This window comes from Pseudomonas sp. SJZ078 (genome assembly GCF_007828255.1).
In the GTDB taxonomy this organism is placed as follows: domain Bacteria; phylum Pseudomonadota; class Gammaproteobacteria; order Pseudomonadales; family Pseudomonadaceae; genus Aquipseudomonas.
Window position 1 is genome coordinate 1 of the sequence record NZ_VIUG01000005.1, and the last position, 57671, is coordinate 57671.

51 protein-coding genes (1 of these 51 running past the window's edge) are annotated in these 57671 nt (G+C 62.2%); 30 read left to right on the plus strand and 21 right to left on the minus strand.

The annotated features are described in order from the left end of the window. Nucleotides 1-107 precede the first annotated feature (107 nt). The 7 genes from FBY02_RS06655 to FBY02_RS06680 all read right to left on the minus strand — a co-directional run bounded on the left by FBY02_RS06655 (nucleotide 108) and on the right by FBY02_RS06680 (nucleotide 6367). On the minus strand, nucleotides 108-1391 hold the full coding sequence (locus FBY02_RS06655; protein ID WP_144924977.1) for an arsenic transporter: 1284 nt from the start codon (nucleotides 1389-1391) through the stop codon (nucleotides 108-110). Then, complete coding sequence (locus FBY02_RS28660) at nucleotides 1373-1525, minus strand: ArsR family transcriptional regulator (RefSeq protein ID WP_371921396.1); 153 nt, start codon at nucleotides 1523-1525, stop codon at nucleotides 1373-1375. The genes FBY02_RS06655 and FBY02_RS28660 overlap by 19 nt, the downstream gene beginning before the upstream one ends. After that, the gene (locus FBY02_RS06660) at nucleotides 1489-1629 is read right to left on the minus strand and encodes a hypothetical protein (RefSeq protein WP_371921397.1); all 141 of its coding nucleotides are present in this window, start codon (nucleotides 1627-1629) and stop codon (nucleotides 1489-1491) included. Before FBY02_RS06660 ends, FBY02_RS28660 begins: the two co-directional genes overlap by 37 nt. 172 nt (nucleotides 1630-1801) lie before the next feature. After that, nucleotides 1802-2131 (minus strand): DUF6124 family protein, encoded by a 330-nt coding sequence (locus tag FBY02_RS06665; protein ID WP_144924980.1) that lies wholly within the window; start codon nucleotides 2129-2131, stop codon nucleotides 1802-1804. Between the two features lie 566 nt (nucleotides 2132-2697). Continuing rightward, the gene (locus FBY02_RS06670; RefSeq protein ID WP_144924983.1) at nucleotides 2698-3975 is read right to left on the minus strand and encodes a hypothetical protein; all 1278 of its coding nucleotides are present in this window, start codon (nucleotides 3973-3975) and stop codon (nucleotides 2698-2700) included. Further along, nucleotides 3972-5609, minus strand: coding sequence for a hypothetical protein (locus FBY02_RS06675; RefSeq protein WP_144924986.1), 1638 nt, complete (start codon nucleotides 5607-5609; stop codon nucleotides 3972-3974). Before FBY02_RS06675 ends, FBY02_RS06670 begins: the two co-directional genes overlap by 4 nt. Before the next feature lie 200 nt (nucleotides 5610-5809). Continuing rightward, nucleotides 5810-6367, minus strand: a complete 558-nt coding sequence (locus tag FBY02_RS06680; protein WP_144924989.1) for an NADPH-dependent FMN reductase — start codon at nucleotides 6365-6367, stop codon at nucleotides 5810-5812. Between the two features lie 183 nt (nucleotides 6368-6550). On the opposite strand from FBY02_RS06680, the gene FBY02_RS06685 reads away from it, so the two are divergent. Continuing rightward, complete coding sequence (locus tag FBY02_RS06685) at nucleotides 6551-6784, plus strand: hypothetical protein (RefSeq protein ID WP_024776992.1); 234 nt, start codon at nucleotides 6551-6553, stop codon at nucleotides 6782-6784. A 78-nt stretch (nucleotides 6785-6862) separates the two neighbouring features. After that, entirely contained in the window at nucleotides 6863-7756 is an 894-nt protein-coding gene (locus tag FBY02_RS06690) for a LysR family transcriptional regulator (protein ID WP_144924992.1), read from the plus strand. Here FBY02_RS06690 and FBY02_RS06695 read toward each other — a convergent pair. The 4 genes from FBY02_RS06695 to FBY02_RS06710 form a co-directional block, all read right to left on the minus strand. Beyond that, the gene (locus FBY02_RS06695; RefSeq protein ID WP_144924995.1) at nucleotides 7722-8336 is read right to left on the minus strand and encodes a GNAT family N-acetyltransferase; all 615 of its coding nucleotides are present in this window, start codon (nucleotides 8334-8336) and stop codon (nucleotides 7722-7724) included. The genes FBY02_RS06690 and FBY02_RS06695 overlap by 35 nt on opposite strands. A gap of 282 nt (nucleotides 8337-8618) precedes the next feature. Then, a complete protein-coding gene (gene dnaQ / locus FBY02_RS06700) occupies nucleotides 8619-9371 on the minus strand; it encodes a DNA polymerase III subunit epsilon (RefSeq protein WP_144924998.1) in 753 nt (250 codons plus the stop codon). A gap of 90 nt (nucleotides 9372-9461) precedes the next feature. Beyond that, nucleotides 9462-9914, minus strand: coding sequence for a ribonuclease HI (gene rnhA, locus FBY02_RS06705; protein ID WP_030142629.1), 453 nt, complete (start codon nucleotides 9912-9914; stop codon nucleotides 9462-9464). A gap of 90 nt (nucleotides 9915-10004) precedes the next feature. Next, nucleotides 10005-10763: a class I SAM-dependent methyltransferase gene (locus FBY02_RS06710; protein WP_047700957.1), complete on the minus strand. Its 759-nt coding sequence runs from the start codon at nucleotides 10761-10763 to the stop codon at nucleotides 10005-10007. 65 nt (nucleotides 10764-10828) lie between these two features. Here FBY02_RS06710 and gloB point away from each other — a divergent pair, with 65 nt between their 5' ends. The 9 genes from gloB to FBY02_RS06755 all read left to right on the plus strand — a co-directional run bounded on the left by gloB (nucleotide 10829) and on the right by FBY02_RS06755 (nucleotide 22536). Continuing rightward, the gene (gene gloB, locus FBY02_RS06715) at nucleotides 10829-11596 is read left to right on the plus strand and encodes a hydroxyacylglutathione hydrolase (RefSeq protein WP_144925002.1); all 768 of its coding nucleotides are present in this window, start codon (nucleotides 10829-10831) and stop codon (nucleotides 11594-11596) included. A 99-nt stretch (nucleotides 11597-11695) separates the two neighbouring features. Beyond that, nucleotides 11696-13156 carry a transglycosylase SLT domain-containing protein gene (locus tag FBY02_RS06720; RefSeq protein ID WP_144925005.1) on the plus strand — a complete coding sequence of 487 codons (1461 nt, stop codon included), beginning with the start codon at nucleotides 11696-11698 and terminating at the stop codon, nucleotides 13154-13156. Nucleotides 13157-13334: 178 nt separating this feature from the next. Continuing rightward, nucleotides 13335-15167 carry an extracellular solute-binding protein gene (locus FBY02_RS06725; RefSeq protein WP_144925009.1) on the plus strand — a complete coding sequence of 611 codons (1833 nt, stop codon included), beginning with the start codon at nucleotides 13335-13337 and terminating at the stop codon, nucleotides 15165-15167. Next, complete coding sequence (locus FBY02_RS06730) at nucleotides 15164-17017, plus strand: extracellular solute-binding protein (RefSeq protein ID WP_144925012.1); 1854 nt, start codon at nucleotides 15164-15166, stop codon at nucleotides 17015-17017. The genes FBY02_RS06725 and FBY02_RS06730 overlap by 4 nt, the downstream gene beginning before the upstream one ends. A 4-nt stretch (nucleotides 17018-17021) precedes the next feature. Beyond that, nucleotides 17022-18095, plus strand: a complete 1074-nt coding sequence (locus tag FBY02_RS06735; protein WP_144925015.1) for a microcin C ABC transporter permease YejB — start codon at nucleotides 17022-17024, stop codon at nucleotides 18093-18095. 1 nt (nucleotide 18096) lies between these two features. Beyond that, nucleotides 18097-19116 carry an ABC transporter permease gene (locus FBY02_RS06740; RefSeq protein ID WP_144925018.1) on the plus strand — a complete coding sequence of 340 codons (1020 nt, stop codon included), beginning with the start codon at nucleotides 18097-18099 and terminating at the stop codon, nucleotides 19114-19116. A 1-nt stretch (nucleotide 19117) separates the two neighbouring features. Continuing rightward, entirely contained in the window at nucleotides 19118-20728 is a 1611-nt protein-coding gene (locus tag FBY02_RS06745) for an ABC transporter ATP-binding protein (protein ID WP_144925021.1), read from the plus strand. Nucleotides 20729-20747: 19 nt separating this feature from the next. Continuing rightward, a complete protein-coding gene (gene fabI / locus FBY02_RS06750) occupies nucleotides 20748-21542 on the plus strand; it encodes an enoyl-ACP reductase FabI (RefSeq protein ID WP_003202751.1) in 795 nt (264 codons plus the stop codon). Nucleotides 21543-21711: 169 nt separating this feature from the next. Then, a complete protein-coding gene (locus FBY02_RS06755) occupies nucleotides 21712-22536 on the plus strand; it encodes an AraC family transcriptional regulator (RefSeq protein ID WP_144925024.1) in 825 nt (274 codons plus the stop codon). Nucleotides 22537-22627: 91 nt separating this feature from the next. On the opposite strand, the gene FBY02_RS06760 is transcribed toward FBY02_RS06755, so the two are convergent. Then, nucleotides 22628-23215, minus strand: coding sequence for a LysE family translocator (locus FBY02_RS06760; RefSeq protein WP_144925027.1), 588 nt, complete (start codon nucleotides 23213-23215; stop codon nucleotides 22628-22630). A gap of 178 nt (nucleotides 23216-23393) precedes the next feature. Here FBY02_RS06760 and FBY02_RS06765 point away from each other — a divergent pair, with 178 nt between their 5' ends. From FBY02_RS06765 to FBY02_RS06780, 4 genes are all read left to right on the plus strand, one after another. Further along, on the plus strand, nucleotides 23394-24848 hold the full coding sequence (locus FBY02_RS06765; RefSeq protein ID WP_144925030.1) for a TrkH family potassium uptake protein: 1455 nt from the start codon (nucleotides 23394-23396) through the stop codon (nucleotides 24846-24848). Between the two features lie 76 nt (nucleotides 24849-24924). Continuing rightward, the gene (locus tag FBY02_RS06770) at nucleotides 24925-26007 is read left to right on the plus strand and encodes a bifunctional transcriptional activator/DNA repair enzyme AdaA (RefSeq protein ID WP_144925033.1); all 1083 of its coding nucleotides are present in this window, start codon (nucleotides 24925-24927) and stop codon (nucleotides 26005-26007) included. Nucleotides 26008-26030: 23 nt separating this feature from the next. After that, nucleotides 26031-26645 (plus strand): DNA-3-methyladenine glycosylase, encoded by a 615-nt coding sequence (locus FBY02_RS06775; RefSeq protein ID WP_144925036.1) that lies wholly within the window; start codon nucleotides 26031-26033, stop codon nucleotides 26643-26645. Nucleotides 26646-26846: 201 nt separating this feature from the next. After that, complete coding sequence (locus tag FBY02_RS06780; RefSeq protein ID WP_144925039.1) at nucleotides 26847-27335, plus strand: GFA family protein; 489 nt, start codon at nucleotides 26847-26849, stop codon at nucleotides 27333-27335. Nucleotides 27336-27431: 96 nt separating this feature from the next. Here the strand turns inward: FBY02_RS06780 and FBY02_RS06785 are convergent, their stop codons facing one another. Beyond that, entirely contained in the window at nucleotides 27432-28037 is a 606-nt protein-coding gene (locus FBY02_RS06785; protein WP_144925042.1) for a tRNA-(ms[2]io[6]A)-hydroxylase, read from the minus strand. Nucleotides 28038-28195: 158 nt separating this feature from the next. On the opposite strand from FBY02_RS06785, the gene FBY02_RS06790 reads away from it, so the two are divergent. Beyond that, nucleotides 28196-29059 carry a universal stress protein gene (locus FBY02_RS06790; protein WP_144925045.1) on the plus strand — a complete coding sequence of 288 codons (864 nt, stop codon included), beginning with the start codon at nucleotides 28196-28198 and terminating at the stop codon, nucleotides 29057-29059. Nucleotides 29060-29121: 62 nt separating this feature from the next. Here FBY02_RS06790 and FBY02_RS06795 read toward each other — a convergent pair whose 3' ends face one another. Continuing rightward, nucleotides 29122-29592 (minus strand): DUF1289 domain-containing protein, encoded by a 471-nt coding sequence (locus FBY02_RS06795; protein ID WP_055128585.1) that lies wholly within the window; start codon nucleotides 29590-29592, stop codon nucleotides 29122-29124. Nucleotides 29593-29997: 405 nt separating this feature from the next. Between FBY02_RS06795 and acnB the strand changes: the two genes are divergently transcribed. After that, complete coding sequence (acnB, locus tag FBY02_RS06800; RefSeq protein ID WP_144925048.1) at nucleotides 29998-32598, plus strand: bifunctional aconitate hydratase 2/2-methylisocitrate dehydratase; 2601 nt, start codon at nucleotides 29998-30000, stop codon at nucleotides 32596-32598. Nucleotides 32599-32857: 259 nt separating this feature from the next. On the opposite strand, the gene FBY02_RS06810 is transcribed toward acnB, so the two are convergent. After that, nucleotides 32858-34138, minus strand: a complete 1281-nt coding sequence (locus FBY02_RS06810; RefSeq protein ID WP_144925051.1) for a serine/threonine transporter — start codon at nucleotides 34136-34138, stop codon at nucleotides 32858-32860. Nucleotides 34139-34367: 229 nt separating this feature from the next. Between FBY02_RS06810 and FBY02_RS06815 the strand changes: the two genes are divergently transcribed. Next, nucleotides 34368-35318, plus strand: a complete 951-nt coding sequence (locus FBY02_RS06815) for a 2-hydroxyacid dehydrogenase (RefSeq protein ID WP_144925055.1) — start codon at nucleotides 34368-34370, stop codon at nucleotides 35316-35318. Nucleotides 35319-35420: 102 nt separating this feature from the next. Here FBY02_RS06815 and tssA read toward each other — a convergent pair whose 3' ends face one another. The 5 genes from tssA to FBY02_RS06840 are packed head-to-tail and all read right to left on the minus strand — an operon-like array spanning nucleotide 35421 to nucleotide 42996. Beyond that, nucleotides 35421-36509, minus strand: a complete 1089-nt coding sequence (gene tssA, locus FBY02_RS06820; protein WP_144925058.1) for a type VI secretion system protein TssA — start codon at nucleotides 36507-36509, stop codon at nucleotides 35421-35423. Continuing rightward, nucleotides 36506-40372, minus strand: a complete 3867-nt coding sequence (locus FBY02_RS06825; RefSeq protein ID WP_144925062.1) for a type VI secretion protein IcmF/TssM N-terminal domain-containing protein — start codon at nucleotides 40370-40372, stop codon at nucleotides 36506-36508. Before FBY02_RS06825 ends, tssA begins: the two co-directional genes overlap by 4 nt. Continuing rightward, nucleotides 40369-41130 (minus strand): DotU family type IV/VI secretion system protein, encoded by a 762-nt coding sequence (locus tag FBY02_RS06830; protein WP_144925067.1) that lies wholly within the window; start codon nucleotides 41128-41130, stop codon nucleotides 40369-40371. Before FBY02_RS06830 ends, FBY02_RS06825 begins: the two co-directional genes overlap by 4 nt. A gap of 18 nt (nucleotides 41131-41148) precedes the next feature. Beyond that, the gene (gene tssK, locus FBY02_RS06835; protein ID WP_144925070.1) at nucleotides 41149-42480 is read right to left on the minus strand and encodes a type VI secretion system baseplate subunit TssK; all 1332 of its coding nucleotides are present in this window, start codon (nucleotides 42478-42480) and stop codon (nucleotides 41149-41151) included. A 51-nt stretch (nucleotides 42481-42531) separates the two neighbouring features. Then, nucleotides 42532-42996 carry a type VI secretion protein gene (locus FBY02_RS06840; RefSeq protein ID WP_144925075.1) on the minus strand — a complete coding sequence of 155 codons (465 nt, stop codon included), beginning with the start codon at nucleotides 42994-42996 and terminating at the stop codon, nucleotides 42532-42534. Nucleotides 42997-43220: 224 nt separating this feature from the next. On the opposite strand from FBY02_RS06840, the gene tssB reads away from it, so the two are divergent. The 10 genes from tssB to FBY02_RS06895 all read left to right on the plus strand — a co-directional run bounded on the left by tssB (nucleotide 43221) and on the right by FBY02_RS06895 (nucleotide 54901). Continuing rightward, nucleotides 43221-43781: a type VI secretion system contractile sheath small subunit gene (gene tssB / locus FBY02_RS06850; protein WP_144925081.1), complete on the plus strand. Its 561-nt coding sequence runs from the start codon at nucleotides 43221-43223 to the stop codon at nucleotides 43779-43781. Between the two features lie 30 nt (nucleotides 43782-43811). Beyond that, entirely contained in the window at nucleotides 43812-45293 is a 1482-nt protein-coding gene (tssC, locus tag FBY02_RS06855; protein ID WP_047700928.1) for a type VI secretion system contractile sheath large subunit, read from the plus strand. A 216-nt stretch (nucleotides 45294-45509) separates the two neighbouring features. Further along, entirely contained in the window at nucleotides 45510-46007 is a 498-nt protein-coding gene (locus FBY02_RS06860; protein ID WP_014337905.1) for an Hcp family type VI secretion system effector, read from the plus strand. A 10-nt stretch (nucleotides 46008-46017) separates the two neighbouring features. After that, nucleotides 46018-46461 (plus strand): type VI secretion system baseplate subunit TssE, encoded by a 444-nt coding sequence (gene tssE / locus FBY02_RS06865; protein WP_144925085.1) that lies wholly within the window; start codon nucleotides 46018-46020, stop codon nucleotides 46459-46461. Next, nucleotides 46445-48235 carry a type VI secretion system baseplate subunit TssF gene (gene tssF / locus FBY02_RS06870; protein WP_144925088.1) on the plus strand — a complete coding sequence of 597 codons (1791 nt, stop codon included), beginning with the start codon at nucleotides 46445-46447 and terminating at the stop codon, nucleotides 48233-48235. The genes tssE and tssF overlap by 17 nt, the downstream gene beginning before the upstream one ends. Further along, nucleotides 48199-49224, plus strand: a complete 1026-nt coding sequence (gene tssG, locus FBY02_RS06875) for a type VI secretion system baseplate subunit TssG (protein WP_144925091.1) — start codon at nucleotides 48199-48201, stop codon at nucleotides 49222-49224. The genes tssF and tssG overlap by 37 nt, the downstream gene beginning before the upstream one ends. Nucleotide 49225: 1 nt before the next feature. After that, nucleotides 49226-51769, plus strand: a complete 2544-nt coding sequence (gene tssH, locus FBY02_RS06880) for a type VI secretion system ATPase TssH (RefSeq protein ID WP_144925094.1) — start codon at nucleotides 49226-49228, stop codon at nucleotides 51767-51769. A 55-nt stretch (nucleotides 51770-51824) separates the two neighbouring features. Continuing rightward, a complete protein-coding gene (locus tag FBY02_RS06885; RefSeq protein ID WP_144925098.1) occupies nucleotides 51825-52310 on the plus strand; it encodes a hypothetical protein in 486 nt (161 codons plus the stop codon). Nucleotides 52311-52335: 25 nt separating this feature from the next. Continuing rightward, a complete protein-coding gene (tssI, locus tag FBY02_RS06890; protein WP_144925102.1) occupies nucleotides 52336-54345 on the plus strand; it encodes a type VI secretion system tip protein VgrG in 2010 nt (669 codons plus the stop codon). Nucleotides 54346-54358: 13 nt separating this feature from the next. Then, complete coding sequence (locus FBY02_RS06895) at nucleotides 54359-54901, plus strand: toxin-antitoxin system YwqK family antitoxin (protein WP_144925105.1); 543 nt, start codon at nucleotides 54359-54361, stop codon at nucleotides 54899-54901. Nucleotides 54902-55230: 329 nt separating this feature from the next. Here FBY02_RS06895 and FBY02_RS06910 read toward each other — a convergent pair whose 3' ends face one another. Beyond that, nucleotides 55231-55626, minus strand: a complete 396-nt coding sequence (locus tag FBY02_RS06910) for a DUF4280 domain-containing protein (RefSeq protein WP_144925108.1) — start codon at nucleotides 55624-55626, stop codon at nucleotides 55231-55233. Nucleotides 55627-55823: 197 nt separating this feature from the next. On the opposite strand from FBY02_RS06910, the gene FBY02_RS06915 reads away from it, so the two are divergent. Both FBY02_RS06915 and FBY02_RS06920 read left to right on the plus strand, forming a co-directional pair. Next, nucleotides 55824-56891, plus strand: a complete 1068-nt coding sequence (locus FBY02_RS06915) for a phosphotransferase family protein (protein WP_144925110.1) — start codon at nucleotides 55824-55826, stop codon at nucleotides 56889-56891. 25 nt (nucleotides 56892-56916) lie between these two features. Continuing rightward, nucleotides 56917-57671, plus strand: partial view of an SDR family oxidoreductase gene (locus FBY02_RS06920; RefSeq protein WP_041022123.1) — the 5' portion only. The gene runs 13 nt beyond the window's last position; the window shows 755 of its 768 coding nt (coding positions 1-755); its start codon is at nucleotides 56917-56919; its stop codon lies beyond the right edge, outside the window.

Here is a 57671-nt window from a genome sequence, read left to right on the forward strand (position 1 = left end):
GTGCTTTAAGCACTCCGGGCATTCAGCTTGCCACTCACCGCTCTCACCATCAGTTTAATCGCAGAGCAAGACACAAGCGGGCTTGCTCGCGAAGGGGTCACCACAGTTTAAAAGGACAAGCGCAACGCCAGCGCCGCCAACGTCACCAGCAACACCGGCACCGTCAACACAATCCCAACCTTGAAGTAATACCCCCAGCCGATCTGAATATTCTTGCGCTCCAATACATGCAACCAAAGCAAGGTCGCCAGGCTGCCGATGGGTGTAATTTTCGGCCCCAGGTCGCTGCCGATGACATTGGCGTAGACCATCGCTTCCTTCACGGCACCAGTGGCATGGCTGGCATCGATGGACAACGCACCGACCAGCACCGTCGGCAGGTTGTTCATGACCGACGAGAGCAACGCCGTCAACACCCCAGTGCCCATGGCCGCGCCCCACACGCCATAACCGGCGAAAGCGTCGAGCCACCCGGCCAAGTAGTCAGTCAGCCCCGCGTTGCGCAGGCCATAGACCACCAGGTACATGCCCAGGGAAAAAATCACGATCTGCCACGGCGCTTCCTTCATGGCCTTGCGGGTGGAGATCTTGTGACCGCGCGCGGCGACGGCCAGCAGCAACGCGGCGCAAACGGCCGAAATGGCGCTGATGGGAATGCCCAGGGGCTCCAGGGCAAAGCACCCCAACAACAGAATCACCAGCACGGCCCAACCGGCATAGAACGTGGCGCTGTCGTGGATGGCACTGGCCGGATCGTCCAGTTGATGCGGGTCGTAGTCACGGGGGATATCGTGGCGGAAAAACCACATCAGGATCGCCAGACTGGCCGCCACCGCCACCAGGTTCACCGGCACCATCACCGCCGCGTAGCGGTTGAAACCGATGCCGAAGAAGTCCGCCGAGACGATATTCACCAGGTTCGACACCACCAGCGGCAGGCTCGCGGTGTCGGCAATGAAACCGGCCCCCATCACGAACGCCAGGGTCGCCGCCGGGGAAAAACGCAGGGCCAGCAGCATGGAAATCACGATAGGCGTGAGGATCAGCGCCGCGCCGTCATTGGCGAACAACGCCGACACCAGGGCACCGAGCAGCACCATGTAGGCAAACAGCTTGCGCCCGCTGCCCCGCCCCCAGCGAGCCACATGCAGGGCCGCCCAGGCGAAGAACCCCGCTTCATCCAGCAACAGGCTGATGATGATCAGCGCGACGAAGGTACCGGTGGCATTCCAGATGATCTGCCACACCAACGGGATGTCGGAGATCTGCACCACCCCGCTCAACAACGCCAGCAGCGCGCCGAACGTCGCGCTCCAGCCGACGCCGAGCCCTTTGGGTTGCCAGATCACCAGGGTTATGGTCAGCAGGAAAATCAATGACGCGACAAGCATGCGCTACAGCCTTGGAAAGAGGGATTGATAAAAAGCGTCGGCCACCGATCCAGTTGGCGTGACGCAACTGCCAGGTGCCTGGAGATGTTCGGCTGGCTCAGGTCCAGCGCCGCAGTGAGTGCATAGACGCACATTCTTCCTCGCGGGCCACCAACAGCGCAATGCGGGTGCGGGTGCGGGTGCGGCTGTCGTCGGCCAGAGCCTTGAAGACATCGACGGAATTGTGGGGACTGGACATGACGGCAAAAAGTCTGGGCAAGCGAAGGGCGAATATAGGGAAACCCGAATATCCAGTAAAGTAATGGATTGGCATTGCACGCCCCCCGTGGTGAGGGGATTACTTGACCAGTTCAAAGCGCCCCCTGTGGCGAGGGGATTTATCCCCTCGCCACAGGTTGATGCCTGGCAAGTTAGCGCGGATCGCCGTTATCCAGCGCCCGGTTGGCCAGCAATCCGCCCAACTCGATCAACTGCTGAATGCCCAATGCTACATGTCGTCGCGAACCATCCAGCTCGAAGGCCAGGTCGCTGATCATCGCGTCGGCAGAGGCCAGGGTTTCACTAAGGTTGGCGAGCAGGCACTCGGTGTCGACGCCATTCACAACGGTGAAGAGCTGGCCTGGCGGTGGATTCGGGTCGGATTCAGGTTTTAGGTAGAAGTCGAGGGCTCGTTTGGCGGCTTTGTCGAAGTCGGCGGGGTTTGGATCGGTGTCTGGTGGATTGGGTGTTGGTTTGAACATGATGAAACTCCGATGCATTCTGAAAAGGAGCCATCACCCTCTCGCTACCAAACGAATTGGGCGGTGGCCATACGAAGGTTGGTAGACCGGGCATCGGAGCCGGCGCCTCCGAAAAGGCCCTGCGCATGGCCACCAAAAGGCGAAGCGCATGGCTGCGCTTGCAGAAGATGACGCTATGCACCCAAAGCCCGGGCTACCAAACCCGATCACTGATCAATCAGCGACCCGCAAACGATAGAACCCGCCCCCCAGGCGCACAAGCCGGCGGATTCTGGCGCAGTTGTAGGCAATGGCGCAAGGCGGTGTAGCCTGGGAGCGGCTACGTCCTACGCAGGAACTTTCATTCTCGAAATAAATGCGTCCCCTTTCCTCCTACTGTCAGAGCTGACAGTAGAGCGGGGATTTGAAGCGATATATAAAGCCCGTGGCGAGGGAGCTTGCTCCCGCTCGGTTGCGCAGCGACCGCCAAAGGGGCCTGCTGCGCAGTCCAACGGGAGCAAGCCCCCTCGCCACGGAGAGGTGGAAGGTGCCATCTGGCGTGGATCAATTACTTGTCTGATCCGCTGTCAAAGCGAACGAATGCGGATGTCGTCGACTTCAGTCACTTGGTTTTCCGCTTGCTGTTTTCCATTAAAAATTTCTATCTGCACCGTTTCGTGGGTCGGTTCAAAAGTAATTGAGAACGGTCTCCAAATAGAAGTGAGCCCGCTGGGCTCATGTAAATGCCCGGCCACCCTAAATTTTAACAGCCCCTCATGCCCAGCCCCCCTACGAGCGAGCAGACTGAACTCATACCTGGCTCCGGGACGCAACCCTTCTATGTTCCTTTGTATAGTTGACAGCTGTGTAGCTGCAGATCCAAGCCGGCAGTAGTAATTACCGGCCTCCTGTCTGATCGCAACGATTCCGCCAGATAGCCAGCCATTCATGTCCCCATTCGTAAAGGGAGTGTAGTGTTCGAAAGGAGCTTGATTGGCCAAGGCATAGATACGCAACGGGAAGACCACCGCCTCGCTCTCGCTGGTACTGCGGTTGAAGGTAACCTCCAGCACAACCTTCAGCTCGGAGCCATCAAGCAATTTTTCAAGTTCAGCGCGCGGGATGGACCTCGACAGCCCCGCAGTCACTTCGCTCGAATCAACCTCAGTGCCGGTGGCAAGCGTAATCGTCTGGTCCGAGCCATCACTGGCAGTGCCCTCACAACGCAGCCAGACCCGCTGGCCAGCGGCAATCAGCGGCCAGGGTGCCGCCGTGACTCGGGCATCCCCCGTGAAGCTACCCAGGTCCAACTCATTACCGATCCCCCCCTGGGCCGCCTCCAGAATCAGCGGCATCGCCAGGCTGGCCACGGGCATCGCTTGCACATTCAATGTAAACGTATCCGAGGGAGGCGACTCCACGCCAGCCTGGATCACCGTATAGGTGACGGTCACCGCCTTGCCCAAGCTAAACGCCACTACGCGGTTGTCGATCGGCACTTCCCAACCGTCCCTGACCGGCCATTCGTCCGAGGTGTAGGAACCTTCGGCGGGCGTGCCCGGAGCACCGGTCCAGGTGACTTTCAGTTTGTCGTCAGGCAGCAGCGCGGCATTGGTCGGCACCACGACCGTCAGCGTGTCCCTGGCATTGACCGGGTTCAGGGTGGCACCGTTGGCTTCTTTCACCGAGGGGGCCGTCAGTTCCAGGGCCGAACCGACCGTCAGGTGTCGGACGATGGAATTACCCAGCAAGGTAGTGCCCCGGGTGACGGAGTAGCTGACATCCACGGTGCCGTTGAGGTTTTCAGTGACGTACCTGAACGGCACGGTAAAGGGCACCACCTTGCCCGCCGTGTTGCCCGTCAAGGTTCTCGACTGGCCCGGGCATTGCTCGACGAGCCGCGCCAGCGCAGCACGACGACATCCTCGGGCAGGGTCGCGGTGTAGGTGGCGATGACGTTGGCGCCGATGGCGGGGTTGACGTCGTCCGGGTTCAGCACGTCATTGGGCGCTTCCACCACCGTAGGGATCGGCAGCGACGGCGCGGCCGCACCCACCGTCAAGATCAAGGACTCTGACTCGGGCTGACCGTTCACGCTGTAGTACACCGTGAGCGAGCCGCCATCCAGACGTTTGACCTGTTCTTTTTCCAGGTTCGCCAATACCGGCGCACCAACCGCTTCATCGCCCACGATCGCTATCACTTCATGGTAAGTCGGAAGCGTGGTGGAGGTACGGCCGTCGCAAATGATGATGATCTCATCGCCAGCGACACGTCCCGGATAATAGGGAACGGAAAGCGTGTAGAAATTCAAGTCCGGGTCCAGCGTACCGCCCACGGCCTCGACAATTTCAGGCGCCAGGTATTGGCGGGCATCACCGACCACGGTCACGGACTTGCTTTTCGACGGCTGATCCTCCTCACCACTGCGCACCCGCACGTAACGCACCGAGGCACGGCCCATGGCGATGGCCGCGACATCGGCATATGGGATGGTGAAGTCGTAGAAGTAAGGAATGGTGGTCACCGTCTGTTCCAGCGGGCCGACGATCACCGGAGAACTGTCCGCGGCCGTGCCGCGCCAGGTCAGGCGCAACAGATCATCCACGGCATGTTCATAGCGGTTGGCGGCAACACGCACGATGACAGGGTCCCCGGCCAGCTCGGCGAGATCAATTTCGTCGACGGGAGAACCGTTGACCAGCACCAACGGCGGATCGAGCCCGTCGTTGTTGAGGTCGACGAGAATCTGGGTCACTGCTGACCAGCGCCAGTATCCGCCTGGATAATTACCGCACTCATCCACCACCTGATAAGCGATGGCAAGGCCATCGCTGTCACCGGCTCGTTCGATGGTTTCAAGGGGAATAGTGACGATAATGTCCTGGCCCTCCTCGCCATCGAGCACCTTGCGATAGACATTCTCAGAACCCCAGGCCACATTGATCCTGTCGTTGCGACGCATATGATCGTAAGCCTTGATGGTAATCTCCACGCCGGCCGCGGCCTCTTCCGGTCCAACACCGTTGTCAAGGATGTCCTGAGGTATGGAATAGCGTAAACCCGAGTGGCCCGGCGTGCCTTGGTCCTCATCGAAACCGCCGGGCGGGTCGAGTTTGACCAACAGTTTCCACTGCGGCTGCGACTCTATGGGAATGCTCCCACCGACGCGCAGCACACTGTAGAACACCGGAAAAGCATCGCCCCTGACGATGTGCCCCTCATCGATACGGAAAGTCAGTTGCTGGTCCTTTTGCGCCAGATCGATCGTGGTACTCCAGACGGGGGTGGCCGTGTCATTCCAGTAGAACTTGAAGGTGTCGCCCACTTCCATCGATGTCCAGGGATCGACGACGCAGAGCAAACCGCCTTCCGCCAGCCGAGCCGGGATACCGGCATCATAGTTCTCGACGGGAATCGTCCAGCCGGGGAGCCAAGGGGGATCAAGGCTCAGAGGGTTGTTGTCGGGCACATAACGCGGAGGAAATCGCTTTTTCATGGGAAAACACCTCGACGCTTGAAGGGCTGCCAATAAAACAGTAGAGGCGCAGTGAACGTGAGGTCATTAGGACGCGTTGGGATAAGAGCGTCTACTGTCAGAGCTGACAGTAGAGTGGGGATCTAAATCGATATATAAAAAACCCGTAACGAGGAAACAAGCGCCCCTCGCCACGGGCATCCCTCATGGGTGGGGACGGATCAGACCTTTTTGTACTGCTCGACCCACTGGCCATAGGCATTGATGAATGTCTGCAGGAACGGCTTCACCGACTCCGACACATGACCCGCTTCATCGAACGCCGTGCCCGCATTGCTCAGGTAGCCTTCCGGTTGCTGCATGCACGGCACATTAAGGAACACTAGAGACTGGCGCAGATGGTGATTGGCGCCAAAACCGCCGATGGCACCCGGCGATGCGCTGATCACCGCACCGGGTTTGCCACTCAGGCAGCTCTGGCCGTAGGGGCGCGAACCGACGTCGATGGCGTTCTTCAACGGTGCTGGCACGGAACGGTTGTACTCCGGCGTGACGAACAGCAAGGCATCGGCTGCGCCCACCTGCTGGCGGAAGGTGCTATAGGCAGCGGGGGGCGAGACGTCGATGTCTTCATTGTAGAGCGGCAGGTCGCCTATCTCGACGATCTCCAGCTTCAGGTTGGCAGGCGCCAGATCCGCCAGCGCCAGTGCCAACTTGCGATTGATCGAGGCCTTGCGCAGGCTTCCCACTAAAACGGCCACTGTATAGACATTACTCATTGGATGTTCTCGGCTAGGGATCAAAGGGGACTCTATTTATAGATGATCGGGCGGATTATTGGACCAGCGGAAAACCGAAAACCTGCCGTCTGGACTATTTTTTTCTTGTAGGAAAACTTACCGCGCATGACCTGGGTCTACAGAACCGTAAATCGAGTGATCTATTTCCAGAGGTTCTAAGCAATGGCAGCAGTACTTGTCGGACAATTCCATGCGCGGGACGCCGAAGGTCGCGTCTATTCGGTGCATGAATTCCAGGAATCGACCCCGTCGCCGGACGGAAACGGCAAGGAGCCTGTCACCACTTACAAGCTGGCCATCGGTGATCGTGTCAGCAAGCTCGATGAAGACAGGTTCCTGCTGGTGCAGTCCGGCATTGAATTGGTGCGTGAACCCGAAACGCAAATAGCTTTATGACATAAGCAGAAGTCATGCCCGGACTTGGGTTAGGATTCAGCCATTGAATGGCTCCCCCGCCGCACTTGGACTTCTTGCATGCGACTACGCCACATCGAAGTGATCCAGGCGCTGCTGCAGACTGGCCACCTAGGCACCGCGGCCGAATGGCTGCAATTGCCGGTGGCTGAAGTCGAGTCGACCCTGCGCGATGCCGAAGCTCAGTTGGGCTTCATGTTGTTCGCCAGCGTTCGCGGACGCTTGCAGGCTACTCGAGAAGCCCTTGAACTGCGCGACGGCATCACTGGCGTGTACGACGCCCTCGAGCCGGTGCAGCGCTTGGCCAGCAGTTTGAAACACTATCAGGCGCCGCCCCTGCGGATCATCTGCACCCCGCCACTGGCCCAGCAATTGTTGCCCCGCAGCATGGCCGCCCTACGCCGCCGCTACCCGGATGCGCCGTGTACGCTGCTGAGCCAGCCGACCCGTGAGATCGTCCGCAGCCTGCTGCTGCGCGACAGCGACCTGGGCCTGAGCCTGCATGACCCCGAGCACCCCGACATCCATTGCCAGATGATTGCCCAGGGCAAACTGCAATTGCTGGCCCCCCACGGCTGGCTGCAGCCACGGCAAAAGTACATTTCGCTTCAGGATCTGGCGGGCCAGTCGCTGGTGGGGCTCGATGGCCAGGACCCACTGAGCCCTGCGTTCGACAATAAACTCGGAGCGCTGCGCCCGGCGCCGGTGATCCAGATTCGCGTCCAGACCCACCAGATGATGCGCGCCATGGTCGAGGCCGGCGAAGGCCTGGCCGTCGTCGATCCCTTTACCGCCTCGGGCGCCAAGGATGGCGGGCTGGACGTATGCCCGGTATCGCCCGCCATTCCCATTTGCCTCTACGCCCTGCGCCTGACCGGCACGGCCCCGCCACCCACGCTTCAAGCGCTGCTGGAGCTGGTTACGGAACAAGCCGAGGCGTTGCTGAGCCACTGACCGACATGCCCAGCGGATCATCGAACAACCGGTACCAGAACAACGCCACTTCGGCGGTATGCCGGTCGATACCGCGGTAGCGCAGGTGGTCGATACCGCCGAGCACATAGCCACAGCGTTCGTAGAGCCGGCAGGCCCCCAGGTTGTTGTTCTGGGTTTCCAGCATGATCCCCGGCAATTTTTTCTTGCGGCTCCAGAACTGCGCCACGTCGAGCAAGGCCTTGGCCACCCCATGACGACGGGCCGGGGCATGCACCGCCAGTTCGTCGATGTGGGCAAAACCGTTCCAGTTGGTGCTGACCACCAGATGCCCCACCGGATGGTCGTCCAGATAGGCCATGAAGATTTCGCTGTCCGGCGCGTCGTGGAAGCTGCTGAACTCTTCCGGGTCGATGCCATAGCATTTTTGATAGGGGACAATGGGCGTAACCGGCCATTGACTCACGGGACGGCCGATCTGCGCGGTGCCGTAAGCGCTGACTTCGAAACTGAAATCACTGCCCCAGATGTACGCAGCGAAGCCGTCATCGACGACCCGCACCGACAAGCCGGGGTGTTTGGGATTCATGACCGACTGCATACTGGTAAAGGTCCTCATTCCTTGAGCCAACCAACGGCACGCTGCAATCCATTGCCCACGCCTCTCGAAACTGTGTACATCAAGCGGCTACCCATGGACTGCCGTTTACCTCAGGTTAGAAGGTACTGACGATTGTGGCGAGCGATGAACAATAAACAATGACACTACTGCCCCTGTAGGAGCGGGCTTGCTCGCGAAAGCGGTGGGTCAGACAACAATTGGTCGCCCGATACACCGCATTCGCGAGCAAGCCCGCTCCCACAGGGGGCACTGGTCAATTCCTCACTGGCTGGCCTCAGCCAACTGCGTCCACAGTGCCGGGGCACCGGCGGACTTGGCGATGGCTTCCAGACGTGCGGCATGTTCGGCCAGGTCGTTTTCACTGGCACGGATGATCCGGGCGGGCCGACGGTCGGCGGGCAAACGCCGGATTTCGCTGGCCTGTGCACCCGAGCCCTCGCCGGTCCCATTACCGTCCGACGCGTTGCCGGCCAGGGACAGGCTGGTCTGGCCGCCGGTCATGGTCAGGTAGACGTCGGCAAGGATCTCGGAGTCGAGCAAGGCGCCGTGCAGTTCACGGCCGGAGTTGTCGACCCCATAGCGCTTACACAAGGCGTCGAGGCTGTTGCGCTGCCCCGGGTGCCGCTCGCGAGCCATCACCAGGGTGTCGAGGATGGTGCAATGCCGGGTGATGTCGGCCCGGTCGTGCTGGCCCATCAAGGCGAATTCATTGTTGATGAAGCCAACGTCGAACGCCGCGTTATGAATGATCAGCTGCGCGCCCTGGATGAACTCGAAGAATTCATCGGCCACTTCGGCGAAACGCGGCTTGCCCACCAGGAATTCGTTGGTGATGCCGTGGACGGCGATGGCGCCCTCGTCACTTTCGCGGTCCGGTTGCAGGTAGACATGGAAATGGCGACCGGTCAGCCGCCGCCCGATCAGCTCGACACAGCCGATCTCGATAATCCGGTGACCATCGGTCACCGGCATGCCGGTGGTTTCGGTATCCAGTACAACAGATCTGTTGGCCATCAGTGTTCAGTTCTCAACGGGCTGTCTTGCAAAAGCGGGGATGTTAACACGCTGCGGCGGAGTAACTGACCGCAGCTTTTACTGGCTGCATCAGGCCTGTTTGTATCCCCGCACCTCATCCACCCCACGATTGGCCAACTGGTCGGCCCGTTCGTTGCCGTGGTGGCCGATGTGCCCGCGTACCCACTTCCAGGTCACGTTATGGCGGTTGACCTGTTCGTCCAGCAACTTCCAGAGGTCGGCATTCTTGACCGGTTCCTTCGCGGCCGTCTTCCAGCCGCGCTTCTTCCAGTTGGCCATCCACTCGTTGATGCCCTTCATCACGTACTGCGAGTCGGTCACCAGCAGCACGTCGCAGGGGCGCTTGAGTTCTTCCAGGCCGCGGATGGCGCCCATCAGCTCCATGCGATTGTTGGTGGTATTGGCTTCGCCGCCCCAGAGTTCTTTCTCCACGCCCTTGCACACCAGCAACGCACCCCAGCCGCCCGGGCCGGGGTTGCCCTTGCAGGCGCCATCAGTGAAGAGTTCTACGCTATCGCTCATGCCAATCTATCCAGGAAAAATGCAAAGGCCTGCCGGCCAGGCCCGAAAACGCCTGCAACCGAAATGCCGGCCAGACCATCAGAAAAAGGGTTATGGCTCGATATGGCGACGATTGACCTTGGCCATCGGCAAGGGAATCAGCTTGCCCATCGGCTCGCGTCGCACCTGGCGCACAGGGCGCAGCCCGACTGCAATCTTGCGCGCCACCAGCAGATAGAAACCGCCACCGGACAGTTGCCAGTCGCCCGCCCTGCGCTCCCACCCCGCCAGGCGGGCTTGCCACTTGGGCGACGCAAGCGGCGGACGATAGCACCCGAAGCGGCGTTTCTCCAGCGCGAAGCCCAGCAGGTTGAGCCAGTCGCCCACCCTCGATGCCGAGATGCAGCGAGCCTGGCGCAAGCCATCATGGGCGAAGACATGGCGTAGTCCCCAACTGCTCCAGGGGTTGAGCCCGATGATCAACAGATGCCCACCCGGACGCACGCTGCTGGCGGCTTCACGCAGCAGGCCGTGGGGCGACAGGCAGAAATCCAGGCCGTGCTGCATCACCACCACATCGGCGGCGTGCTCGCTCAACGGCCAGGCCTGTTCCTCGCAGACGATCTCCACCCCGGGCAGCGGTGCGCCCAGGCGCACGTTGCGCTGGACCTGCGGTGCCGACGGCGGTGTCTGCGCCGACGGACCGTAGTGCACCAGGTAACCGCCGAAGAAGCGACCCAGCTCATCTTCGAGCATGCGCCGTTCCTCTTCCAGCAAAAATTGCCCGACGGGGCCGGACAGCCATTCACGGGCTGCGCTGATCAACGCCAGCCAGTCGGGGTCAGCCTGAGCGAACGCTTCGTCAGTCATTGCATTCTCCAACGCGTCAGGAAGTTCTAAGATGCGCCTTTGTTTTCCGCTTGGCGAATTCCACGATGATACAGATCAGTGCCCTGCCCGCCTTCACCGATAACTACATCTGGTTGTTACAGGACCACTCCAGCCGCCGCTGCGCCGTGGTCGACCCGGGTGACGCCGCACCGGTCCAGGCCTGGCTCGAGGCCCACCCGGGCTGGGTCTTGAGCGACATCCTGATTACCCACCATCACCATGATCATGTCGGCGGCGTCCAGGCGCTGAAAAATGCGACGAACGCCACCGTGCACGGCCCTGCCAGCGAGAACATTCCGGCGCGGGACGTCGCGCTCAAGGACAACGACCAGGTCAAGGTGCTCGGCCTGGACTTCGATGTCTACGCCGTGCCCGGCCATACATTGGGGCATATCGCCTATTACCACCATGGCCTGCTGTTCTGCGGCGACACCCTGTTCGCCGCCGGTTGCGGACGGCTCTTCGAAGGCACGCCGGAACAGATGCACCATTCCCTCGGCCGCCTCGCCGCCCTGCCGGACGATACGCTGGTCTACTGCACCCACGAATACACCCTCGGCAACCTGAAGTTCGCCGCCGCGGTGGAGCCCGGCAACCCGGACATCGCCGCCCGCCTTGAAAAAGTCGGCCGGCAACGCAGCGAGGGCGTCATGACGCTGCCGTCGACCCTGGCCCTGGAAAAACTCACCAATCCATTCCTGCGCACCGCTGAAACATCCGTTAAACAAAAAGCAGACGAACGGAACGGCCAGCGAAACGGGACGCCGAGCGAGGTTTTTGCGGCCTTGAGGGCCTGGAAAGATAAGTTCTAAGGCAGCCATCGGCTGATACAAAAATTCTGAATGGTTGACCTGTTGGGGTGCGCTTTCTAGAATCGGCCGACATTTTTGCCCGGAACTTACTTCCAGCCAATGTCGTCATCCATACGCAGGTCCGTCCCGTCAGCTACTTTGACCCGCCTGGCTCAAGCCATCGCGGTGGCTGTGTCCGCCATCCTGGCGGGCTGCCAGAGCTCGGGCCAGATGCCCCAGACCGACACGGCCGCGCCAAAGAACATGGCGGCCCGCGCCAAGCAGAAGCCGGTCTGGCTCAGCGAGAAGCCCAGCCCCCAGGTTCCCCAGGACATCTGGGAACGCATGCGCCAGGGCTTCCAGTTGCAGGAGACCGCAGGCGTCAACCCGCGTATCGAGCAACAGCGCCTGTGGTTCGCCAGCAACCCGTCGTTCCTCGAGGGGGCCGGTGAACGCGGCAGCCTGTACATGCACTACATCGTCGAACGCCTCGAAGAGCGCAACATGCCGCTGGAGCTGGCGCTGCTGCCGGTGATCGAAAGCGCCTACAACCCCATGGCCTACTCCCGGGCCAACGCCGTCGGGCTGTGGCAGTTCATTCCGTCCACCGGGCGTTACTTCAACCTGCGCCAGACCCGCTTCTACGACGGGCGTCGCGACATCACCGCCTCCACCACGGCGGCCATGGATTACCTGACGCGCCTGCACGACATGTTCAACGGTGACTGGCTGTTGGCGCTGGCCGCCTACAACGCCGGCGAAGGCACGGTCAGCCGCGCCATCGAGCGCAACGAAAAACTCGGCCTGCCCACCGACTACTGGAACCTGCCGCTGCCTGCCGAGACCCAGGCCTATGTGCCCAAGCTGCTGGCATTGTCCCAGGTAGTGCTCGCCCCCGATGCCTATGGCGTGAACCTCAACCCGATCGCCAACGAACCCTATTTCCAGGTCGTCGAGATCAACCAGCGCATGGACCTGTCCAAGGTCGCGGCGGTGGCGAACATCGACGAAGACGAGCTGTTCCAGCTCAATCCGGCCTTCAAGCAGCGCACCACCATCGATGGCCCTCAGCACCTGCTGGTGCCCACCTCCAAAGCCCAGTTGCTGACCGCCAGTCTGTCGACCATGCGTCCGGAAGAACTGATCAGCCAGCGCTCGCTCAAACCGGTCTTCGAAAGTGCCGATGACAGCGAAGTCGAAGGTGCCCGGCGCAGCTACCGGGTCAAACGCGGTGACAACCTGGCCCAGATCGCCAAGGCCAACAACGTCCAGACCAAGGACTTGCAACGCTGGAACAAGCTCAGCGGCAACAAGCTCAAGGTCGGCCAGACCCTGGTCATGCAGGACGCCAAGGCGACCAAGGCAACCAAGGCCAGCGGCAAGCGCATCAACACCGTGGTGGCCGCCAACAGCAAGGACCCGAAGAAGCAGCAGACCCAGTACAAGGTCCAGCAGGGTGACTCGCTGTACGTGGTGGCCAAGCGCTTCAATGTCGAGATGCAACACCTCAAACGCTGGAACCCGCGCATGGGCAAGGCCCTCAAGCCTGGGCAGATGTTGACGGTCTACTCCCCACATTGACAGGCTCGAGGGATTCTTGTGGCGGTGCGACGTTTCGATAAATCCCCTCGCCACAGGCTCAGCGCCTGGCTGATGCCCTTCAACTGACTGACTCCCTGTTACCTGCCTTTTTCCTGTCGATACAAGCTGTTACTGTACAGGCCATAAAAGCCCAAGCCGCCTGGATCGGATACCAGACTTGATACGTCCCCTCCTCCTGTTCCTGATCAGCCTGGCCCTGAGCTTCCCCGCCAGCGCAACCATCAGCGAAAGCCATGGCTACGCACAATTCGGCACGCTCAAGTACCCGGCCAGATTCACCCACTTCGACTGGGTCAACCCGCAAGCGCCCAAGGGCGGTACCTTGCGGGTCATGGCATTCGGCACCTTCGATACGCTCAACCCGTACACCTTCAAGGGCAGCAGCCCGGTCTCCACGGCGAATTTTCTGCAGTACGGCATCAACGAACTGAACGAGCCACTGATGGTCGGCACCGGCCAGTACGCGCCTTCCGGCGATGAGCCTACGTCGAGCTATGGCCTGATCGCCCAGAGTGTGGAATACAACGAAAACCGCAGCTGGGTGGTCTTCAACCTGCGGCCCGAGGCGCGGTTTCATGATGGCGTGCCGATCACCGCCTATGATGTGGCGTTCTCCTACCGGACGCTGCTCAAGGAGGGCCACCCGCAATACCGCACCAGCCTGCAGGAAGTGCTGCGGGTCGACATCCTCAATCCGCTGAAAATCCGTTTTGTCTTCAAGCGCGCGGGCAATCCCTTGTTGATCCTGCGCCTGGGCGAGCTACCGGTGCTGCCCCAGCATTATTGGGAGCACCGCGACTTCAAGGCCACCACGTTCGAGCCGCCCCTGGGCAGCGGCCCGTACCGTATAACCCAAGTGCAGCCGGGTCGCCAGCTGGTGTTCGAGCGGGTCAAGGATTACTGGGGCAAGGACCTGCCGGTCAATCGCGGCAAGTACAACTTCGACCGGATGGAAGTGGAGTTCTACCGCGACAGCGACGTGGCCTTCGAAGCCTTCAAGGCGGGCGAGTTCGACATCTACATCGAGCACCAGGCCAAGAACTGGGCCAACGGCTACGACTTTCCGGCGGTCAACCGCGGCGAGGTGATCAAGGCGCAGATTCCCCACCAGATCCCGACCCAGACCCAGGGTCTGTTCATGAATACCCGGCGCAGCACATTTGCCGAGGTCAAGGTACGCGAGGCGCTGGGGTTGATGTTCGACTTCGAGTGGACCAACCGCACGCTGTTCAGCAGCGCCTACAAGCGCACCCTCAGTTATTACCCCAACAGCGAGTTCTCCGCCAATGGCCTGCCGGTGGGGCACGAATGGCTGTTGCTCAAACCGTACCGCGAACAATTGCCGCCCCGGCTGTTCACCGAGCCCTTCAGTCTGCCCCATACCGACGGTCGCGGCATCCCCCGGGAAACCCTGCGCAGGGCCCTCGGGCTGCTGAAAGAAGCCGGATGGACTCTCAACGGCCAGCGCCTGTTGAACGCCGACGGCCAGCCCCTGAGTTTCGAGATCCTGCTGGTGAACCCGAACCTGGAGCGCATTCTGCAGCCCTACATCGAGAACCTCACCAGCATTGGCATCCAGGCCCGTCTGCGCACGGTGGACCGCGCCCAGTACAAACAGCGCCTGGACCAGTTCGACTTCGACATGGTCCTGCTGACCCTGAACCAGACGCTCAGCCCGGGCCTGGAGCAATGGCAGTATTTCCACTCCAGCCAGGTCGGGGTCAAGGGCAGCAAGAACTACGCCGGGATCGCCAACCCCGTGGTCGACCATCTGCTGGAAAAGCTGCTCGCCGCGCAGACCCGCGACGAACAGGTCGCCGCCGGCAAAGCCCTCGACCGTGTGCTGTTGTGGCAACACTACTGCATTCCCAACTGGTATCTGAATTATCATCGCCTGGCCTACCGTAACCGGTTCGCCTTTGTCACCACGCCGCCCTACACTTTGGGCCTGAGCGCGTGGTGGCTGAAATCTTCGGAGAAAGATCAATGAAGCCTTTACGCGCCCTGCTCCTGCAGGCTGGCGGCCTGCTTTTCGCCGGGCTGGCCTGTGCCGCGCCGCAGCACGCCGTGACCTTGTACAACGAGCCGCCGAAATACCCGGCCGATTTCAAGCATTTCGACTATGTGAACCCGGACGCGCCCAAAGGCGGGATTTTCCGCCAGGGGGGCTTTGGTGGTTTCGACAGCCTCAACCCATTCATCAGCAAAGGCGTGCCGGCCGATGACATCGGTCTGATCTACGACACCCTGGCCAAGCAAGGCCTCGACGAACCGTTCACCGAATACGGCCTGATTGCCGAAAAAATCGAGAAAGCCCCGGACAATGCCTGGGTGCGCTTCTACCTGCGCCCCGAAGCCCGTTTCAACGACGGCCATCCGGTACGCGCCGAAGACGTGGTCTTCAGCTTCCAGACCTTGACCAAGGACGGCGCGCCGATGTTCCGCGGCTATTACAACGACGTCGCTGAGGTCATCGCCGAAGACCCGCTCAAGGTGCTGTTCAAGTTCAAGCACACGAATAACCGTGAACTGCCGCTCATCCTCGGCCAACTGCCGGTCTTGCCCAAGCATTGGTGGGCCGATCGCGATTTCAACAAGGGCAACCTGGAAATCCCACTGGGCAGCGGCCCCTACAGGGTCACCGAGGTGAAAGCCGGGCGCTCGGTCCGCTATGAAAGGGTCAAGGACTATTGGGGCAAGGACCTGCCGGTCAATCGCGGCTTCTACAATTTCGACGTCCTGACCACCGACTACTACCGCGACAACACCGTCGCGGTCGAGGCGCTGAAAGCCGGGCAGTTCGATTTCTGGCTGGAAATGACCGCCAAGAACTGGGCCAACGCCTACAACATCCCGGCCGTCACCGAAGGCCGGTTGATCAAGGAGCAGATTCCCAACGGCAACCCCACCGGCATGCAGGGCTTCGTCTACAACCTGCGTCGCCCGGTGTTCCAAGACGTGCGGGTGCGCAAGGCCCTGAGCCTGCTGCTGGACTTCGAATGGACCAATAAACAACTGTTCAACGGTGCCTATGCCCGCACCCGCAGTTATTTCGAGAATTCGGAAATGGCCGCCACCGGCCTGCCCGGCGAGGACGAACTGAAGATCCTCGAGCCCCTGCGCGGCAAGATTCCCGAGCAAGTCTTCACCGAAGCGTTCCAACCTTCGATGTGCGATGGTAGCGGCATGATCCGCGACCAGCAGCGCAAGGCCTATCAATTGCTGCAGGAAGCCGGCTGGCGCATCGTCGACGACAAGATGGTCGATGCCCAGGGCAAACCGGTGGTGCTGGAGTTCCTGCTGGCCCAGACCGAGTTCGAACGGGTACTGCTACCGTTCAAGCGCAACCTGAGCGACCTGGGCATCGAGCTGGTGATCCGCCGGGTCGACGTGTCCCAGTACATCAATCGCGTGCGCTCCCGGGATTTCGACCTGATGGTGGGCAGCTTCCCGCAGTCCAGCTCGCCGGGGAACGAACAGCGCGAGTTCTGGATGTCAGCCGCGGCCGACAAGCCCGGCAGCCGCAATACCATGGGCTTGAAGGATCCGGCCGTCGACCAGTTGGTGGAACAACTGATCAACGCCGATTCGCGCAAGAGCCTGGTCGCCCACGCCCGCGCCCTGGATCGCGTGCTGCAATGGGGCTACTACGTGATCCCCAACTGGCACATCAAGACCTGGCGCGTGGCCTACTGGAACCACATCGGCCATCCGAAAGTCACGCCGACCTATGACATCGGCACGACCACCTGGTGGGTCAAGCCGGACACCAAACCTGCCGATGAAGTTAAGCAAGTAATCGAACAACAGAACAACGCTGCCCCGGCGAGCGTGGAGTAACCCGATGCTGGCTTATATTTTCCGGCGGCTGCTGCTGATCATCCCGACTCTGTTCGGCATTCTGCTGATCAACTTCGTCATCATCCAGGCCGCGCCCGGCGGGCCGGTGGAGCAGATGATCGCCAAGCTCGAAGGCTTCGAAGGCGCTACCAGCCGCATCGCCGGCGGCGGTGCCGAAGTCTCGGTGGCCGGTTCGTCGTATCGCGGCGCCCAGGGCCTGGACCCGGCGCTGGTCAAGGAAATCGAACGGATGTACGGCTTCGACAAGCCGGCCCCCGAACGCCTGTGGATCATGATCAAGAACTATGCCCACCTGGATTTCGGCGACAGTTTCTTCCGCGACGCCAAGGTCATCGACCTGATCAAGGAAAAGATGCCGGTGTCCATTTCCCTCGGGCTGTGGAGCACGCTGATCATGTACCTGGTGTCGATCCCGCTGGGGATCGCCAAGGCGACGCGACATGGCAGCCATTTTGATGTGTGGACCAGTTCGGCGATCATCATCGGCTATGCGATTCCGTCATTTCTGTTTGCCATTCTGCTGATCGTGGTGTTCGCCGGCGGCAGCTATTTCGACTGGTTCCCGTTGCGCGGCCTGACCTCGAATAATTTCGATCAATTGAGCTGGGGCGGCAAGATCCTCGATTATTTCTGGCACCTGGCCCTGCCGGTGACTGCCCTGGTGATCGGCAACTTCGCCACCATGACACTGCTGACCAAGAACAGCTTCCTCGATGAGATCAACAAGCAATACGTGGTCACCGCCAAGGCCAAGGGCCTGACGCGCAACCGGGTGCTCTACGGCCATGTGTTTCGCAACGCGATGTTGCTGGTCATCGCCGGTTTCCCTTCGGCGTTCATCGGCATCTTCTTCACCGGCTCCTTGCTGGTGGAGGTGATCTTCTCCCTCGACGGCCTCGGGCTGATGAGTTTCGAGGCGGCGATCAACCGCGACTACCCGGTGGTCTTCGGTACCTTGTTCATCTTCACCCTGCTGGGGCTGGTGGTGAAACTGATCGGTGACCTGACCTATACCTTCGTCGACCCACGCATCGACTTCGAAAGCCGGGAGCATTGAGATGAACCTGTCCCCCCTCAATCGCCGCCGGTTCGAACTGCTCAAGGCGAACAAGCGTGGCTGGTGGTCGCTGTGGCTGTTCATGATCCTGTTTGTCCTCAGCCTGGGCGCCGAACTGATCGCCAACGACAAGCCACTGGTGGTGCATTACGACGGCGGCTGGTACTTCCCGGCCCTCAAGCGCTACCCGGAAACCACCTTCGGCGGCGAATTCCCGCTGGAGGCCAACTACAAGAGCCCCTACATCCGCGAACTGCTGGCGGCCAAGGATGCCTGGGTGCTGTGGGCACCGATTCCGTTCAGCTACCAGAGCATCAATTACGACCTGAGGGTCCCCGCCCCCGCACCACCTTCTGCGGTGAACTGGCTGGGCACCGACGACCAGGGCCGGGATGTACTGGCCCGGGTCATCTATGGTTTCCGCATTTCGGTGCTGTTCGCCCTGACCCTGACACTGCTCAGCTCGATCGTCGGCGTCATTGCCGGGGCCTTGCAGGGCTTCTATGGCGGTTGGGTCGACCTGGCCGGCCAGCGCTTCCTGGAGATCTGGTCTGGCCTGCCGGTGCTTTACCTGCTGATCATCCTGGCCAGTTTCGTCCAGCCCAACTTCTGGTGGCTGCTGGGGATCATGTTGCTGTTCTCCTGGATGAGCCTGGTGGACGTGGTGCGCGCCGAGTTCCTGCGCGGGCGCAATCTCGAATACGTGCGTGCCGCCCGAGCCCTGGGCATGCAGAACGGCGCGATCATGTTCCGGCATATCCTGCCCAATGCCATGGTCTCGACCATGACCTTCATGCCCTTCATCCTCACCGGCGCCATCGGCACCCTCACCGCCCTGGACTTCCTCGGTTTCGGCCTGCCGGCCGGCGCGCCGTCCCTGGGCGAGCTGGTGGCCCAGGGCAAATCCAACCTCCAGGCGCCCTGGTTGGGCATGAGCGCGTTCGCCGTACTCGCGATCATGCTGAGCCTGCTGGTATTCATCGGCGAGTCCGCTCGCGATGCCTTCGATCCGAGGAAGTGACATGAACCAGGACAATCTGATCGAAGTCCGCGACCTGGCGGTAGAATTCGTGGTCGGGCAACATCGCCAGCGCGTGGTCGAGGGCGTCAGTTTCGACATCAAGCGCGGCGAAACCCTAGCCCTGGTGGGAGAAAGCGGCTCGGGCAAGTCGGTAACGGCCCACTCGATCCTGCGGTTGCTGCCGTATCCGCTGGCCCACCACCCCACCGGCGCCATCCAGTACGCCGGGCAGAACATGCTGGGGTTGAAGGAAAAAACCATCCGTCACATCCGCGGCAACCGGATCGCGATGATCTTCCAGGAGCCGATGACCTCCCTCAATCCGCTGCACTCCATCGGCAAACAGATCAATGAAGTGCTCGGCATCCATAAGGGCCTGACCGGCAAGGTCGCGACCCGACGGACCTTGGAGTTGCTGGAACTGGTGGGCATCCCCGAGCCGCACAAGCGTCTCAAGGCCCTGCCCCACGAACTGTCCGGCGGCCAGCGCCAGCGGGTCATGATCGCCATGGCCCTGGCCAACGAGCCGGAACTGCTGATCGCCGACGAACCGACCACCGCCCTGGACGTCACCGTCCAGCTGAAAATCCTCGATCTGCTCAAGGATCTGCAGGCACGATTGGGCATGTCGCTGCTGCTGATCAGCCACGATTTGAACCTGGTCAGAAGAATTGCGCACCGTGTATGTGTCATGCAGCGCGGTTGCATCGTCGAACAGGCATCGTGCGCAGAATTGTTCCGCGCGCCGCAGCATCCGTACACTCGGGAACTGCTGGCCGCCGAGCCCAGCGGCAACCCGACGAGCAACGTGGTCGGCCCGCCGCTGTTGCAGGTCGAGGACCTGAAAGTCTGGTTCCCGATCAAAAAAGGCCTGTTCAAGCGCACGGTGGACTACATCAAGGCCGTGGATGGCATTCGCTTCAGCCTGCCCCAGGGCCAGACCCTGGGGATCGTTGGCGAAAGCGGTTCCGGCAAGTCCACCCTGGGGCTGGCGATCCTGAGATTGATCGGCAGCCAGGGCGGGATCCGCTTCGAAGGCAAGCAGCTGGATAACCTGACACAGCAGCAGGTGCGACCGCTGCGCCGGGAGATGCAAGTGGTGTTTCAGGACCCGTTTGGTAGCCTGAGCCCGCGGATGTGTGTGGGCCAGATCGTCGGTGAAGGCCTGCGGATCCACAAGATCGGCACCGAAGCCGAACAGGAACAAGCGATAATCGCGGCATTGAAGGAGGTAGGCCTGGACCCGGAAACCCGGAACCGCTACCCCCATGAATTTTCCGGAGGGCAACGGCAGCGTATCGCCATTGCCCGGGCCCTGGTGCTCAAGCCGGCGTTGATTCTGCTGGATGAACCGACGTCGGCCCTGGACCGTACCGTGCAACGCCAGGTGGTGGAGCTGTTGCGGTCGCTGCAAACCAAGTACAACCTGACGTACCTGTTTATCAGCCATGACCTGGCTGTCGTCAAAGCGCTGAGCCACCAATTGATGGTGGTCAAGCATGGCCAAGTGGTCGAACAAGGTGATGCCCGCAGCATATTCGCCGCGCCGCAACACCCCTATACACAGCAGTTGCTGGAGGCCGCCTTCCTGGCCCCAACAACTGCCGAATAACCTGAAAGAGGAGCAACACATGGGTTTTCTCGCCGGTAAGCGCGTACTGATCGTCGGTGTCGCCAGCAAGCTGTCCATCGCATCCGGCATCGCCGCCGCCATGCATCGCGAGGGCGCTGAACTTGCCTTCACTTATCAGAACGACAAACTCAAGGGTCGTGTCGAAGAGTTCGCCCAAGGCTGGGGTTCGAGCCCTGAGCTGTGCTTCCCGTGCGACGTGGCCAGCGATGAAGAAATCGCCAAGGTCTTCGAAGAACTGAGCAAGAAGTGGGACGGCCTGGACTGCATCGTGCACTCCGTGGGCTTCGCCCCAGGCGACCAGCTGGACGGCGACTTCACCGAAGCCACCACCCGTGAAGGCTTCCGCATCGCCCACGACATCAGCGCCTACAGCTTCGTGGCCCTGGCCAAGGCCGGCCGCGAGATGATGAAGGGCCGCAACGGCAGCCTGCTGACCCTGTCGTACCTGGGCGCCGAGCGCACCATGCCGAACTACAACGTCATGGGCATGGCCAAGGCTTCCCTGGAAGCCGGCGTGCGCTACCTGGCCGGCTCCCTGGGCCCGGACGGCACTCGCGTAAACTGTGTCTCGGCAGGTCCGATCCGCACCCTCGCCGCTTCCGGCATCAAGAACTTCCGCAAGATGCTGGCCGCCAACGAAGCGCAAACCCCGCTGCGTCGCAACGTCACCATCGAAGAAGTCGGCAACGCCGGCGCCTTCCTGTGCTCCGACCTGGCATCGGGCATCAGCGGTGAGATCATGTACGTGGACGGCGGCTTCAATACCACCGCCATGGGCAACATCGAAGAGTAATCTGCGCCGCGCATGAAAAACGCCGCTCGTCCTGGAAGGGACGAGCGGCGTTTTTCATTCCCGGTGCCCTGCCCCCCATTCCGCTCGCGATAGCATGACTGAATCGGACGGGCATTTGCCGACAAGGGCTTATACACTGAGGCACAGGTTCAATAAGAGGCGCTGACCAATGAAGCCCATTTCCCTGGATTCCGCCCCTCGTTTCTGGCGCGACGCGGCCTTGCCCTTCATCGAAGCCAGGGCCATCGCGGATGGGCGCAAGGTCTGTTATTCGCGGCATTCCCATGATCATTTCTCCATCGGGGCAATCACCGCCGGATGCAGCACCTACATGCATGGGCAGTCGAACTTCAAGATCGAAAGCGGCACCGTGGTGCTGATGAACCCTGGTGATGTCCACGCCTGCAACCCGATTGACAACCAGCCATGGTCATACGTGATGCTCTACGTCGACACCCTATGGCTCAGGGACCTGCAGCGACGGATCGGCTTTGACGAGCAGTTGGATTTCCAGGGCTTTGCCACCACCCACAGTCGCGATGCCGAGCTGTTTGCCGCATTGCAAGGGTTGTACGGGCAATTGGTGGATGAACGGCTCGCCCCCTCGTCCAAACAGGCCGCCACCGAGGCGTTCTTCATCGATCTGCAGCAACGTCTCAACCCCGCGGGGCGTCCGGACCGGGGCAGCCATCCGGGGTTGATGCGGGCGGCACAGTTCATCCATGACCATTGCACCGAGGCCTTGACGCTCGAAGACATCTGCGCCGCCGCAGAGCTGTCGCCGTCGTACCTGAGCCGGGCTTTCAAGCGCCACTACGGGATGACGCCCCATGCCTTCCTGGTCAATCGCCGGATCCAGTACGCTCGCCGGCAATTGCGCGAAGGCAAGCTGATCGCCGATGTCGCTCTGGACAGCGGTTTTGCCGACCAGGCGCACTTCCAGCGAGCCTTCAAGCAGCATCTGGCGGCTACGCCGGGGCAGTATCGCGGCTGATATCGTCTTCGCGAGCAAGCCCGCTCCCACAAAGCTCACGCGAACTCCTGTGGGAGCAACTGTCTTGGATGATTTATTTAGCCATTCTTTTTCAAGGCACCAACAGATACACCGCACTCGCCACCAGCAACACCGCCATCGCCCGATTGAACAGCCGCATGGTTGCCGGATTACCCAGCCAGTTGCGCAGAAAACTGCCGGCATACGCCCAACAGCCCACCGAGACGTAGCAAATCACCAGGTAGATGGCCGCGAACTGCCAGACCAGCCTTGCCTCGCCATCAGCCACGAAGGCGCCCATTCCCGCGACACAGGCCAACCAGGCCTTGGGGTTGAGCCATTGCATCAGTGCACCGTAGAACATCGAGGGTGCCCGCCCCTCGTCATTGGCGCCCAGGTGACCATTATCCATTACCAACTTCCAGGCCATGAACAACAGGAACGCCACGCCGCCCCATTGCACCACCCGCGTAAGAGCGGGCCAGCGCTGTAGCACTTCATGCAACCCCAGCCCCATCAGCACCAGCAACAGGACGAACCCCAGGGTGGCGCCGGCCACATGGCGCAACGTCGCACGAAAGCCGTACCGAGCCCCGGAACTGAGGGCCACGATATTCACAGGGCCCGGCGTGATGGAGGCGACCAGGGCAAATGCCGCCATGGAGAAAAACAGAGTCATCGCATACCTTCTTCATGTTGGTGAGGTAGCGCACACAGTAAATCTGCGAAAGCCGCGGGTATTGAATAAAACTGCCCCATCGCAACCACGCTGTACCGTGGTGATTTTTACGTAAACTTTATGCAGTATCCGGCCAGCGGAGCCGATACTGTGCGGCTTACTCAATCAGGCGTGCCCTATGTCCTTTGCGGTAGTGCGATTCATCGGCTTCATTCTCGGTATTTTCCTGATCACGCTGGCCGCAAGCATGGTTATTCCACTCATCACCCTGATGATCTATGGGCGAAACGATGACCTCTCGGCGTTTTTATGGTCGAGCCTGATCACCTTCACCTGTGGCATCGCGCTGGTGGCCCGCGGACGGCCCGCGCACACGCAGATGCGCCCTCGGGACATGTACCTGTTGACGACCGCCAGTTGGATTGTTGTCTGCGGGTTCTCCGCGCTGCCGCTGGTGCTCATCCAGCACATCAGCTACACCGACGCCTTTTTCGAGACGATGTCAGGCATCACCACCACCGGCTCGACCGTCCTGACCGGGCTGGACAACGCATCCCCCGGCCTGCTGATCTGGCGCTCGATGCTGCACTGGCTTGGCGGGATAGGCTTTATCGGTATGGCGGTGGCGGTCCTGCCGCTGCTGCGGGTCGGCGGGATGCGACTGTTCCAGACCGAGTCATCGGACTGGTCGGAAAAAGTCACTCCACGCTCCCATGTCGCGGCGAACTACATTCTGTGGATCTATATAGGATTGACCGCTCTGGCAGCCCTGGCCTTGTGGCTGGCAGGCATGACGCCTTTCGAAGCGATCAATCATGCGATGTCCCTGATCTCCACGGGCGGCTTTTCCACGTCGGACGCCTCCCTGGGGCATTGGCCTCAACCGGCGATTCATTGGGTATCGGTCGTTGTCATGATGGCCGGTTCGCTGCCATTTACCTTGTATGTAGCCACCTTGCGCGGCAACCGGCGAGCGTTGTTCAAGGACCAGCAAGTCAAAGGGTTTGTCGGTTTCCTGGTCGTCACCTGGCTCGTGGTCGGAACCTGGCTGAGCCTGAACAGCGACTACACATGGTGGGACTCGGTTCGTATCGTGGCCGTCAACGTGACTTCCGTGGTCACCACCACCGGCGTTGCGCTGGGTGACTACACCCTGTGGGGCAGTTTTGCCTTGTTGTTGTTCTTCTACCTGACGTTCGTCGGCGGTTGTTCCGGCTCGACCGCAGGCGGCCTGAAAATCTTCCGCTTTCAGGTGGCCCGAGCCTTGCTGATGGGCAGCTTGAAACAACTGATCCATCCGCGGGCAGTGATTCAGAAAAAATACAACAACCATCCCATCGATGAAGAAATCGTTCGCTCGCTACTGACGTTTTCATTTTTCTTCACCATCACCATCGGCGTTATCGCCCTGGGTCTGGCACTGATCGGCCTGGACTGGACAACCGCCTTGACCGGCGCTGCCACCGCCGTGTGCAACGTGGGACCGGGGCTGGGATCGATCATCGGGCCAGCGGGTAACTTCTCGACCTTGCCGGATGCCGCGAAATGGCTGCTGACCGTTGGCATGTTGCTGGGTCGCCTGGAGATCCTGACGGTCTTGGTATTGTTTACCCCGGTGTTCTGGAAGTACTGAATCCTTCGCCTTTTGCACAATATTCACTGTCGATTTTTCGGTGGAGCTGTACCGGACGCAGTTCTATGCTCAGCCCATGAACAGACAAGACTCGCTGCTCCCACCCCATGCCGAGATGGTCCGCGCCATGCTCGAACGAGACACCACCTACGAGGGGGTGTTCTTCACCGCGGTCAAGACCACCGGCATTTTCTGTCGCCCTGCCTGCACGGCGCGCAAACCCAAACCGGAGAACGTGGAGTTCTTCGCCCACGCCGACGAAGCCCTGTCGGCCGGCTACCGCGCCTGCCTGCGCTGCAAACCCCTGGACGCTGCCGCCATCGCACCGGACTGGATCCAGGCGCTGCTCAAGGCCGTGGACGCCGAACCCGATCTGCGCTGGACGGACGCCCTGCTGCTGGAACAAGGCATCGAGCCCTTGAAATTGCGGCGCTGGTTCAAACTGCATTTCGGCATGACCTTTCACGCCTACCTGCGCACCCGGCGCCTGGGTATCGCCCTGGGTGGCATCAAAGAAGGTAACTCCATCGACAACGCGGCGTTCGATTCGGGCTACGAGTCCCTGAGCGGGTTTCGTGACGCGTTCGTGAAGTCTTTCCACATCACGCCCGGCCGCGCAGCCCACCGTGAACCCCTGCTGTTCACACGTCTGACCACGCCATTGGGACCCATGCTGGCCATGGCCGAACGACGCGGACTGGTGCTGCTGGAGTTTCTCGACCGCCCGGCCCTGACCCGGGAAATAGAGGAACTGCAACAGCGCTACGGCTACACCGTCGCGCCGGGGCACAACGCGCACTTGCAGCAGATCGAAACCGAGCTGACGGATTATTTCGCCGGAAACCTCACGACCTTCAGCGTCCCTCTGCATATGCCGGGCAGTACCTTCGCCGTCCGGGTCTGGACCGAACTGCAAAAGATCCCCTATGGCGAGACTCGCAGCTACGGCGCCATCGCCGCCGTACTCGGCAGCCCTGGCGCCAGCCGCGCCGTGGGGCTGGCCAATGGGCAAAATCGCCTGGCCATAGTCGTACCATGTCACCGGGTGATCGGTGCGGACGGTTCCCTGACCGGCTATGGTGGCGGACAACCGCGCAAGGCCTTCCTGCTGCGACTGGAAAAAGCCGCCGTGCAGGTTTCACTGCCCCTGGCGTTTTGATTGACATGCCGAACGAGTATCTGATGCCAGCGCCCTACCATGACGCCAGTGTCTTCCTGGCAAGTGTGGACGAAGACTGGTGCCGTCATATCGAGGCAATCGGCCCTTGCCTGCTGCAACCCAAGCCGGCCCGCGATCCCTACGAAGTCCTGGTGCGGGCCATTGCCTACCAGCAACTGCACGCCAAGGCCGGCGACGCGATCCTCGCTCGGTTGCTGGCACTGTTCCCGGCGCTGACATTCCCCAGGCCTGAGCAGATCCTGGCGACTGATTTTGCGCAAATGCGCAGTTGTGGGTTTTCCGCCAGCAAGATCGCGACCATCCAGGGCATCGCCCAGGCGGCCCTCGACGGCGTAGTGCCGGATTACGCCACCGCACGGGCGATGGAAGACGAAGCGTTGATCGAGCGCTTGGTCAGCCTGCGCGGCGTCGGGCGTTGGACCGTGGAAATACTGCTGATCTATAGCCTGGAACGGCCGGACATCCTGCCAGCCGATGACTTTGGGGTGCGTGAGGGCTATCGACGACTCAAGGGATTGGCGCACCCACCCAGCCGCAGGCAAATGGTCGATGTCGGCCTGGCCTGGCGCCCTTATCGGACGGTGGCGGCGTGGTATTTGTGGCGGGTGCCGAAGTGATGTTGGCTGTACCGACGCCTTCGCGAGCAAGCCCGCTCCCACAGAGGATCTGCGTCGCTCATGGATCTTCTGCCCACTCTCGGTCAGTGTGGGAGCGGGCTTGCTCGCGAAGGCGGTCGCATGACCACTCTCAATTCAACTATCAAGACACAGATTGTCTAGGCTGTACTGAGTGATTTCCAATCCCACTGGAGGTTCCCCATGCAGCTAGAAGGATCCTGCCACTGCGGCGCCGTATCGTTCAGCCTGGCCTGCGCCCACCCCTACCCATACCAGCGCTGCTACTGCTCGATCTGTCGCAAGACCCAGGGCGGCGGCGGTTTTGCGATCAACCTGGGCGGCGATGCTCGCAGCCTCAAGGTGCGCGGTCGCAGGCACATCTCGATCTACCATGCGCGGCTCAAGAACGAAAGTGATAAACGCGCCCACCGCAGCAGTGCCGAACGGCATTTCTGTTCTCTTTGCGGTTCGGGATTGTGGCTGTTCAGCCCTGAATGGCCGGAATTGATCCACCCTTTCGCCTCGGCCATCGACACGCCACTGCCGGTTCCGCCGGAGCACACCCACCTGATGCTCGGCTCCAAGGCCCCCTGGGTGGAAGTCGACGCACAGCCGCGCGACCAGCGGTTCGAGGTTTATCCCGAGGAATCCATTGCCCAGTGGCATGAACGCCTGGGGTTGACGGCTTAACGCCCCCATCGCGAGCAGGCTCGCTCCCACAGGAGGAATGCGTTTCCATGTGGGAGCGAGCCTGCTCGCGATGGCGTCAGTACAAACGACGCAGTACTAAAGCGCCGGCACCCCACTGTGAAACCGAAACTCCACATCCGGCGACTCGATCAAGTCCCGCTCGGCCTCACGCACCTTGTCGATCACCTGGACGATGTCCTTGGCATCGCCATACTGGTAGGCCAGTTTCAGGTAACCCTGGAAATGCCGGGCCTCGCTTTTCAGCAGGCCGAAATAGAATTTGCCCAGTTCTTCGTCCAGATGCGGGACCAGTGCTTCGAAACGCTCGCAACTACGGGCCTCGATGAACGCACCGACCACCAGGGTATCCACCAGCTTGACTGGCTCGTGGCTGCGCACCACCTTGCGCAAACCCGAGGCGTAGCGCCCGGCGGAGAGCTGGCGCAAGCCGACCTTGCGCTCTTTCATCAGGCGCATGACTTGCTCGTGGTGCACCAGTTCTTCCCGGGCCAGGCGTGACATCATGTTGATCAGATCGACATGGGAATGGTACTTGGCGATCAGGCTCAGGGCGGTGCTGGCGGCCTTGAATTCGCAGTTCTTGTGGTCGATCAGCAACGTTTCCTGGTCGGCCAAGGCGGCCTGGACCCAGGCATCGGGGGTGCGGCAGCCAAGGAACTCGTGGATTTCGGGAAGGATCATGGGGCTCACGGGAAAGGTAGTCGAGCGAAGGGCGCCGATTATACCGGGCTGCCTCCAGACCACCAGTCACGGCCGTTGATATGCATCAAGTCGACGACTCACCGGCAAGAACTATAGTTGAGCAACACCATGCCTTTTCATCGCTGGAGACGCCGATCATGCAAGCCATTCGCAGCATCCTGGTGGTCATCGAACCCGAACACTCGGAAAGCCTGGCGCTCAAGCGCGCCAAGTTGATCGCTGGCGTGACCCAGGCCCACCTGCACCTGCTGGTATGCGATAGACAGCACGACCATGCTGGCATGCTCAGCGTACTGAAAGCCGCGCTGCTGGCAGATGGCTACAGCGTCACCACGGAACAGGCCTGGAACGAGAGCCTTCACGAAACCATCATCGACGTGCAGCAGGCCGAAGGCTGCGGACTGGTGATCAAGCAGCATTTCCCGGACAGCCCGCTGAAGAAAGCCCTGCTGACGCCATCGGACTGGAAACTGCTGCGCCATTGCCCGCCCCCGGTATTGCTGGTGAAAACCGCAGGTTCCTGGCGGGACAAAGTGATCCTGGCCGCCGTTGACGTGGGCAATGCCGACGGTGAGCACCGGCACCTGCATACCACCATCATCGACCACGGCTATGACATCGCCCGCCTTGCCAAGGCCCACCTGCACGTCATCAGTGCCCACCCTTCGCCCATGCTCTCGGCGGCCGACCCGACGTTCCAGCTCAAGGAAACCATCGAGGCCCGCTATCGCGAGCAGTGCCGCTCGTTCCAGGCAGAGTTCGACATCGATGACCAGCACCTGCACATCGAGGAAGGCCCGGCGGATGTATTGATCCCGTTCATGGCGCATAAACTGCAGGCGGCGGTGACCGTGATCGGCACCGTGGCCCGCACGGGGTTGTCAGGGGTACTGATCGGCAATACCGCCGAAGCGGTGCTCGATGCCCTGGAAAGCGATGTGCTGGTGCTCAAGCCGCAGGAGGTGGAGGATCACTTGGTGGAGCTGGCAGTCAAGAGTTGAAGCGGGTCGCCACAATAAATCCTATCGCCACAGAAGTGTTTCTACAGTTTCTCTGTGGAGCATCAGCCGCCCATCGCATCCTTCAGGAACCCCGGCGCGATGTAGCGCTGGTAATGGGCTTCGGATAGCAGGAAGAATTCCCGATCAATGGCATCGCGCAGGTCCGGCAGTTCCCAGTCGCGAAACTCCGGCAGCAGCACCATGCCGTAGGCTTCGAGGTTGTTGATCACCCGGGCGCCCCGGGCGATCAACTGGTAGGCCCAGCAGTATTCCGACTGATGCGCCACGAAGCGGATCTGGCGCGCGACCAGTTGCTCGCGCAGCAGCACGGGGTCGAACACCTCGAGCTTGGCCACCATGACTTGCACCAGCAGTTGCTCCAGGCGCATCCACACCGCGCGTTTCTCGTCCTCGTTGTAGCCGTTCCAGTGAATAACCTCGTGGTGGAAGCGCTTGCAGCCACGGCATACCAGGTCACCGTAGACAGTGGAGCAAAGGCCGACGCAGGGGGTCTTGATGAGCTGGTTGGGCATAACGGAACGCACACGCAAAAGCAGGACAGGCCGGCATGTTAGCCCTTTGTCTAAGATTGATCACCCCTCAAACTTCCCGACCCAACTTACCTTTAATTTTTTTTTCCCGTAGAATCAGCCAGCCTTTTAAGGCGCCAATGTCCGTTAGAAGCTGTTTTCAAAGCGTCACGAGCACAGTCGTTCCTTCAGAACGGTGTTGGCGAAGGGTCTTTCCAGCGGGGAAAGCCCGACGCCAACCCTCATCAGCTCCCCGTTCTGCAGGCGTAAAACTTTGAAAGCAGCTTCTGTGAGGAACCCCGGAAACCCTGGCGTGGTGGCCCAAAAAGCCCCCGACGTGCATGGGTACCGCGGTTTCTGGATGAGCGTCCCGGACACCCATTTGGGACCACTGATGAGGGTAATACTGTGCTTGAAGCCTACCGCAAACATATCGAAGAGCGTGCAGCACTGGGTATCGTTCCCCAGCCGCTCAACGCCGAACAAACCGCAGGCCTGGTCGAGCTGCTGAAGAATCCCCCGGCTGGCGAAGAAGCTTTCCTCGTTGACCTGATCACCAATCGCGTTCCACCGGGAGTCGACGAAGCCGCCTACGTCAAGGCCGGTTTCCTCTCCGCCCTGGCCAAGGGCGAAGTCCAATCCCCTCTGCTGGACAAGAAGCGTGCCGTTGAACTGCTCGGCACCATGCAGGGCGGCTACAACATCGTGACCCTGGTGGAACTGCTGGACAACGCCGAGCTGGCGCCAGTGGCCGCCGAAGAACTCAAGCACACCCTGTTGATGTTCGATGCGTTCCACGACGTGGCTGAAAAAGCCAGGAACGGCAACGTCCACGCCAAGGCCGTGCTGCAATCCTGGGCCGACGGCGAGTGGTTCAAGAAGCGTCCGGTACTGGCCGACAAGATCAGCCTGCGGGTTTTCAAGGTTCCTGGCGAAACCAACACCGACGACCTGTCCCCTGCCCCGGACGCCTGGTCGCGCCCCGATATCCCGCTGCACGCCCTGGCCATGCTGAAAATGGCCCGTGACGGTATCGTTCCGGATGAGCAAGGCAAGACCGGCCCGATGAAGCAGATCGAAGAGATGCGCGGCCAGGGTTTCCCGATCGCCTACGTCGGTGACGTGGTCGGTACCGGCTCCTCGCGTAAATCCGCCACCAACTCGGTGCTGTGGTTCTTCGGTGACGACATTCCGTACGTGCCGAACAAGCGTGCCGGTGGTTTCTGCTTCGGCAGCAAGATCGCCCCGATCTTCTACAACACCATGGAAGACGCCGGCGCCCTGCCGATCGAATTCGACGTTTCGAACATGAACATGGGCGACGTGATCGACCTGTACCCGCATGCCGGCAAGGTCTGCAAGCACGGTACCGACGAAGTCATCACCACCTTCGAAATGAAGACCCCGGTCCTGTTGGACGAAGTCCGCGCCGGCGGCCGTATTCCGCTGATCATCGGCCGCGGCCTGACCGAGAAGGCCCGTGCCGAGCTGGGCCTGCCGCCGTTCGACCTGTTCAAGAAGCCTGAAGCCCCTGCCGCCAGCACCAAGGGTTTCACCCTGGCGCAGAAAATGGTCGGCAAGGCGTGCGGCGTAGCCGGTGTGCGTCCTGGCACCTACTGCGAACCGAAGATGACCACCGTGGGTTCCCAGGACACCACCGGTCCGATGACCCGTGACGAGCTGAAAGACCTGGCCTGCCTGGGCTTCTCCGCTGACCTGGTGATGCAGTCGTTCTGCCACACCGCGGCATATCCAAAGCCGATCGACGTGACCACCCACCACACCCTGCCTGACTTCATCATGACCCGTGGCGGCGTTTCCCTGCGTCCGGGCGACGGCATCATCCACTCGTGGCTGAACCGCATGCTGCTGCCAGACACCGTCGGTACCGGTGGCGACTCCCACACCCGTTTCCCGATGGGCATCTCGTTCCCGGCCGGTTCCGGCCTGGTAGCGTTCGCCGCTGCCACCGGCGTCATGCCGCTGGACATGCCGGAATCGATCCTGGTGCGTTTCAAAGGCAAGATGAAGCCTGGCATCACCCTGCGTGACCTGGTTCATGCCATTCCTTACTTCGCCATCCAGAACGGCCTGCTGACTGTCGAGAAGAAAGGCAAGAAAAATGCCTTCTCCGGCCGCATCCTGGAAATCGAAGGCCTGGAAGGCCTGACGCTGGAACAGGCTTTCGAGCTGTCCGACGCGTCGGCCGAACGTTCGGCTGCCGGTTGCACCATCAAGCTGTCGAAAGAGTCGATCACCGAGTACCTGCAGTCCAACATCACCCTGCTGCGCTGGATGATCGGCGAAGGCTACGGCGATGCCCGTACCCTGGAGCGTCGTGCCCAAGCGATGGAAGCCTGGATCGCCAACCCTGAGCTGATGGAAGCCGATGCCGACGCCGAATACGCCGAAGTCATCGAAATCGATCTGGACAACATCAACGAGCCAGTGCTCTGCGCGCCGAACGACCCGGACGACGCCCGTCTGCTGTCCAGCGTGGCTGGCGAGAAGATCGACGAAGTGTTCATCGGTTCGTGCATGACCAACATCGGTCACTTCCGCGCTGCCGGCAAGCTGCTGGATCAGGTCAAGGGTCAGCTGCCAACCCGTCTGTGGCTGTCGCCGCCGACCAAGATGGACGCTCACCAACTGACCGAAGAAGGCTACTACGGCATCTACGGCAAGGCCGGCGCACGCATGGAAATGCCAGGCTGCTCGCTGTGCATGGGTAACCAGGCACGCGTCGAGCCGAACAGCACCGTGGTGTCGACGTCGACCCGTAACTTCCCGAACCGTCTGGGCGACGGCGCGAATGTCTACCTGGCCTCGGCCGAATTGGCATCCGTTGCGTCGATCCTGGGTCGCCTGCCGACCGTCGAGGAGTACATGGAATACGCCGGCAAGATCGACAGCATGGCAGCGGACGTGTACCGCTACCTGAGCTTCGACCAGATCGCCGAGTTCCGTGAAGCGGCTGCAAACGCCAACATCCCGGTCGTTCAAGCCTAAGGCTTCGACGCTCGACTGAAAACGCCGCCCTTCTCGCGAAGGGCGGCGTTTTTTTATGCCTGGGCTTTTGATGCAAGCCGGGCCGCCGCTATCGCGAGCAGGCTCGCTCCCACGGGGGATTTGGAGTGGCTGCAATTTCCATGAACACCCCAAAACTCAGTGTGGGAGCGGGCTTGCCCGCGAAGACGGCGGCACATCCAACATCGCTGCCAGCTGAACCACCGCTTTCGCGAGCAAGCCCGCTCCCACAAGGTGATGGTCAAGCCATCAGCGAGTAGACCAATGCGGTAATCGCCACCAGTCCCACAGATACCACGAAGACGTTGGATGCCTGGCCACGATAGCGGGCCATGGCCGGGACTTTGCGGATGGCGTACATCGGCATCAGGAACAGGATGGCCGCGATCACCGGGCCGCCCAGGGTTTCGATCATGCCGAGGATGCTCGGGTTGAGCGTTGCGACGATCCAGCACACCAGCAACATGAACACCGCCGTCAGGCGATCCAGGGTCTTGGCTGCCGGGCGCCGGCCGCTCTTGACGATCAGCCCCTTGAGGCCTTCACTGGCGCCGATGTAATGGCCCAGAAACGACTTGGAAATCGCCACGAAGGCAATCAATGGCGCCGCAAACGCGATGGTCGGGTTGCTGAAATGGTTGGCCAGGTAAGACAGGATCGACAGGTTCTGCGCCTTCGCTTCGGCCAGTTGCGCCGGCGACAGGGTCAGCACGCAGCTGAACACGAAGAACAGCACCATCACCACCATCAATATATGGGCGCGGGACAGGATCTGCGCGCTGCGCGCCTCGGCGCCGTCCCCGTAGCGACGTTTCTGGTCCACCGCGAACGCCGAGATGATCGGCGAGTGGTTGAACGAAAACACCATCACCGGAATCGCCAGCCAAAGAGTGTGCAGCAGCGCCGAAGGGGCCGGCAGCGTGGCCGCGGTGCTCAGGATGCCACCGCTCCAATGCGGGATCAGGAATACCGCCAGGAACAGCAAAGCAACGATGAACGGGTAGACCATCAGGCTCATCGCCTTGACGATGGCCTGCTCGCCACACCGCACCACCGCCAGCAGGCCCAGGATCAATACCAGGGACAACACTGCGCGGGAAGGCGGCTGGATATGCAGTTGATGCTCCAGGAAGCTGCCCACCGTGTTGGTCAGCGCCACGCTATAGATCAGCAGGATCGGGAAAATCGCAAAGAAATACAGCAAGGTAATCAGCGCGCCGGCCTTGATGCCGAAATGCTCCTCCACCACTTCGGTGATGTCCGCGCCATCACGACCGGACAGCACGAAACGGGTCAGGCCCCGGTGGGCATAGAACGTCATGGGGAACGCCAGCAACGCCAGGATCAGCAGCGGCCAAAAGCCACCCAGGCCCGCATTGATGGGTAAGAACAAAGTGCCTGCACCGATGGCGGTGCCAAACAGACCCAGCATCCAGGTGGTGTCCTGGCGACTCCATTGGCTGAGGGTGGCTGGGGCTGTCGATTCAAAGCGCTCTTCGACGCTATTGGCCTGATCATTCATCCGGTCGGATCTCCGCTTTCCGGTCACATGCACCCGGCCGGGACGAGTCGGAAAACCCCGACAGGCAGCGCCCTGGCCGAAACAGGGGCGCGATTGTCCGGGATTGGCGAGCAGAAGCAAAGGCTTAGCTGAGGAGCGGTGGTGAATGGCAAAAAATGCCAGTGCATGAGGTATCGCCGCTTTGCCCCAGCTCCTACACTCAGGAGGAGAATCCACACAGGAGCCCAGCATGACCGCAACCGTCCTGGTACTGGTTGAAACCGTCAACGACTACCTGCCGATCCTCGAACGCCAGGGTTATCACCTGGAGCTGGCACCCACGCCAGCCGAGCGCAAAGCGGCGATTTTCGAGCATGGCGAGCGATTCAATGCGGTGCTGACACGCGGTCCCTTGGGTCTGACCGCTGAGGAAATGGCCGCCCTGCCCAACCTGCAGATCATCTGCGTGATCGGTGCCGGCTATGAACAGGTGGACCTTCAGGCTGCCCGTAGTCGCGGTATCGTGGTCACCAACGGTGCCGGGGTCAACGCGTCGTCGGTGGCCGACCATGCCATGGCGCTGCTGCTGGCGCTGGTGCGCGACATCCCCCGGGCCGATGCCTGCATGCGCCGGGGGGAATGGACCAAGGTCATGCGCCCATCCCTGGCCGGCAAACGCTTGGGCGTGCTGGGCCTGGGCGCGGTGGGCATGGCGATTGCCAGGCGCGCGGCCTTGGGTTTCGACATGAGCGTCAGCTACCACAGCCGACGGGTGCGCAAGGATGTGCCCTACACTTTCTGCGCCACGCCCACCGAGCTGGCCCGGGTGTCGGACTTCCTGATCGTCGCCACGCCCGGTGGCCTCGACACCCGGCGCTTGATTAACAAGCAGGCCCTCGATGCCCTGGGTCCCAAGGGCTTCCTGGTGAACATCGCCCGGGCCAGCGTGGTCGCCACCGACGAGTTGATCAGCGCTCTGGAACATCGACGCATCGCCGGAGCGGCCCTGGACGTATTCGATCACGAACCCGAAGTGCCCGAAGCGCTCAAGCACCTGCCCAATGTGGTCCTGACGCCCCACGTCGCCGGCCTGTCGCCGGAGGCGACCCGAGGCACGGTGGAATTGGTGGGCCAGAACCTGAACGCGTTCTTTTCCGGCAAACCGGTGCTGACACCGGTACCGATGCCAGAGCCGGATTGATCACTGGCCCTGTCCACTGATCATTGGACCGGTGCAATCATTGAACCTGGCGAGGGGATTTATCCCCTCGCCACAACAGCCCGTTCGCCTGACAGATTAAACCTACAGAACCCCCAACAGCGTCCACAACCGCCGGGACTCGGCGTCGGCGCTGATCAGTTCCCCCAGCAACTCGCTCAACGGCTTATTGCCCCATTCCACACCCCGTCGGATCAGGTAAGGCACCGGGCTGTGGGGTTCGGTGCGCGACAGGTAGCCGGCGATGACCAGCAACTGCCGGTAGGCTTCTTCGCGACTGGCCGGTTCCTGGAAGACCTGGGCCGGCGCTGCAGCCGCCTGGGGCTGGGCAGACGACGGTGCGGCCTCGGGTGAGGCAGGCACCGGCACGACGCTGGGTTGCTGTGGATGCATCGCGATGAACTCCTCTACCAGCGCCAGCAAGGCCTGGATCACGTCCTGCAGGGATTTGTAACCCGGGGCCAGGCTGCCCAGGTAGGCGTCGCTCCAGGCTTCGAGCCGTTGCAGATGCTGCTGGCTCAACATGAGGCTGCCCTGGCGATGCAGCCAGAACGACAAAGGCGTGCCACGAATCAGCTCACTGAGCTTCTTCTGATCGCTGCGTGCCGCTTCCGCCGAGGCCTTGGCATTCTTGCTGTCGTTGGCCTGGACTTGCTGACGCTGCAAGCGTTGCCAGTCGTCCAGGCAGAAACCGTCGAAGGCCGAGTCGCGGCCATTGAACAATGGCACCCGCGTCAACAGTACCTCGCTGTAGCGCCGGGCCAGCCATTCCAGCGGGATCACCCGCCATGACTGGTCACCCTCTTGGGCCTGGGGATGCAGCTGATCGGGGTAGCGCTCGCACAAGCCCGCCACCAGCGCCAGGCTGCCCGGCAAGCCCTCCAGCCCGGCCAGGTGCAGCCAGGCCTCCCCCAGCCAGGCGCTGATCATCAGGTCCTTGCTGCGTTCGAGCAGCAGCGCGGTGGCGAGTTTTTCCAGCTCCGGCCACTGCGCACGCTTGACCTGGGACTGCCACACGCCGGTGGGCAGGCTGGTGTCGTCCTCCCGGCGTAGTTCCCGCAGTTGATCGTATTCCGGCTCATAGCGCAGGTCCTGGCCACAAGGCGATTCGGCGCTGACCGGTTCGAGCAGCTGGCTGATCAGCTCGGGCAAGGGAGAGATAGGTACGCTCACAGACCCTCCTCACGGGTGGCGACGGCGGGGCTCGACGAGGTCGCCATGAAAGGTGAACGGGGTGCCCGGGTTGGCAGCGGCGGTATCGACAGCGGCAACTTCGAGCCCTGGCTCATCAGTGACAGGCGCAGGAACATCAACGTCTGCTGCGTCGTGCGGGCCTGGAGCTGAGCCTGGGCCGGGCTCTGGGCTGGAATCTGGCCCGTTACCGGCAGTTGCAGGGTCAGCGGGAAATCGGTGTAGTCGACGTTCGGCTGGCGTTGCACCGACACCAGCGAACGCATCAGGCGCAGCAACGACCACGGCCCCTGGTATTCCCAACCGGCCTCCAGGTCGCGCACCACCAGGTTCGGCTGCAATGGGTCGTTGACCGGTCGCTGGTAACCGTTGCGGGCCCAGCGCAGGGTCAGCCGCACGGGCTGGCCGACCATCCAGCGCAGGTTCTGCTGGGCGTCGCCGGGGTAGTTGATCTGTTGGTTGCCGGCGTTCAGTCCCCAGGCGATCACCTGGTCGGCGCCGCGCTCTTCGTTGCGGTCGGTGCGCCAGCGCACATCCATTTCCACGCCGAGAATGCCGCTCTTGTCCCGCACGAACAGCGGCCCCAACCAGGTGCCGGCCTGCTTCAATCGGTTGAGAAAGTCCTCGGCGGCCAGACGCTCCGGAGTCTGGCTCAGCGCCAGCCCGGCCTGGGCCAGGGGCAGACGCGTATCGATCAGTTCCAGCAAGCGTTGCACCCGCGCCGGGTCGGCGTCACTGGCCCGCAGGTCCTGGGAAAACGGAAAGCGCCCGGCCAGGTATTGATTGAAATAGTTGGCCACGTCGTTCCAGGCCGTCGCCGCCTGATTCTGTTGCAGGTACAGGCAGCGTTGCAGCGCACTCTGCTGCAAGCTGACGGCGCGCTGGGCCAGGTCGCCACGACCGCCGGACAGGTTGGAGGTCTGCAGAATCTGCGCACAGGAGGCGGTGTCCATCTGGTTGAAGTCCCGGCTCACCAACTGCTCCAGTTGCGCCGCCGAACTGGCCGGATTCTGGCTCTTGTACTTGAGCAACTCGTCGTTGATGGCCATGAAGCGCGACACCCGATCATACTCCAGGGCCGAGAGATCGTCCTGCTGGACGATCAACCATTCCAGGGCCGGCATGCGTTGCTCGGCGATCTGTACCATAGCGTCGAACTGCTGATTCAGGCTCAGTTTCAGACCTTGCGGGTCGCTGGCCCCGTAGAGCTGCAAACCGAAATTCTTCGAGCCGTCCCAGCGCTGGACATCGGCCCGTTGGCTGAACAGGGGCTGGGCATCGATTTCATCCAGCCCACTCTTGATCTGCGCCAGGGCACGGCGGTTGAGCAGACGCTGGAAGCGTGTCGCCAGGTCGCCACGGTGCACATCCATGAACGCCTTTTGCAGCGCGACGGCCTGGCTGGTCTGGACATTGAAGCCCATACCCGGCAACTGCTCCTCGCTTTCATCCAGGCTCAGCCACATCGCCCGGGCCGCGGCACCTTCGGCCGCCTGGATCAGGGCGTCGCGGTAGTCCGGCGGGATGCGCGGCAGTTCCTCGCTGGTATAGCTCTTGTAGCTGGCGAAATAGTTCAGGGCGACGCTGAAGTCGTCGCTGCCGCCCTGTCCCATGGCGTCGGAATTGTTGCCGGACGGATCCTTCTGCAACGCCAATGCTACGAAGTCACGCTTGAACAAGGCCTTCACCGCCTCATCCAGGGCCGTGACATGCTCCTGCAACACCAGCAAGCCACTGCCCTGCTGGACCAACAGGTTATCGCGGGAACCGCTCTGGACGATCCACTGGTCGCGAAAGCTCTGTTGCAGCTTCGCCGCCTGGCTCTCCAGGTCCTGGGCAAGCTCCGGCCCGAGCAAGGTACTGTGGCTAACCTTGTCCATCATCTGGGTGTAACCGGGCACCAGGTCCTGACCCTTGCCTCGCCCCCAGGCTGCGTTGGTCAGGTTGACCAGGGTCTGCAAATCGTCAACCAACGCCATCAGGTCTTCGAGCTCGCTCAGCGAGTTGCCACTGCCCGCCTCCAAGCGTTGCAGATGCAACTTGAGATAACCGGCCTGGCGCACGAAATTGTCGGCCAGGAAGTAATGATCGAGCCAACGCTGCATCAGGCCGGTGAAGTTATCGCCGATCACCGTGCGCGCCGCATTCAGGTCCAGCCCTTGCAGGTCCTGCTCTTGTGCGCCCATGTTTTTTGCATCGAACAGCACCCGGTTGTAGAACCGCGCCCGACTCAGCGTGCCGGCATTGAGGCTCAGCGACAGGGCGTTATTGCTCAATTGCACCAGCTCATCCAGCGGTGCCTTGGGGTTGCTCACCGCCTGGCTGAACATCTGGTTCTGCTGCTCGAGGCGCACCGCACGTTCCACCAGGTCCTTGGCCTTTACATAGCTCTGCCATTGCGCCGGGTCTTCGCTTTCCACATTGCCCCGCCGCTCGGTGTTGCGAATGGCCTTGAGCTGCTCCAGGTCCGACACCAGCAGGTCACGCAGGGGCAAGACCCAGTGATGCCGGGCGGTCAGGCGCAAGCCCTGTTCCAACTGCGTGTCCACGTAGGAGAACCACGAGGTCGGGAACACCACCGCAACGAAGCGCCAGCGTGGGGCTTTTTCCAGCATGTTCCAGTAGGCCTGCACGTTGTAGCGGGTCGGCTCCAGCTGCGGTTGATCAGGGTCGACCACCACGTAGTTCTTATGGGTGCGCAGGATCAACTGCGACAGCTCCCCGGCCTCTTCCACCGAATCGTGCCAGACCCAGAGCATGCCCCCCAGCCAAACCAACCCGACCACCAGCGCGACCCCACCGGCCAACCGATGCCAGCGCTGACGCAGACGCAACAGGCGCGGTACGGGCTGGGCGAGGCCGCGTTCAGCGACGAAGCGCCGCGCCCAAAGCTGCCGGGCGAACACCGTCTGGCGCAAGCCCTTGTCGCTGGCGGCAAAACCATCCCCAGTGACGGTCGAGGCCTGGCTCGCGGTGAAGTAAATACCGCGAAAGCGTGGCGCCTCGCCCTGGGCATTGCCCTGAAACACCGGCTCCAAGAGGATCTGCAAGGCCCGCCGCAACCCCTCGAAGCGCTCCGGCAACCCATACAGATCGCCGCTCAACTGCCCGGATAGCGCGCCGATTTCGACGATCGACTGCGACAGCGCGGCGTTGACCTGGTCCAGCGCCTGATCGCTCCAGTGCGACTGCCAGGCTGCGTCCGGCGAGTACGGCGACGACCAGCCCAGGGTCGATTCCCGGGCGTCGGCGGGCAACGCGCTGACCAATTCCTGGAAACCGGACAACTCTTCCATTCCGGTAATCACCACGTACACCGGCAGGCTGAGGCCGAATCGCTGCAGCAGGTCGATGAAGCAGCGGCGGACCTTGAGGCTCAGTTCAGTGGTGTGCTCGATGTCGTCGAGCCGGCCGAATGGCACGGTCCAGATCACTGCATCCATCGGCCGCCGGCTGCGCAACCGCAGGATCAGCCCCAGCAGGCGCCACCAGTTGCCCCGCTGCCGGTTCATGCCTTCATCGGGCAGGAACAGTGCCTGGGGCACCACCAGCACCGCGCCCTCGGCATCCGACCACCAACGCCCGAACCATGCGGCCTTGTCCGTCGGCTGCAAATGCCACTGAGAGCACAACCGGGCGCCGTCGGTTTCGTTGCCGAGCATCAACAGCCAGGGGATCTGGTAGCGGTCCCGGGTGCCCTGCTCCTGTTCCATGTGACGGACCGCCCCATAGAAACTGCGGATCGCCGCGCCACCCTGAGTCCGCAACCACCAGATCAATGCCGCGACCAGCAGCACCGCGACAATGGCCAGCACCACCAGGGCGACGATGCTCAGCGGGCTCATGAGTCTTGCTCCTGGACCACCGACTCGTTCAATTGCAGCACCGGCTCCAGCTCCGAGCGGATGTCACGCCAGAACATGTGCCCCAGCCCGGTCAGTAGCAACACCATCGCCAGGATCGCCAGCCCCAGGCGCAACCCGTCCGGCAACGAAGTCTGCGCCGGCAGGCGTACCGGCGGTGCCGCCGCAGACATCGCCAGGCGCTGGCTGACGTCGACATAGTCCGGTTCATGCTGCCAGGCAAAGGTGAACAGCGCCGCGCGCCATTTTTCATGCTGGATCTGGCCGGGCTCGCCGCGCAGGCGCCCCTGGAACCCGAGGATCAGGCATTGCAGGTAGACATTCGCCAGGTCCCGGGTGCCGGGCATCTGCTCATCCAGCAACTTCTTGATGGCCGCGGGCAGCCGTTCGCCGGCCTGGCGGCTGGAGTACATGCGTGACTCAAGGGGATGCTGCTGCCAGGCCAGCTGCCCCGGCCAAGGGGTGAACAGCAAGGTTTCGTCCACCAGGGCGACGAAGGCATAGACCAGCGACTTGACCTGCTCGGTCGCCGAGTCGCCGACAGTAGCAAAGGCCACCCGCCACAAGCGCTGGGCGCTACGACCGGAAAACTCCACCACCCGGCTGACCAACGCCGCGGAGTCGTTGTCCTTGGGCAAGTCCTGCCATTGCTGGAACCATTTCAACCAGGCCTGACGGAACGCGCTGCTCAGCGGCGCCTCATGCAGACCCCGGACCGCCCCGCCACTTCCGTCAGGCATACGACTCCCCTCTTGCGATCAGGCACTTTCAACGACTTGCGGGACAAACAACACCACTTGCCACGGGCTGCTGGCCTGGGTCGACGCCGGCGCCACGATGTGCAAGGGCAGTTGCCCGTCGAACCATTGGCCGCTGGCGGCCACCACGAACAACCGGGTGTCGTCACCCACGCTATAGGCCACCTGCTCGTTGCGGCTCATGGCCTGATGGGGTAACCCGCTCATGCGTTGTCGGCTCAACAGCGGGACATGTGGCGCAGAGGCGATGATCGCACCACGCAACCAATCGGCAGCCGCCTGCTCGCTGGCACCGTTGGGCATGCGCAGGCCGATCACCAGACGTTGGCTCGGCTGGTCGTCGGGCAGTTGGATGGAGAAAACCTGCTCATTGCGCTCGAAAGCCAGGCTGCGATAACCGGCGCGAACCAGTTCCAGGGTGGCGTCGAGCCAGTCGAGCAACGGTTCATACCCGCGTTGCAATTCGAGGAAATCCAGCGGCGCAAATGCCGGCACACCGGCCAGCGGATCAAGGGCCGACCAGGCGCCAGCCAGCCCCAGCAACAAACCGTACAACGCCTGGGGAGTGGCCACCCGGGTGTTCAGGCTGCCTTCGACTTCTGGCAGGCGCGCCCACAAGGCGGTCATCTGCCGACGGATCTCCAGCGCATCGTCCTGATTGCCGGCCGCCTGGGCCTGGCGCAACCGACCGGCGAGGAACAGGCACTTTTCCCGGGCCCGGGCACACAGCCCGGCCACCCGCCGACCGAGCGCCGATTCGGGCAACAGCACCGGCGTGGGGGGCGTATAGGGCAGCCGTAGGAAGCCACCGCCTTCCTTGCGAATGCGCAGCAGCGGCAGGCAGATCGAATCGGCCTTGCTCAGTTGCGTGCACAGCCGCGGGTTCGGACGCCAGACAGTGATCGATTCAGGAAACTCGCCACTGGTGAGGTCCGGCAGCGCATCGCCGACCACCGATTGCAGGCGCCCCTTGAGCGGGAGCAATTGCCCGGCGCGCCAGAGCGGGCTGATCGCCAGGTACACGGTGACGGTGGCATCGTCGGTCTTGTTGACCGCCTCGGTGATGTCCAGCTCCAGGGTCGGCCCGACACCGGCCTGGAGATTGACCGGCAAGCCGTCCGGCAAGGTGCCTTGCAGTTGCAGCAACCGCACTTGTCCGGCACTGAGGGCCGAAGGGTCGACCTCCAGTTGGCCGACACCCCAGAACCAGGGATTGCAGGCGGCCGCGACATGGGCGGCCAGGGCCTCGGCGCGCAGCCCCTGCAGTTGAAAATGCTGGGGCAACAGTTGCATGCCCTCATGCCAGCACACCGCGTCAGGTAACAGACTCATACGACTCCCTTCGACATCCCAGTGTCGCCGCGCAAGGCGGCCCGCGGTCACTCAAGGCTGACTGGCATTGCGTTGGCCATCGTCGACGAGATTCATCTCTCGACTGTCGAACTTCAGCCAGGCCTTGCGTCGATCGTCCAGCCGGAGCCGGTGGGCTCCGGGAGTGTTATAGCTGGCGAAGACCAAAAGTCCAGCGGCGCGCCGGCCCTCCAGCGGGAAGGGTTGGCGGTCGATGAACTGCCCCGGGACCAGCTCCAGCCCCCACACCGACATGAGTTGACGATAGTCGCGCTGGAACTGTTCGCGCTCGGCGAACCACTGGCGGGCAGTGATCACCGACAGTTGCTTGAGCAGGTCGGGATCGTTCACCGCGATGAAATCCACGGCGATGGGCGTGTCGTCGTTGGCGCCGGACGCGACGTCGAGGGTCAGGCTGTCCAGGTCGACGCTGGGCGCAAAGAACGAGCAACCGCTGAGCGCCAGGCTGAAAAAAAATCCATAAAAAAACACACGCAAAATGAATCTTCCTTTTCGTCGCGGTCAAAAATCGTTTTTGCTTGCATTTTTATAGACCTGTTCTAGCGTCTTGGATAGTTCGACCTGCACGGTCGAATGGACCAGGTTCGTCAAGGGAATGACAGGTTTTCTGCCCTCCATTTGCAACCTGCGGATCAGCAAGGGAATGCGATGAGCGGGCCTCCCGATGCATTGCTCCCCCACATGCATCGGAGTCGGCCGCCATGGCAGAAAGTACCCAGCACAAGCTCGACAGAGTCCGTCCTCCCCGCGTCCAGATCACCTATGACGTGGAAATCGGCAATGCCATCGAAAAGAAAGAATTGCCACTGGTCGTCGGCATTCTGGCCGACCTCTCGGGCAAACCACTGGACCCGCTGCCCAAGCTCAACGAGCGGCGCTTCACGGAAATCGACCGCGACAATTTCAACGAGGTGCTCGCCTCGATCTCCCCCCGCGCCACGCTCCAGGTGAACAACACCCTCAGCGGTGACGACAGCAAGCTCAACATCGAACTCAACTTCCGCCATATCGACGACTTCGACCCGGTCAAGGTCGTGGAGCAGGTTACGCCGTTGCGCCGCCTGTTCGAAGCCCGTCAACGCCTGCGCGACCTGCTGACCAAGCTCGACGGCAACGATGACCTGGACAAGTTGCTGCGCGACGTGATCGCCAACACCGAAGGCCTGCAAGAGATCAAGTCGGCCCGGCCCCAGGACATACCGCAGGAGCTGCCGACCGTGGCCGCCAACGATGATCCGGCCCCGGCCGAACCACAGGCCTGATCGTGCTCATCATTCAAGGGAGATAAAGCCATGCCTGCTTCATCCAGCGCTCAAACCAGCGAGAGCACGACCCAGACCCTGTCCCTGCTGGACAAGATCATCGCCGAAGGCCGTATGGCCCATGACGACAGCCAGCAGGATTACGCCCGCGACATGCTGGCCGAATTCGCCACCCAGGTCCTCGACGAAGGCATGGCCATCGACAAGGACACCGTGGCGATGATCAACGATCGGATCAGCCAGATCGACCAGTTGATCAGCGCCCAGCTCAACGAAGTGCTGCACCACCCCGACCTGCAGAAACTCGAAGCGTCCTGGCGCGGCCTGCACCTGCTGGTGCAAAACACCGAAACCAGCACGCGGCTCAAATTGCGCCTGCTCAACGTCACCCAGAAAGAACTGCAGAACGATCTGGAGAAAGCCGTCGAATTCGACCAGAGCGCGCTGTTCAAGAAAATCTACGAAGAAGAATACGGCACCTTCGGCGGACACCCGTTCAGCCTGCTGGTGGGCGACTACACCTTCGGCCGGCACCCGCAGGACATCGGTCTGTTGGAGAAACTCTCGAACGTCGCCGCCGCGGCCCACGCCCCATTCATTGCCGCCGCCAGCCCGCGCCTGTTCGATATGACCAGCTTCACCGAACTGGCGGTACCCCGGGACCTGTCGAAGATTTTCGAGAGCCAGGAGCTGATCAAGTGGCGCTCGTTCCGTGAAAGCGAAGACTCGCGCTACGTATCCCTGGTGCTGCCACACTTCCTCCTGCGCCTGCCCTACGGCCCGGACACCCGGCCGGTGGAAGGCATCAACTACGTCGAGGACGTCAACGGCACCGACCACAGCAAGTACCTGTGGGGCAACGCAGCCTGGGCGCTGGCGCAACGCATCACCGAGGCCTTCGCCAAATATGGCTGGTGCGCCGCGATCCGCGGTGCCGAGGGTGGCGGCGCGGTGGAAGGCCTGCCAGCCCATACCTTCCGCACCAGCTCCGGGGACCTGTCGCTCAAGTGCCCGACCGAGGTAGCGATCACCGACCGCCGCGAGAAAGAACTCAACGACCTGGGCTTCATCGCTCTGTGCCACAAGAAGAACAGCGACATCGCGGTGTTCTTCGGCGGCCAGACCACCAACCGGGCCAAGGTCTACAACACCAACGAGGCCAACGCCAACGCGCGGATCTCGGCGATGTTGCCCTACGTGCTCGCGGCCTCGCGTTTCGCCCACTACCTGAAGGTGATCATGCGCGACAAGGTCGGCAGCTTCATGACCCGCGACAACGTGCAGACCTACCTCAACAACTGGATCGCCGACTACGTGCTGATTAACGACAACGCGCCCCAGGAGATCAAGGCGCAGTACCCGTTGCGCGAGGCGCGGGTGGACGTGACGGAAGTGGCCGGCAAGCCCGGGGCTTACAACGCCACGGTATTCCTGCGGCCGCACTTCCAGCTTGAGGAACTGACCGCCTCGATCCGTCTGGTGGCGACGTTGCCGCCACCGGTTGCTGCCTGACCCAAAAATCCTGTGGCGAGGACGCTTGTTGTGGCGAGGGGATTTATCCCCGCTGGGCTGCGCAGCAGCCCCCTTGAGCAGTCAACTCATCCATCGGATACACCGAGTTGACTGTCTTCAGGACCGCTTCGCGCCCCAGCGGGGATAAATCCCCTCGCCACAGGTTCGGCGTAACAGTATTGGGCACCCCTTTGTCTTCTTCTGGAGTTCCACACCATGGATGCAATCATTCTCGACCTCGGCGGCGACATCAAGGGCGATAGCCTGCTGGAGGGTTTCACGGACAAGATCGAGGTCATGTCCTACAGCCACAACGTGGCGATGCAAGTCACCAATGACGTCAGCAACTCGGAGCGCACCTCCGGCCGACCGCACATCGGTGAGTTCACCCTGACCAAATTCATCGACAGCTCCACACCGTCCCTCAACGAATATTGCTGCGCCGGCAAACCGATCCCCCAGGCCGTCATCACCATCGGCCGCAACGCCGCCGAAGGCAGCGGCCAGATCATGCCCTTCATCGTCTACACCCTGACCAACGTCGTGCTGTCCAACGTCAGTGTCAGCGGTGGTACGGGCGGCAAGCCGGTGGAAACCCTGTCGCTGAATTTCACCAAGATCAAATGGGAACTCACCGCTCAGAAAGACGACGGCACCAAGGAAGGCACGGCGGGCACGACCTGGGACCTGGCGGCCAACAAGATGACCAAGTAAGAGCGCCGCCATGGCTGGCTTCGGCCTTCGCCCACCGCTGTTCGAACGCCTGGCCAGCCAGGCGGATGACCACGGTCGGGTATTTGACCGGCAGGCGCTGCAGGACTCGGTCCACGCCGAACTGCAGCGCCTGTTCAACACCCGACGCGGTCCCCGGGCACTGACCGACCCGCCGAGCATCCTGGATTACGGCATTGCCGATTGGACCGCGTTGCAACAACAGCGCAGCGATGACCGGCGCCTGCTGACCCGGGAAATACACCAGGCTATCAGCCATTTCGAACCTCGCCTGCAACTGGGCGAGGTCCAGGTCGTCCCGGTACCGGGCCACCCGCAACAACTGGGCATACGGCTGTCGGGGGTGCTGCGTGGCGATCCGCACGCATGGCCCGTGGCATTTGTCATCGAGCACGCCGGCGACGGTCTTGAGGTGCGACATGAGCGACTCGATTGACCCGCAACTGCTGGATTACTACCAGCGCGAACTGACTTGGTTGCGTCATGCCGCAAGCCTGTTCGCCGAACGCTATCCGAAAGTCGCCCGGCGCCTGGAACTGTCTCCCGGCGAATGCCCGGACCCGCACGTCGAACGGCTGCTGGAAGGTTTCGCGCTGCTGGCCGCCCGGCTGCAACGCCGGCTGGACGATGACTACGCCGAATTCAGCGATGCCTTGCTCGAACAGCTGTATCCCCTGGCCATGCGTCCGTTGCCTTCCTGCGCCATCGTGCAGTTCGAGCCCGACCCGAGCAAAGGCAACCTCGACGACGGTTATCCCTTGCCCCGGGACACGCCCCTGTTCGTCACCACCGACAAGGGCCAGAGCATTCACTTTCGCACCACCGCCGCCGTACACCTGTGGCCGCTGGAAGTCAGCGAAGCCGTACTGCTGGGCAGTGACGAAGCCCAGGCGCTGACCGGCGTGGTCCAGGCGCGTTCGGCTTTGCGCCTGAACCTGCACTGCCTGGGCGAGCGCCAATGGTCGACCCTGGAAATCGATTACCTGCGGGTGCACCTGGCGGCCTCGCCGATGATCAACGCCTGGCTGTACGATTTGCTCGGCGCCCACACGGTCAAGGTCCTGGCCGGCGCGCCGGGCAGCGTGCCGGAACCGTTGGCCGGCCTGCCGCGGATTGTCGGTTTCGCCAGCGACGAAGCCCTGCTGCCGGATGAGGACGGTGTGCATCCGGGCATGCGCCTGCTGGCGGAATATTTTGCCTTCCCCGACAAGTTCGCTTTCTTCGACCTGCCCCTGGCTGGAGCGACCAGCGACAGCTCATCCCTGTACCTGTATATCGTCTTCGATCGCGCCCCCGCCAATCGCTTGCCGCTCCAGGCCAGCGATATCGCCCTGGGCTGCACGCCGGTGATCAACCTGTTTCCCAGGACCAGTGAACCGCTGCGCCCGGACGGCACTCGCAGCGAATACCGGCTGGTGGCCGACAGTCATCGGGAAAACAGTGTCGAGATCCACAGCATCCGCACTGTGCGCGCGACGTCCAGCCAGGGCGTGCGCAAGGTGCCGGCCTACTACGGCAGCCAGCACGGCAACGACCAGACCTGCTACTGGCATGCGCGACGGGTCAGCGGCATGAGCCCGAACCGGCTGGGCACCGACTTGATGGTCAGCCTGGTGGACACCCAGCTCGACCCACTCGCCGATACCCGCGACTACAGCCTCACCGCCGAATTGTTGTGCACCAGCCGACACCTGGCCCAGAGCCTGCCGGCGGGCACTCCGCTGGGCTTCGAGCGGCCGGGCCCGGTGGCCTGGGCCCGCCTGCGCAATCCGCCGAGCCCACAGAGCCTGCCACGCCTGGACGGTGAATCGCGCTGGCGGCTGGTGTCGCAATTGACCCTCAACCATTTGTCCCTGGTGGAAGGCCCCCAGGCATTGGATGCGCTGCGCGAGATCCTGACACTGCACAACCTGCGGGACGAGGCCAGCGCCCATCGCCAGATCGAAGGGGTCATGGGCCTGGGTTGCGACCGGGTCATCGCCCATGTCGGCGAAGACGCCTGGCGCGGCTGGCGCAATGGCCTGGAAGTGCGCCTGCAACTGGACCCACAGCATTTCGTCGGTAGCAGCGCCGTCTTGTTCTCCGGTGTACTGGCGCAGTTCTTTTCACTGTATGCCACCGCCAATCGCTTCGTGCGCACGGTGCTGGTCCAGTCCGACAGGGAGGTGAAGACATGGCAACCCCAAGCCGGCAAACCCCTGACGCTCTGAACCTGAGCCAACGCCTGCGACACGACCCGCAGCGTTTCGAATGGCTCCAGGCATTGTTGCTGCTGGAGCGTGAGCATCCCCAGGCCGAGCCCCTGGGCAGCGGCACCGCGCCCCATGCCGAAGCGTTGCGCCTGCGGGGACCATTGACGCCGCTGTTCGCCGCCAGCGAAGTCGAGAACCTGAGCGAGGAACCCGGCTCGTCGCCCGTGCTGACCACGCCGATCTTTGGCCTTGGCGGCCCCGACGGCCCGTTGCCCTATGCCTATCAGGAATGGCTGCAGCAACGGGCGCGGGCGCGGGATCATGCGCCGGCGGAGTTTCTCGACCTGTTCCAGCACCGCCTGCTCAGCCTGCTCTACAAAGTGATGCGCAAGCACCGCATCGCCTTGGGCTTCACCCCTCCGGGCGCCTCCGCCGTGCAGGCCCAACTGCGAGCCCTGACCGGCCTGCTGCCCAAGGCCTTGCAGGAACGCCAGGCCGCCCCCGACTCCGCCGCGTTGGCGTGCAGCGCGCTGTACGCCGACGGCCGCCGTTCCCTGGCCGGGTTCGCGGCCATTGTCCGCGAGCAGTTCGGTCTGCCGGTGGAGCTGAGCGCGTATGAAGGTGGTTGGCGTGAAATCCCGCCGGCCAGCCGCAGCCGCTTGCAAGCGGGCGGCCGCAACTTGTGCCTGGGTCGTAGCGCGGTGGCCGGTACGCGGGTCTGGGACGAGCATGCCGGCGTGCGCCTGACCCTCGGGCCATTGAGCGCAACCCAGGCCGGAGGATTGCTGCCCAACGGCGAGACCCATCCGCTGCTTGCCAGCCTGTATGCCTTGTATTTCGGCCCCGACCTGGATTGCACCCTGGTGCTGCTGATTCGTGGCGCCGGTCCACTGCAACTGGGCCATCAGGCTCCGCCGCGACTGAACTGGAACGGCGGCCTGCAACGGCAGTCGAGCCTGGCCCTGCAACGCATCGAAACCCGCCTTCGTCAGCCGGAGATCGCCTGAAATGGAACTGGCCAGCCTGATCGGACGCCTCAACCCGGACAACCGTCGCGCCCTGGAGCGGGCCGCGCAGCGCTGCATGCAGCGCAGTCATCACTACGTGGAAATCGAGCACCTGTTGCTGGAATTGCTGGACATCGAAGGCGGCGACTTCGCCTGCCTGTTGCCGCGCTTCGGGCTGGAACGGGACGCGGTGGCGACAGAAACCAACAAGGCCCTGGATCTGTTCAAGTCCGGCAGCACCCGCACGCCCGCCCTGTCCGCGCAAACCATTGGCCTGTTGGAAGACGCCGTGGTCCAGGCCAGCGTGCTCGGCCTGGACAGCATCCGCTCGGGGCTGTTGCTACTGGCGCTGCTGGACCGCGATGAGCGCCGCAGTCTGTTGCTCAACAGCGCCTCGTCGCTGCTGCGCATTCCCCGAGACACCCTGCGCGCCCACCTGTTGGAATGGACCGAAAGCTCCCGGGAGCATGTCGGCGTTACTCGTCCGGCCAAGCCCGGGGAGGCAGTGCAAAAACAGGATCCGGTGCTCGACCAGTACACCCAGGACCTCACCGACGATGCCCGCAACGGCCGCATCGACCCCATCGTCGGCCGCGACGGCGAGATCCGCCAATGCATCGATATCCTGCTCCGGCGTCGGCAGAACAACCCGATTCTGGTGGGTGCGCCGGGGGTCGGCAAGACCGCCGTGGTGGAAGGCCTGGCCCTGCGCATCGCCGCCAGGGATGTGCCGCCGTCGCTGCAGGAAGTCACGCTGCGGGTGCTCGATCTGGGCCTGTTGCAGGCAGGCGCAGGAGTCAAGGGCGAATTCGAGCAGCGCCTCAAAGGCGTGATCGACGCGGTACGCAGCGCCGAGAAGCCGATCATTCTGTTCATCGACGAAGCCCACACTCTGATCGGTGCCGGCGGCACGGAGGGCGGCAGCGACGCAGCCAACCTGCTCAAACCGGCCCTGGCCCGGGGCGAGCTACGCACCCTGGCTGCCACCACCTGGCTGGAATACAAGAAATACTTCGAGAAAGACCCGGCCCTGGCCCGGCGCTTCCAACTGGTGCAGGTCGAGGAGCCGGATGAACTCACGGCCGTGGAGATGCTCCGTGGCGTGGCCAGCAAGCTGGAACAGCACCATGGGGTACAAGTGCTGGATGCGGCGATCCACGAAGCAGTGAAGCTCTCTCATCGCTACATTTCCGGCCGGCAGCTGCCAGACAAGGCCATCAGCGTGCTCGACACCGCCTGCGCCCGGGTCGCGCTTGGCCAGCACGATGTGCCGCCGCCACTGGAAAGCCTGCGGCACCGGCAGAACAGCCTCCAGGACGAAGTCGAACGCCTGCGCCGGGAGCAGGCCACCGGGCTGGACCATCGTGAGCGCATTACCCTGCTGGAAGGTGAATCCACCGACAACGTGCAGGCCATCCGCGAACTGGAAACCCGCTGGGGTGAAGAACGCGAAGCCGTGCGCGAACTGCTCGACACCCGGCGCGAACTGCTGGCCCTGAGCGAACGCGCCGACGCTGAAAAAGCCGATACCGAAATCGATAACCGTATCGACCATCTGGCCGCCGAACTGCTGCGCCTGGAAGCCGGCCTCGATGCCATTCGCCAGGACGACCCACTGGTGCCCGAACAGGTGGACAGCAAGACCGTGGCCGCCGTGATCGCCGGCTGGACCGGCATCCCCGTGGGCAAGATGCTCGCCGATGAAGCCCATGCCGTGCGCACCCTCGGCCAGCGCATGGGCCTGCGGGTCATGGGCCAGGGCACCGCGCTCAACACCATCGCCCAACGCCTGCAGGCCTACCGCGCCGGCCTCACCGATCCGCAGAAACCGGTGGGCGTGTTCCTGCTGGTCGGCCCTACCGGGGTAGGCAAGACCGAAACCGCCTATGCCCTGGCCGATGCCTTGTACGGCGGCGAGCGCAACCTGATCAGCATCAACCTCTCGGAGTACCAGGAAGCCCACACGGTCAGCCAACTCAAAGGCGCCCCACCCGGCTATGTCGGCTACGGCAGCGGCGGCGTACTCACCGAAGCAGTGCGGCGCAAACCCTATTCGGTGGTGCTGCTGGATGAAATCGAAAAGGCCCACCCGGACGTGCTCGAAGCGTTCTACAACGTCTTCGACAAAGGCCTGATGGAGGACGGCACCGGCCTGGTGGTGGACTTCAAGAACACCGTGATGCTCGCTACCAGCAACGTCGGCGCCGAATTGCTGCTGGATACACCGGCCGCGCAAGTGGGCAGCGATGCCTTCAACGAAGCCCTGCACAAAGTGCTGCTGCAAGCGTTTCGCCCGGCGTTCCTGGCGCGCATGACGGTGGTGGCGTATCGGCCGCTGGATGAGGCGACGCTGGAAGGGATCGTGCTGGCAAAGCTGGAGAAATTGCGCGGGCGCTACAAGGCAGCGACGGGCAAGCCGTTCGAGTTCGATGCAGGAATCGTCAAGGCCGTACTCGCCAAGTGCAGCGCGGCTGGGGCGCGGGATGTCGAGAATGTGCTGATGACGCAGGTGACGGGGAAGTTGGCGGAGTGGGTGTTGGAATGACACCTGCTGCGCTGATGCCCACTTTGTTATTCAGGCTGCAAGCAAAGGAGGCAGCATGGCAGGCGATCTGATACTCGCGAGTGTGAACGACATCACCCTTACAACGTTAACCGATGCAGGGGGCAGGATGGGTGGGGAGATCTTTCATGCCGACAAATTCAGCCAGCAAAACTGGGATCTTTTACGAGCCAGGGTGGTGGAGGCAGGTACCGGAAGTGTCACGAACAATAGAACCGGGCTTCCCCCGCATTTCTATATCAGCTTCAAGCAATCCGACTATAAAGGCAGCGGCAACGCAAAATTCAAGAAACTCATACGTTTTGCCACTCGCCCCCTCACGGTCGTCAGCAGCCATCCCGGACTGACGGATTGGAATAGCAATGTTGCCGATGAGGTGTCTGCGGAGAACTGCTTTCGTGAGGCGTTGCAGAAAGCCAGTGTGACATTGGAAGTCTATAGATATGACACCAACGATTTGATCGGCAGAGCCACGGGTAACGTTAACGACAATCTCACCTACATGAAACTGATCAACGAATGAACCTTCGCTCTGCCGAGGATGCAGGATGCCCCGTTCCACCGACAGCAACACCACCCTCTCCCTCAGCGCCGCCACGGTGGCGGCGCTGTACCCCGAATCGCTGTCCGGTGAAGAAAGCCTCAATACCCTGGGCTCGCATATCCTCAATGGTGTCGTCGACGGCGCCCCGCTGACGCTCGCCAGCGCAATCGCCAGCCATGTCACCACCACCCTGCACAAGGACGCCCTGCTGCGCCCGCTGGATTGGCTGGTCGCCGAAATCCGCCAACTGCCCGCCGATGCCACCGCCGAGCGCTATCAGCTGCTGCTCAGGCCCTGGCTCTGGTGGCTGAGCCTGGCCAGCAACAACCGGGTGTTCCAGAACCTCGCCACGTCAGACATCGTCACCACGATCTTCAAGGCCCACGGGTTTACCGATTTCCAGCTCAAGCTCAGCGGCAGCTACACGCCGAGGGAGTACTGCGTGCAGTACGGCGAAACCGATCTGGCCTTCGTTTCCAGGCTATTGGAAGAAGACGGGATTTTCTGGTTCTTCAGCCATGAAGCCGGCAAGCACACCCTGGTGTTGGCCGACAGCAACGACGCCTTCGCACCGATTCCCAACGGGCCGACGGTGAACTATCTCGGGCAAGGAATGGGCGAGCGGGAACTGCATGGCATTCGCTCGGGGCACGTGTCCCTGCAAGCGGTGGCCGGGGTCTATCAGGCAACCGACTACGAATTCACCACACCGACGACCTCGCTCTACAGCCAGGCCGAGGCCGTGGCCGGACCCAGTTCGATATACGAGCATCCGGGCGGCTACAACGCCAAGTCCCAGGGCGATGCACTGACAAAGCAGCGGGTGGACGGCTTGCGCAGCCAGGCGCAGCGGTTTGTCGGCGAAAGCGATTGCCGCTGGCTGGTGCCGGGGTATTGGTTCACCCTCGCCGGCCACGAAGACCCGTCGTTGAATATCGACTGGGTAGTCACCTCGGTCAGTCATGAAGCCAGCCACGACAGCTATCGCAATCGCTTCGAAGCGATCCCCAAGGCCACGCCATACCGACCGGCCCGCCTTTCGCCGAAACCGCGCATGCACACCCAGACCGCGTTGGTGGTGGGCAAGGCCGGTGAAGAAATCTGGACCGACGAGTACGGGCGGATCAAGCTGCAGTTCCCCTGGGACCGCACCGGCAAGAACGACGAAACCTCGTCCTGCTGGGTGCGGGTGGTCCTGCCTTGGAGCGGCAAGGGTTTTGGCATGCAGTTCGTGCCGCGGATCGGCCAGGAAGTCATCGTCACCTTCATCGACGGCGACCCCGATCGCCCGCTGGTGACCGGCTGCGTCTACAACGGCGACAACGCCCTGCCCTACGCGCTGCCGGCGAACCAGACCCAATCCGGGATCAAGACCAACTCGTCCAAGGGCGGCGGTGGTTTCAACGAGCTGCGCTTCGAGGACAAAAAGGATGCCGAGGAGGTGTTTCTCCAGGCCCAGAAAGACTTCAACATCAACGTGCTCAACGACACCACCGCCACCGTCGGCCACGACGAAACCCTCACGGTGCAGAACGCCCGCACCCGCACGGTCAAGGACGGCGACGAGACCATCACCCTGGAGAAAGGCAAGCGCAGCGTGACGATCCAGACCGGCAGCGACAGCCTCGATGTCAAAGACACTCGCACCGTGACCGTGGGCTCGGACCAGACCCACAACACTGGCGGTAACTACACGCACAAGGTCACCGGTAACTACGAACTGACCGTGGACGGCAACCTGACCATCAAGGTCAGCGGCACCCTGACCCTGCAAAGCGGCGGCAGTTTCGCGATCAAGAGCGGCGCAGACCTGGCGGCCCAGGCCAGCACCTCCATCAGCCAGAAGGCCGGCACCGCCTTGAGCAACCAGGCCGGCACCTCGCTGGAGAACAAGGCCGGCACCACACTGACCAATGACGCGGGCATCAGCCTGGTCAACAAGGCCGCCGCCGAACAGACGGTGGACGGCGGCGGCATGCTGACCATCAAGGGCGGCCTGGTGAAGGTCAACTGACAGGAGCGCAACGATGGCCTCGAAGAAGCTCGATGTGGAACGTGGCGACAGCCAACTGAGCGGTCAGTCGATCGACGGCCGGCTCGACGGCCCGTTATACATCGAAGAAGCCCGACGCCCGCAAGCGAAACTCAACTACAGCCAAGGTGAACTGCAAGGCACCAGCACCCTGTATCACCCCAATGGCAAGGTTTCGGCAGTGCTGCCGTTCGTGAAAGGCAAGCTGCAGGGCGTGGCGAGCTTCTACGCGGCCGAAGGTGGGTTGCAACGCCAGGCCACCTATCGCGACGGATTGCTGCACGGCGAAGCCAACAATTACTTCCCCAATGGGCAACTGGCCGAGGCCGAGTTCTATCGCGACGGCGTGCGCGACGGCCGCTATCGCCGCCTGCACCCCAACGGTAACCCGGCGGTCGAGGCCCGTTACCTCAACGGCCAACTGCTGGAACCGGCCCACGCCTACGCCGAGGATGGACGACCGCTGGATGCGGATGGCAAGCCGATCTCCCGACTGCGCTGGTGGTTCCGGCGCTGGAACGACCCGGCGCAGGCTTGAGCACACCGGGGAGCTGTCCAGCATAGATTTTCTGCCCACCATAGATCCCCTGTGGGAGCGGGCTTACTCGCGAAAGCGCTGTATCAGACGACGAATAGGCTAACTGACCCACCGCCTTCGCGGGCAAGCCCGCTCCCACAAAAGGTTCGGCGACGAACACTCTGCCATGAACACTTCGGAACAAACTGTGGGAGCGGGCTTGCTCGCGAAAGCGGTGTAGCAGACGACGAATAGGCTAACTGACCCACCGCCTTCGCGGGCAAGCCCGCTCCCACAGAGGAAAGTGTCCCCCGAAGTTCTGTGTGGAAATTCACGGGGCTGGCGGCCGATCAGGGAATCAACATCAACACCTGCCCCGGCACGACGATCTTGATCACCCCGGCCCAGGTGCACATCAGGGTACTGTTGGCGTCGATGGCCGGCATGTTGCCCAACAGCAAGGTCGGCGCCCCACCCGGTATCCAGGGCGCAGCAGTAGCCGGAATACAAGGCATGGGCGTCAACACACCCAGAGCCGCCGCAGTCGCAGCGGCTACCGTAGGGTTCGCCAGGCTCATGCACATCCCAAACGTGGTGACGTTCACCAACGGAATGTGATCCATGATATTCGCCGCCGGCATCCCACCGGTCAGCATCCGATTGACCGGCAGTACATTGAGCACCGCCGGGGCTGCGCCGAAGCTGCATTGCAGGGTGGCGGTGCTACAGACCTGTGGGGATCCCATCGTGATAACTCTCCTTGAAAGCGACACCCCTGAACCTTAGCTGGTCCAGGCCCGGCGCGCCCGCCACGATGTATCAGGCCCGCTGATTATCCTGCAACACGCTAACCTATAAGACCCCGGCGTGCTTGTGACGCCTCCCACGCGCCATTAGATTAGCCAATGATCGATGGCCTCCAGAATAAGCAGAAGGGATAAGCATGGCGTTTACTGATCAGTCCACCCGCGTACGCGACGGTGAAGAACTCGATGCCAACCTGATCGACCCGTACCTCAAGGCCCACATCCCCGGCCTGACCGGCGCACCACGAATCAGCCAGTTTCCCGGCGGCGCATCGAACCTGACCTACCTGCTGGAGTACCCCGAACAGGAATTCGTCCTGCGCCGTCCACCGTTCGGCCACAAGGCCAAATCCGCCCATGACATGGGCCGTGAGTTCCGTATCCTCAACCAGTTGCGCGATGAGTTCCCGTATTGCCCGAAAGCCTACGTGCACTGCACCGATGAGTCGGTCATGGGCGCCGAGTTCTACGTGATGGAACGGGTCAAGGGCATCATCCTGCGCTCCGACCTGCCGCCCGAGCTGGGTTTCGACGCCGCCCGCACCGAAGCACTGTGCAAGAGCTTCATCGACCGGCTCGTCGAACTGCATCGGGTCGATTACCACGCGTGCGGCCTGGCCGACCTCGGCAAACCCGACGGTTACGTGGCCCGGCAGATCCGTGGCTGGAGCGAGCGCTATGAGAAAGCCCTGACCCCCGACGCGCCGAAATGGGAGACGGTCAAGGCCTGGCTCAACGACAAGATGCCGGCCGACCATCCCGTCTCCAGCATCGTCCACAACGACTACCGTTTCGACAACGTGATCCTCGACCCGGACAATCCGATGCAGATCATCGGCGTGCTGGACTGGGAACTGACCACCCTCGGCGACCCGCTGATGGACCTGGGCAACAGCCTCGCCTACTGGATCGAGGCGACGGACCCGGCACCGGTCCAGTTGATGCGCCGCCAGCCCAGCCACGCGCCCGGCATGCTGACCCGTCGCGAATTCGTGGATTACTACGCCGAGCGCGCCGGGATCCGCATCGACAATTTCGATTTCTATTACACCTATGGCTTGTTCCGCCTGGCCGGGATCGTCCAGCAGATCTACTACCGCTTCTTCCACGGCCAGACCCAGGATCAACGCTTCGCGCAGTTCGTTCAGATGAACAAACTGCTGGAGCAGATGAGCCTGCAGGTCATAGGCCAATCCACGCTCTGAGCGCACACCATGACAAGGAAACAGCATGTCCAAGACCCAGTTGTTCGACCTCGACGGTAAAATCGCCTTCGTTTCCGGCGCCAGCCGTGGCATCGGCGAGGCTATCGCCAAGTTGCTGGCCCAGCAAGGCGCCCATGTGATCGTTTCCAGCCGCAAGCTCGACGGTTGCCAGCACGTGGCCGACGCCATCATCGCCGCAGGCGGCAAAGCCACCGCCATCGCCTGCCACATCGGGGAAATGGAGCAGATCAGTCAGGTCTTCGCCGGCATCCGCGAGCAGTTCGGGCGCCTGGACATCCTGGTGAACAACGCAGCCACCAACCCGCAGTTCTGCAATGTACTGGACACCGACCTGGGCGCTTTCCAGAAAACCGTCGATGTGAACATTCGCGGCTATTTCTTCATGTCGGTGGAAGCCGGCAAGCTGATGCGCGAGAACGGTGGCGGCAGCATCATCAACGTGGCATCGATCAACGGCATCTCGCCGGGTATCTTCCAGGGCATCTACTCGGTGACCAAGGCCGCGGTGATCAACATGACCAAGGTATTCGCCAAGGAGTGCGCGCAGTTCGGCATCCGCTGCAACGCCCTGCTGCCGGGCCTGACCGACACCAAGTTCGCCTCGGCGCTGGTCAAGAACGACGCGATCCTGAAAACCGCCCTGGCGCAGATCCCGCTCAAGCGCGTGGCCGACCCGAGCGAAATGGCCGGCACCGTGCTGTACCTGGCCAGTGACGCGTCTAGCTACACCACGGGTGTGGCGCTGAATGTGGATGGTGG

Coding starts and splice junctions, on each gene's coding strand:
- FBY02_RS06655 (WP_144924977.1), bottom strand. CDS start 1,391: ATGCTTGTCGCGTCATTGATTTTCCTGCTGACCATAACCCTGGTGATC.
- FBY02_RS28660 (WP_371921396.1), bottom strand. CDS start 1,525: ATGTGCGTCTATGCACTCACTGCGGCGCTGGACCTGAGCCAGCCGAAC.
- FBY02_RS06660 (WP_371921397.1), bottom strand. CDS start 1,629: ATGTCCAGTCCCCACAATTCCGTCGATGTCTTCAAGGCTCTGGCCGAC.
- FBY02_RS06665 (WP_144924980.1), bottom strand. CDS start 2,131: ATGTTCAAACCAACACCCAATCCACCAGACACCGATCCAAACCCCGCC.
- FBY02_RS06675 (WP_144924986.1), bottom strand. CDS start 5,609: ATGAAAAAGCGATTTCCTCCGCGTTATGTGCCCGACAACAACCCTCTG.
- FBY02_RS06680 (WP_144924989.1), bottom strand. CDS start 6,367: ATGAGTAATGTCTATACAGTGGCCGTTTTAGTGGGAAGCCTGCGCAAG.
- FBY02_RS06685 (WP_024776992.1), top strand. CDS start 6,551: ATGGCAGCAGTACTTGTCGGACAATTCCATGCGCGGGACGCCGAAGGT.
- FBY02_RS06690 (WP_144924992.1), top strand. CDS start 6,863: ATGCGACTACGCCACATCGAAGTGATCCAGGCGCTGCTGCAGACTGGC.
- FBY02_RS06695 (WP_144924995.1), bottom strand. CDS start 8,336: ATGCAGTCGGTCATGAATCCCAAACACCCCGGCTTGTCGGTGCGGGTC.
- dnaQ (WP_144924998.1), bottom strand. CDS start 9,371: ATGGCCAACAGATCTGTTGTACTGGATACCGAAACCACCGGCATGCCG.
- rnhA (WP_030142629.1), bottom strand. CDS start 9,914: ATGAGCGATAGCGTAGAACTCTTCACTGATGGCGCCTGCAAGGGCAAC.
- FBY02_RS06710 (WP_047700957.1), bottom strand. CDS start 10,763: ATGACTGACGAAGCGTTCGCTCAGGCTGACCCCGACTGGCTGGCGTTG.
- gloB (WP_144925002.1), top strand. CDS start 10,829: ATGATACAGATCAGTGCCCTGCCCGCCTTCACCGATAACTACATCTGG.
- FBY02_RS06720 (WP_144925005.1), top strand. CDS start 11,696: ATGTCGTCATCCATACGCAGGTCCGTCCCGTCAGCTACTTTGACCCGC.
- FBY02_RS06730 (WP_144925012.1), top strand. CDS start 15,164: ATGAAGCCTTTACGCGCCCTGCTCCTGCAGGCTGGCGGCCTGCTTTTC.
- FBY02_RS06735 (WP_144925015.1), top strand. CDS start 17,022: ATGCTGGCTTATATTTTCCGGCGGCTGCTGCTGATCATCCCGACTCTG.
- FBY02_RS06740 (WP_144925018.1), top strand. CDS start 18,097: ATGAACCTGTCCCCCCTCAATCGCCGCCGGTTCGAACTGCTCAAGGCG.
- FBY02_RS06745 (WP_144925021.1), top strand. CDS start 19,118: ATGAACCAGGACAATCTGATCGAAGTCCGCGACCTGGCGGTAGAATTC.
- fabI (WP_003202751.1), top strand. CDS start 20,748: ATGGGTTTTCTCGCCGGTAAGCGCGTACTGATCGTCGGTGTCGCCAGC.
- FBY02_RS06755 (WP_144925024.1), top strand. CDS start 21,712: ATGAAGCCCATTTCCCTGGATTCCGCCCCTCGTTTCTGGCGCGACGCG.
- FBY02_RS06760 (WP_144925027.1), bottom strand. CDS start 23,215: ATGACTCTGTTTTTCTCCATGGCGGCATTTGCCCTGGTCGCCTCCATC.
- FBY02_RS06765 (WP_144925030.1), top strand. CDS start 23,394: ATGTCCTTTGCGGTAGTGCGATTCATCGGCTTCATTCTCGGTATTTTC.
- FBY02_RS06770 (WP_144925033.1), top strand. CDS start 24,925: ATGAACAGACAAGACTCGCTGCTCCCACCCCATGCCGAGATGGTCCGC.
- FBY02_RS06775 (WP_144925036.1), top strand. CDS start 26,031: ATGCCAGCGCCCTACCATGACGCCAGTGTCTTCCTGGCAAGTGTGGAC.
- FBY02_RS06780 (WP_144925039.1), top strand. CDS start 26,847: ATGCAGCTAGAAGGATCCTGCCACTGCGGCGCCGTATCGTTCAGCCTG.
- FBY02_RS06785 (WP_144925042.1), bottom strand. CDS start 28,037: ATGATCCTTCCCGAAATCCACGAGTTCCTTGGCTGCCGCACCCCCGAT.
- FBY02_RS06790 (WP_144925045.1), top strand. CDS start 28,196: ATGCAAGCCATTCGCAGCATCCTGGTGGTCATCGAACCCGAACACTCG.
- FBY02_RS06795 (WP_055128585.1), bottom strand. CDS start 29,592: ATGCCCAACCAGCTCATCAAGACCCCCTGCGTCGGCCTTTGCTCCACT.
- FBY02_RS06810 (WP_144925051.1), bottom strand. CDS start 34,138: ATGAATGATCAGGCCAATAGCGTCGAAGAGCGCTTTGAATCGACAGCC.
- FBY02_RS06815 (WP_144925055.1), top strand. CDS start 34,368: ATGACCGCAACCGTCCTGGTACTGGTTGAAACCGTCAACGACTACCTG.
- FBY02_RS06825 (WP_144925062.1), bottom strand. CDS start 40,372: ATGAGCCCGCTGAGCATCGTCGCCCTGGTGGTGCTGGCCATTGTCGCG.
- FBY02_RS06830 (WP_144925067.1), bottom strand. CDS start 41,130: ATGCCTGACGGAAGTGGCGGGGCGGTCCGGGGTCTGCATGAGGCGCCG.
- tssK (WP_144925070.1), bottom strand. CDS start 42,480: ATGAGTCTGTTACCTGACGCGGTGTGCTGGCATGAGGGCATGCAACTG.
- tssB (WP_144925081.1), top strand. CDS start 43,221: ATGGCAGAAAGTACCCAGCACAAGCTCGACAGAGTCCGTCCTCCCCGC.
- tssC (WP_047700928.1), top strand. CDS start 43,812: ATGCCTGCTTCATCCAGCGCTCAAACCAGCGAGAGCACGACCCAGACC.
- FBY02_RS06860 (WP_014337905.1), top strand. CDS start 45,510: ATGGATGCAATCATTCTCGACCTCGGCGGCGACATCAAGGGCGATAGC.
- tssE (WP_144925085.1), top strand. CDS start 46,018: ATGGCTGGCTTCGGCCTTCGCCCACCGCTGTTCGAACGCCTGGCCAGC.
- tssF (WP_144925088.1), top strand. CDS start 46,445: ATGAGCGACTCGATTGACCCGCAACTGCTGGATTACTACCAGCGCGAA.
- tssG (WP_144925091.1), top strand. CDS start 48,199: ATGGCAACCCCAAGCCGGCAAACCCCTGACGCTCTGAACCTGAGCCAA.
- tssH (WP_144925094.1), top strand. CDS start 49,226: ATGGAACTGGCCAGCCTGATCGGACGCCTCAACCCGGACAACCGTCGC.
- FBY02_RS06885 (WP_144925098.1), top strand. CDS start 51,825: ATGGCAGGCGATCTGATACTCGCGAGTGTGAACGACATCACCCTTACA.
- tssI (WP_144925102.1), top strand. CDS start 52,336: ATGCCCCGTTCCACCGACAGCAACACCACCCTCTCCCTCAGCGCCGCC.
- FBY02_RS06895 (WP_144925105.1), top strand. CDS start 54,359: ATGGCCTCGAAGAAGCTCGATGTGGAACGTGGCGACAGCCAACTGAGC.
- FBY02_RS06910 (WP_144925108.1), bottom strand. CDS start 55,626: ATGGGATCCCCACAGGTCTGTAGCACCGCCACCCTGCAATGCAGCTTC.
- FBY02_RS06915 (WP_144925110.1), top strand. CDS start 55,824: ATGGCGTTTACTGATCAGTCCACCCGCGTACGCGACGGTGAAGAACTC.